The sequence below is a fragment of the Variovorax sp. GW821-FHT09B05 genome (genome assembly GCF_059418265.1).
Map to the genome: position 1 here is coordinate 602492 of NZ_JBWKPN010000002.1, position 55430 is coordinate 657921.

General features: G+C 67.4%; 55 protein-coding genes and 1 tRNA gene (2 of these 56 running past the window's edge). 36 read left to right on the forward strand and 20 right to left on the reverse strand.

All coding sequences use genetic code 11. The features are described 5' to 3' along the window. From AC07RM_RS07755 to lptF, 4 genes are all read right to left on the reverse strand, one after another. Positions 1 to 702, reverse strand: partial view of a CysB family HTH-type transcriptional regulator gene (locus AC07RM_RS07755; protein WP_093341723.1) — the 5' portion only. 240 nt of this gene lie to the left of the window's left edge; only the first 702 of its 942 coding nucleotides appear in the window; it begins with the start codon at positions 700 to 702; its stop codon lies beyond the left edge, outside the window. Positions 703 to 765: 63 nt separating this feature from the next. Continuing rightward, positions 766 to 1140 (reverse strand): sirohydrochlorin chelatase, encoded by a 375-nt coding sequence (locus tag AC07RM_RS07760; protein WP_093341725.1) that lies wholly within the window; start codon positions 1138 to 1140, stop codon positions 766 to 768. Then, positions 1140 to 2249: an LPS export ABC transporter permease LptG gene (gene lptG / locus AC07RM_RS07765; protein WP_093341727.1), complete on the reverse strand. Its 1110-nt coding sequence runs from the start codon at positions 2247 to 2249 to the stop codon at positions 1140 to 1142. The genes AC07RM_RS07760 and lptG overlap by 1 nt, the downstream gene beginning before the upstream one ends. Then, positions 2246 to 3388, reverse strand: a complete 1143-nt coding sequence (lptF, locus tag AC07RM_RS07770; RefSeq protein ID WP_495334088.1) for an LPS export ABC transporter permease LptF — start codon at positions 3386 to 3388, stop codon at positions 2246 to 2248. Before lptF ends, lptG begins: the two co-directional genes overlap by 4 nt. Before the next feature lie 21 nt (positions 3389 to 3409). On the opposite strand from lptF, the gene AC07RM_RS07775 reads away from it, so the two are divergent. The 4 genes from AC07RM_RS07775 to AC07RM_RS07790 all read left to right on the forward strand — a co-directional run bounded on the left by AC07RM_RS07775 (position 3410) and on the right by AC07RM_RS07790 (position 7174). Continuing rightward, entirely contained in the window at positions 3410 to 4957 is a 1548-nt protein-coding gene (locus AC07RM_RS07775; RefSeq protein WP_495334089.1) for a leucyl aminopeptidase, read from the forward strand. Beyond that, positions 4954 to 5397, forward strand: coding sequence for a DNA polymerase III subunit chi (locus AC07RM_RS07780; RefSeq protein ID WP_093341733.1), 444 nt, complete (start codon positions 4954 to 4956; stop codon positions 5395 to 5397). Before AC07RM_RS07775 ends, AC07RM_RS07780 begins: the two co-directional genes overlap by 4 nt. Next, a complete protein-coding gene (locus AC07RM_RS07785) occupies positions 5397 to 5816 on the forward strand; it encodes a hypothetical protein (protein WP_495321523.1) in 420 nt (139 codons plus the stop codon). Before AC07RM_RS07780 ends, AC07RM_RS07785 begins: the two co-directional genes overlap by 1 nt. Before the next feature lie 149 nt (positions 5817 to 5965). Continuing rightward, positions 5966 to 7174: a branched-chain amino acid ABC transporter substrate-binding protein gene (locus tag AC07RM_RS07790; RefSeq protein WP_093341737.1), complete on the forward strand. Its 1209-nt coding sequence runs from the start codon at positions 5966 to 5968 to the stop codon at positions 7172 to 7174. A 100-nt stretch (positions 7175 to 7274) separates the two neighbouring features. Here the strand turns inward: AC07RM_RS07790 and AC07RM_RS07795 are convergent, their stop codons facing one another. Together AC07RM_RS07795 and AC07RM_RS07800 are read right to left on the reverse strand one after the other, a co-directional pair. Continuing rightward, positions 7275 to 7664 (reverse strand): response regulator, encoded by a 390-nt coding sequence (locus AC07RM_RS07795; protein ID WP_093341739.1) that lies wholly within the window; start codon positions 7662 to 7664, stop codon positions 7275 to 7277. 138 nt (positions 7665 to 7802) lie between these two features. Next, positions 7803 to 8183: a hypothetical protein gene (locus tag AC07RM_RS07800; protein ID WP_495334090.1), complete on the reverse strand. Its 381-nt coding sequence runs from the start codon at positions 8181 to 8183 to the stop codon at positions 7803 to 7805. Positions 8184 to 8598: 415 nt separating this feature from the next. Here AC07RM_RS07800 and AC07RM_RS07805 point away from each other — a divergent pair, with 415 nt between their 5' ends. The 9 genes from AC07RM_RS07805 to AC07RM_RS07845 all read left to right on the forward strand — a co-directional run bounded on the left by AC07RM_RS07805 (position 8599) and on the right by AC07RM_RS07845 (position 17335). Continuing rightward, positions 8599 to 9792, forward strand: a complete 1194-nt coding sequence (locus AC07RM_RS07805) for a tyrosine-type recombinase/integrase (RefSeq protein WP_495334091.1) — start codon at positions 8599 to 8601, stop codon at positions 9790 to 9792. Positions 9793 to 10897: 1105 nt separating this feature from the next. Beyond that, complete coding sequence (locus tag AC07RM_RS07810; RefSeq protein ID WP_495334092.1) at positions 10898 to 11353, forward strand: hypothetical protein; 456 nt, start codon at positions 10898 to 10900, stop codon at positions 11351 to 11353. 93 nt (positions 11354 to 11446) lie between these two features. Further along, the gene (locus AC07RM_RS07815; protein ID WP_495334093.1) at positions 11447 to 11644 is read left to right on the forward strand and encodes a helix-turn-helix transcriptional regulator; all 198 of its coding nucleotides are present in this window, start codon (positions 11447 to 11449) and stop codon (positions 11642 to 11644) included. After that, positions 11641 to 11835, forward strand: coding sequence for a hypothetical protein (locus AC07RM_RS07820; protein ID WP_495334094.1), 195 nt, complete (start codon positions 11641 to 11643; stop codon positions 11833 to 11835). Before AC07RM_RS07815 ends, AC07RM_RS07820 begins: the two co-directional genes overlap by 4 nt. Further along, positions 11832 to 12689 (forward strand): helix-turn-helix domain-containing protein, encoded by an 858-nt coding sequence (locus AC07RM_RS07825; RefSeq protein ID WP_495334095.1) that lies wholly within the window; start codon positions 11832 to 11834, stop codon positions 12687 to 12689. The genes AC07RM_RS07820 and AC07RM_RS07825 overlap by 4 nt, the downstream gene beginning before the upstream one ends. A gap of 11 nt (positions 12690 to 12700) precedes the next feature. Beyond that, positions 12701 to 12973 (forward strand): hypothetical protein, encoded by a 273-nt coding sequence (locus tag AC07RM_RS07830; RefSeq protein ID WP_495334096.1) that lies wholly within the window; start codon positions 12701 to 12703, stop codon positions 12971 to 12973. A gap of 234 nt (positions 12974 to 13207) precedes the next feature. Then, complete coding sequence (locus AC07RM_RS07835; protein ID WP_495334097.1) at positions 13208 to 14314, forward strand: phage major capsid protein; 1107 nt, start codon at positions 13208 to 13210, stop codon at positions 14312 to 14314. Between the two features lie 467 nt (positions 14315 to 14781). After that, positions 14782 to 17121: a phage tail tape measure C-terminal domain-containing protein gene (locus AC07RM_RS07840; RefSeq protein ID WP_495334098.1), complete on the forward strand. Its 2340-nt coding sequence runs from the start codon at positions 14782 to 14784 to the stop codon at positions 17119 to 17121. Positions 17122 to 17134: 13 nt separating this feature from the next. Then, a complete protein-coding gene (locus AC07RM_RS07845) occupies positions 17135 to 17335 on the forward strand; it encodes a hypothetical protein (RefSeq protein ID WP_495334099.1) in 201 nt (66 codons plus the stop codon). A 17-nt stretch (positions 17336 to 17352) separates the two neighbouring features. Here the strand turns inward: AC07RM_RS07845 and AC07RM_RS07850 are convergent, their stop codons facing one another. The 4 genes from AC07RM_RS07850 to AC07RM_RS07865 form a co-directional block, all read right to left on the reverse strand. Then, a complete protein-coding gene (locus AC07RM_RS07850) occupies positions 17353 to 18009 on the reverse strand; it encodes a DUF4145 domain-containing protein (RefSeq protein WP_495334100.1) in 657 nt (218 codons plus the stop codon). Between the two features lie 64 nt (positions 18010 to 18073). Continuing rightward, positions 18074 to 18164 (reverse strand) — tRNA-Ser (locus tag AC07RM_RS07855). Positions 18165 to 18208: 44 nt separating this feature from the next. Then, positions 18209 to 19141 (reverse strand): SPFH domain-containing protein, encoded by a 933-nt coding sequence (locus AC07RM_RS07860; RefSeq protein ID WP_093341743.1) that lies wholly within the window; start codon positions 19139 to 19141, stop codon positions 18209 to 18211. Between the two features lie 37 nt (positions 19142 to 19178). Then, on the reverse strand, positions 19179 to 19604 hold the full coding sequence (locus AC07RM_RS07865; protein WP_093341745.1) for an NfeD family protein: 426 nt from the start codon (positions 19602 to 19604) through the stop codon (positions 19179 to 19181). A gap of 208 nt (positions 19605 to 19812) precedes the next feature. Between AC07RM_RS07865 and AC07RM_RS07870 the strand changes: the two genes are divergently transcribed. Further along, positions 19813 to 22110, forward strand: a complete 2298-nt coding sequence (locus AC07RM_RS07870) for an Orn/Lys/Arg family decarboxylase (protein ID WP_490876121.1) — start codon at positions 19813 to 19815, stop codon at positions 22108 to 22110. A gap of 56 nt (positions 22111 to 22166) precedes the next feature. Here AC07RM_RS07870 and AC07RM_RS07875 read toward each other — a convergent pair whose 3' ends face one another. Together AC07RM_RS07875 and fabI are read right to left on the reverse strand one after the other, a co-directional pair. Beyond that, complete coding sequence (locus AC07RM_RS07875; RefSeq protein ID WP_495334101.1) at positions 22167 to 23006, reverse strand: DNA ligase; 840 nt, start codon at positions 23004 to 23006, stop codon at positions 22167 to 22169. A 141-nt stretch (positions 23007 to 23147) separates the two neighbouring features. Next, positions 23148 to 23930: an enoyl-ACP reductase FabI gene (fabI, locus tag AC07RM_RS07880; protein WP_208508713.1), complete on the reverse strand. Its 783-nt coding sequence runs from the start codon at positions 23928 to 23930 to the stop codon at positions 23148 to 23150. A gap of 38 nt (positions 23931 to 23968) precedes the next feature. Here fabI and AC07RM_RS07885 point away from each other — a divergent pair, with 38 nt between their 5' ends. The 12 genes from AC07RM_RS07885 (at position 23969) to AC07RM_RS07940 (ending at position 40422) form a co-directional block, all read left to right on the forward strand. Further along, positions 23969 to 25768, forward strand: a complete 1800-nt coding sequence (locus AC07RM_RS07885; RefSeq protein ID WP_495334102.1) for an extracellular solute-binding protein — start codon at positions 23969 to 23971, stop codon at positions 25766 to 25768. A 40-nt stretch (positions 25769 to 25808) separates the two neighbouring features. Then, a complete protein-coding gene (locus tag AC07RM_RS07890) occupies positions 25809 to 26843 on the forward strand; it encodes a microcin C ABC transporter permease YejB (protein WP_093341754.1) in 1035 nt (344 codons plus the stop codon). Positions 26844 to 26847: 4 nt separating this feature from the next. Continuing rightward, a complete protein-coding gene (locus AC07RM_RS07895) occupies positions 26848 to 27906 on the forward strand; it encodes an ABC transporter permease (RefSeq protein WP_495334103.1) in 1059 nt (352 codons plus the stop codon). Then, positions 27903 to 29549 (forward strand): ABC transporter ATP-binding protein, encoded by a 1647-nt coding sequence (locus tag AC07RM_RS07900; RefSeq protein ID WP_495334104.1) that lies wholly within the window; start codon positions 27903 to 27905, stop codon positions 29547 to 29549. The genes AC07RM_RS07895 and AC07RM_RS07900 overlap by 4 nt, the downstream gene beginning before the upstream one ends. A gap of 40 nt (positions 29550 to 29589) precedes the next feature. Further along, the gene (locus AC07RM_RS07905) at positions 29590 to 30810 is read left to right on the forward strand and encodes a YbfB/YjiJ family MFS transporter (RefSeq protein ID WP_495334105.1); all 1221 of its coding nucleotides are present in this window, start codon (positions 29590 to 29592) and stop codon (positions 30808 to 30810) included. Between the two features lie 234 nt (positions 30811 to 31044). Continuing rightward, a complete protein-coding gene (gene rimP, locus AC07RM_RS07910; RefSeq protein ID WP_093341761.1) occupies positions 31045 to 31689 on the forward strand; it encodes a ribosome maturation factor RimP in 645 nt (214 codons plus the stop codon). Positions 31690 to 31705: 16 nt separating this feature from the next. After that, entirely contained in the window at positions 31706 to 33190 is a 1485-nt protein-coding gene (nusA, locus tag AC07RM_RS07915; RefSeq protein ID WP_093341763.1) for a transcription termination factor NusA, read from the forward strand. Between the two features lie 24 nt (positions 33191 to 33214). After that, the gene (infB, locus tag AC07RM_RS07920) at positions 33215 to 36238 is read left to right on the forward strand and encodes a translation initiation factor IF-2 (RefSeq protein WP_093341765.1); all 3024 of its coding nucleotides are present in this window, start codon (positions 33215 to 33217) and stop codon (positions 36236 to 36238) included. A gap of 84 nt (positions 36239 to 36322) precedes the next feature. Then, positions 36323 to 36694 carry a 30S ribosome-binding factor RbfA gene (gene rbfA / locus AC07RM_RS07925; protein WP_093341767.1) on the forward strand — a complete coding sequence of 124 codons (372 nt, stop codon included), beginning with the start codon at positions 36323 to 36325 and terminating at the stop codon, positions 36692 to 36694. A gap of 2 nt (positions 36695 to 36696) precedes the next feature. Continuing rightward, entirely contained in the window at positions 36697 to 37653 is a 957-nt protein-coding gene (gene truB, locus AC07RM_RS07930) for a tRNA pseudouridine(55) synthase TruB (protein ID WP_296787844.1), read from the forward strand. Continuing rightward, positions 37650 to 39482, forward strand: a complete 1833-nt coding sequence (typA, locus tag AC07RM_RS07935; RefSeq protein WP_093341770.1) for a translational GTPase TypA — start codon at positions 37650 to 37652, stop codon at positions 39480 to 39482. Before truB ends, typA begins: the two co-directional genes overlap by 4 nt. Before the next feature lie 16 nt (positions 39483 to 39498). Next, positions 39499 to 40422 (forward strand): DMT family transporter, encoded by a 924-nt coding sequence (locus AC07RM_RS07940; RefSeq protein WP_495334106.1) that lies wholly within the window; start codon positions 39499 to 39501, stop codon positions 40420 to 40422. 21 nt (positions 40423 to 40443) lie between these two features. Here the strand turns inward: AC07RM_RS07940 and AC07RM_RS07945 are convergent, their stop codons facing one another. The 7 genes from AC07RM_RS07945 to AC07RM_RS07975 form a co-directional block, all read right to left on the reverse strand. Continuing rightward, the gene (locus AC07RM_RS07945; protein WP_495334107.1) at positions 40444 to 42372 is read right to left on the reverse strand and encodes a hypothetical protein; all 1929 of its coding nucleotides are present in this window, start codon (positions 42370 to 42372) and stop codon (positions 40444 to 40446) included. A 115-nt stretch (positions 42373 to 42487) separates the two neighbouring features. Then, the gene (locus AC07RM_RS07950; RefSeq protein WP_093341773.1) at positions 42488 to 42883 is read right to left on the reverse strand and encodes a COG4315 family predicted lipoprotein; all 396 of its coding nucleotides are present in this window, start codon (positions 42881 to 42883) and stop codon (positions 42488 to 42490) included. A gap of 79 nt (positions 42884 to 42962) precedes the next feature. Next, the gene (locus AC07RM_RS07955) at positions 42963 to 43781 is read right to left on the reverse strand and encodes an anti-sigma factor family protein (RefSeq protein ID WP_495334108.1); all 819 of its coding nucleotides are present in this window, start codon (positions 43779 to 43781) and stop codon (positions 42963 to 42965) included. A 4-nt stretch (positions 43782 to 43785) separates the two neighbouring features. Further along, complete coding sequence (locus AC07RM_RS07960; RefSeq protein ID WP_093341775.1) at positions 43786 to 44337, reverse strand: sigma-70 family RNA polymerase sigma factor; 552 nt, start codon at positions 44335 to 44337, stop codon at positions 43786 to 43788. Positions 44338 to 44358: 21 nt separating this feature from the next. Further along, a complete protein-coding gene (locus AC07RM_RS07965) occupies positions 44359 to 44742 on the reverse strand; it encodes a COG4315 family predicted lipoprotein (protein ID WP_495334109.1) in 384 nt (127 codons plus the stop codon). A gap of 108 nt (positions 44743 to 44850) precedes the next feature. After that, positions 44851 to 45327, reverse strand: coding sequence for an SsrA-binding protein SmpB (gene smpB, locus AC07RM_RS07970; protein ID WP_057591776.1), 477 nt, complete (start codon positions 45325 to 45327; stop codon positions 44851 to 44853). Positions 45328 to 45412: 85 nt separating this feature from the next. Then, positions 45413 to 46411 (reverse strand): AraC family transcriptional regulator, encoded by a 999-nt coding sequence (locus AC07RM_RS07975; RefSeq protein ID WP_495334110.1) that lies wholly within the window; start codon positions 46409 to 46411, stop codon positions 45413 to 45415. Between the two features lie 132 nt (positions 46412 to 46543). Here AC07RM_RS07975 and AC07RM_RS07980 point away from each other — a divergent pair, with 132 nt between their 5' ends. From AC07RM_RS07980 to AC07RM_RS08005, 6 genes are all read left to right on the forward strand, one after another. Next, entirely contained in the window at positions 46544 to 47332 is a 789-nt protein-coding gene (locus AC07RM_RS07980) for an SDR family oxidoreductase (RefSeq protein WP_495334111.1), read from the forward strand. A 51-nt stretch (positions 47333 to 47383) separates the two neighbouring features. Then, positions 47384 to 48658, forward strand: a complete 1275-nt coding sequence (locus tag AC07RM_RS07985; RefSeq protein WP_495334112.1) for a styrene monooxygenase/indole monooxygenase family protein — start codon at positions 47384 to 47386, stop codon at positions 48656 to 48658. A 2-nt stretch (positions 48659 to 48660) separates the two neighbouring features. Next, entirely contained in the window at positions 48661 to 49203 is a 543-nt protein-coding gene (locus AC07RM_RS07990; protein WP_057591703.1) for a flavin reductase family protein, read from the forward strand. A 50-nt stretch (positions 49204 to 49253) separates the two neighbouring features. Then, on the forward strand, positions 49254 to 50492 hold the full coding sequence (locus AC07RM_RS07995) for a dienelactone hydrolase family protein (protein ID WP_495334113.1): 1239 nt from the start codon (positions 49254 to 49256) through the stop codon (positions 50490 to 50492). Positions 50493 to 50582: 90 nt separating this feature from the next. Further along, on the forward strand, positions 50583 to 51029 hold the full coding sequence (locus AC07RM_RS08000) for a type II toxin-antitoxin system RatA family toxin (RefSeq protein ID WP_203205969.1): 447 nt from the start codon (positions 50583 to 50585) through the stop codon (positions 51027 to 51029). Positions 51030 to 51036: 7 nt separating this feature from the next. Beyond that, positions 51037 to 51372 carry an RnfH family protein gene (locus AC07RM_RS08005; RefSeq protein WP_495334114.1) on the forward strand — a complete coding sequence of 112 codons (336 nt, stop codon included), beginning with the start codon at positions 51037 to 51039 and terminating at the stop codon, positions 51370 to 51372. Positions 51373 to 51386: 14 nt separating this feature from the next. Here AC07RM_RS08005 and AC07RM_RS08010 read toward each other — a convergent pair whose 3' ends face one another. Next, positions 51387 to 51905, reverse strand: coding sequence for a DUF4124 domain-containing protein (locus AC07RM_RS08010; protein WP_395347480.1), 519 nt, complete (start codon positions 51903 to 51905; stop codon positions 51387 to 51389). A 203-nt stretch (positions 51906 to 52108) separates the two neighbouring features. On the opposite strand from AC07RM_RS08010, the gene guaB reads away from it, so the two are divergent. The 4 genes from guaB to guaA form a co-directional block, all read left to right on the forward strand. Further along, positions 52109 to 53578 carry an IMP dehydrogenase gene (guaB, locus tag AC07RM_RS08015; protein ID WP_093341788.1) on the forward strand — a complete coding sequence of 490 codons (1470 nt, stop codon included), beginning with the start codon at positions 52109 to 52111 and terminating at the stop codon, positions 53576 to 53578. A 90-nt stretch (positions 53579 to 53668) separates the two neighbouring features. After that, positions 53669 to 53917, forward strand: coding sequence for a type II toxin-antitoxin system Phd/YefM family antitoxin (locus AC07RM_RS08020; protein ID WP_495334115.1), 249 nt, complete (start codon positions 53669 to 53671; stop codon positions 53915 to 53917). Further along, positions 53914 to 54348 (forward strand): type II toxin-antitoxin system VapC family toxin, encoded by a 435-nt coding sequence (locus AC07RM_RS08025; protein ID WP_057591696.1) that lies wholly within the window; start codon positions 53914 to 53916, stop codon positions 54346 to 54348. Before AC07RM_RS08020 ends, AC07RM_RS08025 begins: the two co-directional genes overlap by 4 nt. A gap of 10 nt (positions 54349 to 54358) precedes the next feature. Continuing rightward, positions 54359 to 55430, forward strand: the 5' portion of a protein-coding gene (gene guaA, locus AC07RM_RS08030; protein WP_203205974.1) for a glutamine-hydrolyzing GMP synthase. It continues 548 nt past the right edge of the window; 1072 of the gene's 1620 nt are visible here — the first part of the coding sequence; its start codon is at positions 54359 to 54361; the stop codon falls past the right edge of the window.

Genomic DNA, 55430 nt, shown 5'->3' on the forward strand with positions numbered 1-55430 from the left:
CACGTAGGTCTTGATCACGTCGGAGTCGATGGCTTCGAGCGCGATGCGCGGCGCGAGCTTCTTCTGCGCGAAGGCATGGTCGATGCGCGTGCGGCCGGTGAACGAGGGGTGGTAGGTGATGATCGGCTCGGAAGCCAGGTCCTCGAGCGAGATGCGCTCCTTGGTGGCCAGTGGATGTTCCTTGGGCAGCACCAGCACGTGCTGCCACTCGTAGCAGGGCAGGGTCACGAGCTCGGTGTAGTCGGCGAGCGATTCGGTCGCGATGCCGATCTCGGCCACCTCGTCGATCACCATGCGTGCCACCTGGTCGGGCGAGCCTTGGTGCAGGCTCACGTTGACCTTGGGATAGGCCTCGCGCAGCTTGGCCACCGGCACGGGCAGCACGTAGCGCGCCTGCGTGTGGGTGGTGGCGATCGACAGCGTGCCGCTGTCCTGTGCGCTGAACTGCTCGCCGATGCGCTTGAGGTTGCCGACCTCGCGCATGATCAGCTCGATGCTCGCGATCACGTGCTGGCCCGGCTCGGTCACGCGCTTGAGGCGCTTGCCGTGGCGCGCGAAGATTTCCACGCCGAGTTCTTCCTCGAGCTCAATGATCGCCTTCGACACCCCGGGCTGGGAGGTGTGCAGCGCCTTGGCGGCCTCGGTCAGGTTCAGGTTGCGCCGCACGGCTTCCTGAACAAACTTGAACTGGTGCAGATTCATATCAAATTCCGTCTTATTGCGGAATTTATTATGCCTTCGGAATCTATGGAAATTGCCTAATGTTCAGATTTCCACCGCAATTCGGGCCAGCAGGTCGATCACCTGCGGCGATTCCCCCACGGTGGGCGCGAGCGTGAAGGCCAGCGCGGGCCATTCAGCGCGCAGCGCGTCGAGCTGGCGCGGGATGTCCTCGCGTGCGTGCTTGCCCATGCCGAGGAACAGCGGCACCACGCGGATCGCGCTGGCGCCTTCGTCGACCAGCGCGGCCGCCGCGGTGCGCAGGTCGGGCTCGGCCAGCTCGAGGTAGGCGCAGCGCACCCGGGCCTCGGGGGACAGCGCGCGCGTTCGCGCAGCCACGGCCTCGATCGGCTCGCGCCAGCGCGGGTCGCGCGAGCCGTGCGCCAGCAGCACGATGCCCTGCACCGTCGGCGTGGCCATCAGCGTCTGAGCACCAGCCAGCTGAAGGCCGCCAGCGACATCACCGAATAGATGAGCCCGGGCGCCGCCGCCGTGATCCAGGGCGACCAGTTGCTCAGGTTGCCGAGGTAGCCGAACACGTTGTTCAGCAGGAAGAAGCTGATGCCGATCATCACGCCGCCGAACACGTAGGTGGTGATGCCGGCCTGGCGGAAGTGCAGGTAGGCGAAGGGCAGGGCGAGCACCACCATCACCAGGCAGGACAGCGGATAGAACACCTTGCGCCAGAACTCGATCTCGTAGCGCTGCGCGGTCTGGCCGTTGGCGTCGAGGTGGCGGATGTAGTCGAACAGGTCGATGGTGCTCATGCGGTCGGGCCGCAGCAGCGCCACCGAGACCATCTCGGCCGTCAGCGAGGTCGGCCAGTTGAGCTCGGCCATCCGGGTGGTGGCGACATGCGCCTTGCCTTCGGCGGCGCGGGTGTCGTAGTCCTGCTGCTCGATCTCCGACAGCACCCAGTAGCCGCGCTCGATGCGCGCCGTGGCGGCGGTCATCTGCTTGCGCAGGTAGCCTTTGTCGTCGAACTCGAAGATGCGCGCGGTCTTGAGCCCGCCGTTGCGCGAGATCGACAGCACGTTGACGGCGTAGGACGCCTTGTCCTGCCGCTCCTTGAGCCAGGCGCCGGTGTTGCCCACGAAGGTGAAGGTGCCCTGGTAGCGCGACTTCACGAGCTGGGCGGCGCGCTCGGCTGCCGGCGCGAGGTAGTCGCCCACCGCGAAGGTCAGCACCACGAAGCCCAGGCCGAGCACCAGCAGCGTGCGCAGCGCGCGCCAGGGGCCGAGGCCGCTGGTGCGCAGGATGGTGTATTCGGAGCTTTGCGCGAGCCGCGCCATCACGAAGATGCAGCCGATCAGCACGGTGATCGGCAGCAGTTCGTAGAGATGGCTCGGCAACAGCAAGGTCACGTAGAGCAGCGCCTGCGCCGGCCCGTAGGCCAGGCTCTCGGGGCGGCCCACGGCCTGCAGCTCGTCGACGAAGTCGAAGAAGAAGAACAGGCTCAGGAAGCCGAGGGTCACGAAGGCCACGGCCTTCAGCGCCTCGATGTAGATCAGGCGGCGGATGGTTCTCATGGCGTGGGCTCCAGCCGGGCGGTGGAGGACGGCGGCGTGGGGCCGGAGGCCCGGCCGCCACGGCTCTTGCGGCGCGCCCAGTTGTTGTTGCGCAGCGTGAGCCACGAGATGGCGAACAGCGCCACGCCGCCGTGCAGCAGCAGCATGAAGCCGCCCATGCCGTAGCGGCCCGAGCTGATCCAGCTCTGGCCCAGGTTCAGCAGGTTGTAATAGATGACGAAGGCGAACAGCGCGAACAGCAGGTTGCCGCTGCGGCCCACGCGCGGATTGACGCTGGAGACGGCCAGGGCCAGCAGCACGAAGTTGATGGCCGCCAGCAGCATGCCCACGCGCCAGGCGAGTTCGCCGCGCGCCGCGGTTGCGTTGAAGTCGCCGAGCAGCGACAGCGTGGTGCGCGCGCGTGGCGGCGTGGCGTCGCTGGTGCCGGCGGCGCTGCCGCCGGCGCGCGTGCCGTAGGTCTCGAACTCGCTGATCTTCAGGGCGCCATTGGGCAGCAGCGGGCGCTCCAGGCGCTGGCCGTTGCTCAGCATCAGGTAGCGCGAGTTGCCGAGCGTCTCGATGCGGCCGCTGCGCGCCGAGGTCGTGATCTGCAGGTTGCGCTCGACCGACCAGATGAAGACGTTGGTGGCGGTGGCGCTGTCGGCGGAGTCCTTGTCGATGAAGAACACCCGCAGCCGGCCGGCCGATTCACGGAATTCGCCGGGCGACACGCGCTCGAGGTCGCCGCGCTGCTCGTACTGCTGGCGCATCCCCATGGTCTGCGAGTTGGCCCAGGGCCAGCCGATCAGCGCCATGGCGGCGATCAGCAGCAGCACCGGCCAGGCGAAGCGGAACAGCGGCTCGACGAAGTCGGACAGCCCGCGGCCGCTGGAGAACCAGATCACCATCTCGCTGTCGCGGTACATGCGCGACAGGGTGCCGACGATGGCGATGAACAGGCTCAGGCTCAGGATGGTCGGCATGTAGCCGAGCACCGTGTAGGCCATGACGAGGAACACTTCGGACGGGTTCACGCTGCCCTTGGAGGCCAGTCCGAGCGTGCGGATGAGCATCATGGTCATCACGATGGTGACCAGGACCACGAGGGTCGCTCCGAAGCTGCGCGACAGCTCCTTGCGTAGGGAAGAATGGAATAACATCGTTCGAGGAAAAAAAGGATTATGGACTTTCAACTCAAGACCCTCACAGTCGCCCGCGCAGCGGCCGAAAAATCCGACGTCCTGATCGTGCTCGTGGGCAGTGCGCCGCTCGCGTCCAAGGACCCCCTCTCCGTCCAGATCGCCGCCGCCCGCAAGGCCGGCGACCTGCCCGACAAGGCCGGCAAGCTGCTGTCCCTGTACCGGCCCGAGGACGTGGCTGCCGCCCGCGTGGTGCTGGCGGCCATCGGCGACGGCAAGCCGGCCTCGGTGCGCAGCGGCGTGATCGCCGCGGTCAACGCCGCCAAGGCCCAGTCGCCCAAGCGCGTGGTGCTGGCCTTCGCCCAGGACGCCGAACCGGCGGCCGTGGCGAGCGCCGTCATCGCGGCCGCCGACGCCAGCTATGTCTACACCGCCACCAAGTCCAAGGCCGAGCCGCGCAGCATCCGCCAGGTGACCGTGGGCGTGGCCGATGCGGCCACGGTCGGCGCGGCCTTCGAGCAGGCGCGTGCCACCGTCGAGGGGATCGAGTTCGCCAAGGAGTGGGGCAACCGCCCCGCCAACCATGCCACGCCGACGATGCTGGCCGAGGCCGCCAAGGGCCTGGGCAAGCTGCCCGGCGTCAAGTGCGAGGTGCTCGGCCCCAAGGAGGTCGACAAGCTCGGCATGGGCGCCTTCGCGGCCGTGGCCCAGGGCTCGGCCGAGCCGCTGCGCTTCATCGTGCTGCGCTACCAGGGCGGTCCCAAGGACCAGGCGCCCGTGGTGCTGGTCGGCAAGGGCATCACTTTCGACACCGGCGGCGTCTCGCTCAAGCCGGCGGCCGAAATGGACGAGATGAAGTTCGACATGTGCGGCGCAGCGAGCGTGCTCGGCACCTTCCGCGCGCTGGCCGGCATCAAGCCCGCGATCAACGTGATCGGCCTGATCCCCTCGTGCGAGAACATGAACGACGGCCGCGCCATCAAGCCCGGCGACGTGGTCACCAGCATGAGCGGCCAGACCATCGAGATCCTCAACACCGATGCCGAAGGCCGGCTGATCCTCTGCGATGCGCTGACCTACGCCAAGCGCTTCGACCCCGCCGCCGTGATCGACATCGCGACGCTCACGGGCGCCTGCGTGGTGGCTCTGGGCGGCGTGCGCAGCGGCCTGTTCTCGAGCGACGACGCGCTGGCCGCGGCGCTCGAGGCCGCTGGCGAAAGCTCGCAGGACCGCTGCTGGCGCCTGCCGCTCGACGACGAGTACGCCGAGGGCCTGAAGACCAACTTCGCCGATGTGGCCAACGTGGCGGGCCGCGCGGGCGGTGCCATCACGGCGGCCAAGTTCCTGCAGCGCTTCACGGCCGACTTCGCCTGGGCGCACCTGGACATCGCGGGCACCGCATGGAAGAGCGGCGCAGCCAAGGGCTCGACCGGCCGACCGGTCGGCCTGCTGGTCTCGTACCTCACGCGCCGCGCGCAGGACGGTGCGACCGGCGCCGGCGAGGGCAAGGCGAAAGCCAAGGCCGAGCGGAAGACGGAGGGCAAGTCCGAGAGCAAGGCGGCGGCCCGCAAGGCGCGTTCGGTGCAGTGACGGACATCGGCTTTCACTACAACGCGCCGGACAAGCTCAGCTACGCCTGCCGGCTCGTGCGCAAGGCCGTCGCCACGCGCGGCATGCGGGTGGTGGTGGTCGGCGAGGCGCAATGGCTCGACGCGATCGACGCCGGCCTCTGGCAACTGGCTCCGACCGAGTTCGTCGCCCATTGCCGCGGCGATGCGCCGGCCCACGTGCTGTCGCGCTCGCCGGTGATCCTGGCCGACGAGGGCGCCGAGTCGGCCGCGCTGCCGCACCGCGAACTGCTGGTCAATCTCGGTGCGCAGGTGCCCGCGGGCTTCGAGCGCTACGAGCGCCTGATCGACATCGTGAGCAACGAGCCCGACGACCGCCAGATCGGCCGCGCGCGCTGGCGCCACTACGCCGACCGCGGCTACACGATCCAGCCGCACGACTTCGCGAGGAGCGCATCCTGATGGCCACCCCGACCCGCACGCCGCCGCGTTTCGTTCCCACGCTCACGACCGTGCTCGACCTGCCCGCCGAGCCGGTCGCGGCGCATTCGCCGTTGGCGGACAACGCCGGGCCGGATGCCGCCGCGCCGGCCATGCCCGACCCGTCCCAGGCCGTCGCACTGCCGCCCGCGGTGCAGCGTTCCGAGGCCGACATCGTGCGGCTCGAGGAGCAGTTGCTGCACCGTGTTCTGCAGCGCGTGGACTTCTCACTCGAGGAGCGTTTGAGCGACACCGTGGCCGCCGCCGTGCAGCAGCAACTCGATGCGATGGTGCCGCGTTTGCGCGGCGAAATCGAAGCCGTTTTGCGTGCGCTGGTGATCGAGGCGATGGCCGCCGAACTCTCGGAAAACCCAGGGTCTACGCCAACTTTCGAGGGGTGAAGCTTCAGCTAAACTGCGCGCCAGGTCGGGTGGGCCAAAGCTGGAGGGTTAGGGTGGCCCGGGTCTGCGGCGCGGAACTTGCGAGGTCAGGAGCGCCCGGATCACACGACCGGTTTCTCAATCTCATCATCCATGTTCTGGAGGTTCTCATGCAATTGAAATGGACTGCGGTCGCTCTGGCTGCACTCACGCTGGTGGCTTGCGGCAAGAAAGAAGAAGCTGCGGCACCCGCTGCTGCCCCGGCGCCCACCGCGGCCGCCCCGGCACCCGCTGCACCTCCCGCCGATGCACTGGTCGTGAAGATCGGCCACGTGGCTCCGACCAGCGGTCCGATTGCCCACCTCGGCAAGGACAACGAGTTCGGCGCCAAGATGGCGATCGAGGAACTGAATGCCAAGGGCCTCAAGATCGGCGACAAGGTCGCCAAGTTCGAACTGGTCGCCGAAGACGACGCAGGCGATCCGAAGCAAGGCACGGCCGTGGCCCAGAAGCTGGTCGACAGCAAGGTCAACGGCGTGGTCGGTCACCTGAACTCTGGCACCACCATCCCCGCCTCGAAGCTCTACAGCGACGCCGGCATCCCCCAGATCTCGCCTTCGGCAACGAACCCCAAGTACACCCGCCAGGGCTTCAAGACCACCTTCCGCGTGGTGGCTGACGACACGCAACTCGGCGGCACGCTGGGCAAGTACGCGGTCGAAACGCTCAAGGGCAAGAACATCGCCGTGATCGACGACCGCACGGCCTACGGCCAGGGCGTCGCCGAAGAATTCGAGAAGTCGGCCAAGGCCGCCGGCGCCACCATCGTGGGCCACGAATTCACCACCGACAAGTCGACCGACTTCAACGCCATCCTGACCAAGCTCAAGGCCGCCAAGCCCGACGTGCTGTTCTTCGGCGGCATGGACGCCGTCGGCGGCCCGATGCTCAAGCAGGTCAAGCAGCTCGGCCTGAACGTCAAGTTCATGGGCGGCGACGGCCTGTGCACCGGCGAACTGCCGAAGCTCGCTGGCGATGCCATCGGCGAAGACATGGTGGTGTGCGCCGAAGCCGGCGGCGTGGACGGCGACTTCAAGCAGCCGCTGGAAGACTTCAAGGCCAAGTTCAAGACCAAGAACGGCGTCGACGTCCAGATCTACGCACCGTACGTCTACGACGCGGTCAACGTGCTGGCCGAAGCGATGGTCAAGGCCGGTTCGGCCGATCCCGAGAAGTACCTGCCCGAAGTGGGCAAGATCCAGTACAAGGGCGTGACCGGCCCGATCGCCTTCGACGAAAAGGGCGACATCAAGGGCGGCGCCCTGACGCTCTACACCTACAAGGGTGGCCAGCGTACGCAGATCGCCGTGGTGCGCTGATCGGCTTCGATCCGCGTTCCCAACGAGAAAGGGCCTTCGGGCCCTTTTTTCATGGGCGCTCGAAACGGCGGGGGAGAAGGAAGAGGAGGGCGCCTGCTGCTCAGAGCGGCGCGAGTCCCGAGGGGCGGTCGGTGTTGCAGTACTCGATGAAGGCGTCGAGGTCGCGCGACTTGTCGAACACCGCGTCCGCGCCGAGCGTCTCGCAGCGCGCGCGGATGTCGGCCGTCACGTAGTTGCTCAGCACCACCGCGCGCTGGCCGGGAAGGCGTTCCTTGCAGCCCGCGAGCACGCCCAGGCCCGAGCCTTCCTTGAGGAACAGGTCGACGATCAGCAACTGCCACTCGGCCGGATGGGCGCGCAGCCACGCCAGCGCTTCGGATTCGGTTTCGGCAAAGCCAACGACTTGGGCATTCACCAGGTCCTCGAGTGCCGGAACCAGGTTGTCCCTGATGGTCTTGTTGTCCTCGACGAGGAACGTGATGAGGGCCATGCCACGGATAGGGTGTGAGAACCAATAGCGTAGCGTGCCGCGCGCGCTTGCTGCGTAGGAGAAAGGAGACGGAGAAACGCGGCGTGTCCCTATTTCATACGATGTCCGCCGCGCTCCGCCGCCGGCGCGCGGGTCGCGTCAGTCGTTCGCGCGCTTGCCCGTGCCGGGCTCGGTCGCGGTGGCCTGCCGGGCCTCGAGCTTCTTCACACGGGCCGCGCTTTCGTCGCGCTGGGCCGTGGCCTCGATGCGCTTCTCGATCTCCTCGCTGAGCGCCGCGTTGACCTCGGCGAGCTGCTCGGCCGATTGCGCGAGCTTTTCCTCGAGTTGGCTCGTGTGCGCGATGGCCAGTGCCACCTCGCCCACCTGCACCTCCTCGGGCAGCTCCTGCTCGAGCACCGTGTTGACCACCGCGAGGTTGTCGGAGGCCTTCTGCACGTCGGCGGCGACGCGCTCGGTTTTTTCGAGCGTGCGGTCGAGCGACGTGCTGCCGTGCGGCTTGGTGCTGGGATGTCCTGCCATGCGGCGCCTCCTGGGGAACTGAAAACCTGGGGATCGTACCGCCAGACGGGTCGGGGAGGGCGGTGTGAGGTCTGCGCGGGCGGTGGGCTCAGCCCGGCGCATCGGTGAAGACAAGGGACGCGCAAGCAACAGGCGCCCACAAAAAAGCCCAAGTGCCAATGGCAACTCGGGCTTTCTGCATGTTCGCGAACGGTTGCGAACAAAGACTCTCTGGCGGAGCAGGCGTCCCCCTTCTTCCAGTTCCCCTAAGTTCTCCTAAGTTCCATTTTGGTCGATTTTCAGAGGGGAAATGGGCTATTGATAGTTCGCCTGTGTTCCATCGAGTTCTTTACAATCCCCAATCCATTGATGGGTAAGATGTTGGGCAAGGAGAATTCGGATGCCGAGAAAAGCTGCAGAACGTACAGCCCTCGAGGTGGCTCGCCTGAAGGCCCCCGGTGTCCACGCGGTGGGTGGGGTCGCCGGTTTGTATCTCCAGGTTGTCGAGTCTGGGGCTCGAACTTGGCTGCTGCGGGCAACCATGGGCGGCAAGCGCCGCGACATGGGGCTCGGGGGCTATCCCGATGTCACGCTTGCCCAGGCCCGGGAGAAGGCCCGTGCAGCGCGCAACCGGGTGGAGCAGGGGGTAGACCCCATCGAGGAGCGCCGACAGGCCCGGAGCGCGCTGGCGGCGGCCCGTGCGGCCACCAGAACCTTTGAGGACTGCGTTACCGGGTTCATGAAGGCCAAGGAATCGGAGTGGCGCAACCCGAAGCACCGCCAGCAGTGGCAAAACACCCTCGATACCTACGCCGGCCCGGTGATGGGCTCGCTGCTGGTCGGCGACATCGAGCTGGCGCACGTCCTCAAGGTGCTCGAGCCGATCTGGAGGGACAAGACCGAGACGGCCACGCGCGTGCGCGGTCGCATCGAACAGGTGCTCGACTGGGCAACCGTTCGCGGCTACCGCAAGGGCGACAACCCGGCCCGATGGAAAGGTCACCTCGACCAGCTCCTGGCCAAGCCGCGGAGGATCACGCAGGTAGAGCACCATGCCGCGGTCCCCGTTGAGGGCGTGGGCGCGTTCCTGGCGGATCTGCGGGCCATGGAGGGTATGGGAGCCCGGGCGCTGGAGTTCGCCATCCTGACGGCCGCGCGATCGGGCGAGGTGCGCGGGGCCCTGTGGTCCGAATTCGACCTCGACGCCAAGCTCTGGACCGTGCCGTCCGAGCGCATGAAGGGCAAGGTAGAACATCGGGTGCCACTGTCGACGCAGGCCATCGAGCTCCTGCAGTCGCTGCCGCGCTTCGAGAAGGTCGAGGTCGTGTTTCCGGGCGTGAAGGGCCAGGTGCTCAGCGACATGACGCTCTCGGCCGTGATGCGTCGCATGAAGGTCGACGCGGTGCCACATGGCTTCCGCAGCACGTTCCGCGACTGGGCGGCTGAGCGGACCAACTTCCCCCACGACTTGGCCGAAATGGCTCTGGCGCACGTCATCGAGTCGAAGGTCGAGGCAGCCTATCGGCGGGGCGACATGCTCGCGAAGCGCCTCAAGATGATGCAGGCGTGGGCCGACTTCTGCGGGACCATCCCCAAGGCCGGCAACGTGGTGCCGATCAAGGCTGCCTGAGGCTCCTTCCGCCTGAGGAGACTTCCCCAAAACTGGGGACATCCTCAGATTGAGGGAGTCCGTCCCCCAATGGGGGATGGGCGGAAAACTCCGCCGATGTGTTCCACGCGAAACAGGCAGGGGACTCAAAATCCCCCGCAGTCGGCCGTCCGGGACGGGGCTCGAATACCTTGCTCAAGGTGTCGAACGGGGGATTTGAACCCCCGTCCTCCGCTTTCAATATACGGCTACAAAAATAGTTGATCAACGTCAAATAAAGAGCTACATTTATTCCATGACGTCAACCGATCTTTCCGCCAAGAAACGGCCGGGCCGCCCACGGGTTGAGCCTGGCCAAGAAACTCAACCAATCAACATCCGCTTAACTGCGGCGCAGAGGGAGAAGCTCGCAAAGCTGGGCGGTCCGCCCTGGGTGCGAGAGAAGATCGACAAGGCAAAGCTGCCGAAGGAGTGACCGCCGCGCCTCATGGCGCAACTTCCGCCAGTGGTGGAGGTTGATCTGAGGCACAAAAGCGAGCAGCCAAGGTGCTACCAACACCCTGACCGCTCTATCCACAACGTGCACCTGTGAGAGGAAACGCACATCATGGCTAGGCATATTTTCGGGCATAAGAAGCCAAATCGCGCGGAGATCCAGCGGCAGTACCGAGTTGCGTTTGGGCGGTCGACTGGGGTTGGTTCGCACGCGACCGGGAAACCGTTCTTGATCGGCGTGGACATGGTTGCCCCATACGGGGTCTATTTGAACGGCAAGTGTGTTGCCGACTACGGCCATGATCAGGATTCAGCCGAACAGCATTACCGTGCCGTGGTCGATATCCATCGGGCAGCCATGGGCCTCACGTCCCGCTACTCTGCTGCCGCAATGGGGCGAACGATGAGTCAGGGGGCGCGTCATGACTGAGCGGTGCGAGGTTTACGACCCCTATTTGCTAGAGACAAAGCTCACTCAACTGAAGACCCTTCTTAATGGTTGCTTCGGCTTTGGTGCGGAGTGGTTCGAGGAAATGGGCCCCGAAAGTCGAGAAAGAATCATGTGGCTGGCCGCCGATCTTGCAAAAGAGGCATGTCGTTTGCACCAGCAGGCGATGCAGATGGATCGGCGATGAATAGTTCTTCAGGGAGGCGTGTGCATGTAGTGCTGCCTCCAGGCACTGAAAAATCAATTCTCTCCGCGGAGGCCGGCGACGGGCCGGCGGCCGCGATGCTGTACGGCCGCGCAGCATCGATCATCGCTGCCGGACACGCCGTGCCGGAGCCATTGGCTGCGTTCGTTGCCGCTCGTCTAGAGTCGATCTCGATGGCGCTCTTTGCTGCGGATCGAAAGGACTATCGAGCGGCGGTCTTCAAAGCTGTTGTGCCGAATTCCTCGCCCGGCAGGAGGCCCAATTCTGTCGCGGAAAACGCACGTCTGGAAATGGCAGCGGTCGAGGTTGTTAGTGCAACCGAGGGGAGCGTCACGGCCGTCGTCGAGCGCGTCGCCGCGCGGCTGAACGTCAGCACAAAGACGATTGAGGCTGCTGCGACTCGCGTACGCAAGCGATTTCCCGTGCCGAAGTAAATCCGACGAATTGTTTAGGTTCAAGAGATAGCGCCGATCTGAAAAAGTCCTCTCCTGACCGGGTCAGACCCCCGGAGTTCACAGGAGAAGGACATGGAACCCAAACCATCGCGTAGCGTGCGCCCGGCCCAGGCGCAGCAATTCCTCGGCATCGGAAAGACCGCCTTCTGGCGCTGGGTGAAGGAGCGCCCGGACTTCCCGCGCCCGATCAAGCTCGGGCGTTCCGTGACCGTGTTCAAGCTCGATGAGCTCGTCGCCTGGCGCGACAAGCAGGCAGAGGTGTCGCAGTGAGCATCGACGCCAAGGCCTTCGCCACGCTTCAGGCACGCGCCGCGCTCGCCGGCCTGACCTGCACCCACACCGCGGCCGGAAACATCGTCCTAAGCCGCTGCGCCGGGGCTTGGCTGTTCGACAGCACGGCGGAGGCCGATCACTGGCTGAGCCTGGCGCTCGGAGAAGTGCCGCAGGAGCACGCTGAGTGAGCAACGCCGTCACGACCCTCTGCAAGCCGCTTCGGGTCACGCCGGCGCAGAAGGCCGTCGTGATGTGCTTGGCGGACTACGCCGACGACACCGGCTTGGCGTGGCCCTCCGTGCCCAAGATCGGCGACTGGACCTGCCTGCAGCGCACGGCAGTGATCGAAGCGCTGAAGGCTCTCGAGGGCCTGGGGCTCGTGAGCATCGATCGACGCTCGGGCGTGAACAACCGCTGCCGCATCAATGTGGAAAAGGTTGTGGAGAACGTCGAGTCTTATCCACAGAAACAGAAGAACCACTCCGCCGCGCGGACCAGTCCGGCAAACGGACCAGTCCGCGAGACGGGCGAGGACCAGTCCGGCAAACGGACCCCACCCGTCCGGGAGACGGACCAGACCCGTCCGGCAAACGGACCCAAACCATCAGTAACCACCATAGAACCACCAATGACCCACCAGAGCTCGCGCAAGCGCGAGGCCGCACCTTGCCCCGAAGATGTTCCTCAGAGCCTCATGGACGACTACATGAAGGTTCGCGAGGCGAAGAAAGCAGGCCCACTTACCGACACGGCATTGGGCGGCCTGCGCCGCGAGGCCAGCAAAGCGGGGATCACGCTGGCCGGTGCCATCACCGCCTGCTGCGAGTTCGGCTGGCAGGGCTTCAACGCCGACTGGTACGCGCAACGCAGACCGCAGAAGGCCGCCAGCAGCATCGCAGCGAGCGATCCGGACTCCCGTTCATCGATTGAGGCCGAGGGCGTGCGCCTGGGGCTCGGGGCTTGGACTCAGACCGAGCAGTGGGGGGTCTACAAGGCCCGAGTCCGCGAGATGCAACGCACCCATTCCACCTCAACCACGTAGGCAAATCTGACATGACCTTCATCAAAGACACCAACCCCGAAGAGCTCACTGAGCTCGTGACCGAGTTCAAGACCGCGTCGATGCTGCTCATGCAGCGCATGCTCGGCAGCGTGCCCAAAGAGACCCCGCTACTGCTGGCCGCGCTGACAGCGAAAGGCTGGCGCCTGTGCCTCGAGATGTCGGCGGACAGCGCCGGAAACTGGGCAGTCACGATGACGATGGTCTCTCAGTCCGGCGAGCGCAAGCCCGTGGCCGAAATCGCAAAGGGTGACAAGCTGCACTAGTTCGTGTACCATCGCGCCTGAACCGCGCGAGGTGGATGATTAGAGACTTAAGTGTCTCTGTGTGAGGCAGTCAGCCACTGAGCGAATTTCGGTTTCCCTTCTTTCAAGCGTGGGGCCAGCGTGAGGCTGGTGTACAGCGAGTGCAGGCAGGTGCGAGATAGACCGGCAATCGGCCGGATGTTCAATCGCGCCTCCCAAACCTAAACAGGTGGCGCACAAAGAAGGAAATTCCAAATGGACGATCAAGAAATCGCAAGCCAAGTGGCTGGCGAAATCAAGCGCATCGGCACCGAGGTCAAGCAGACCGTCGGCGAACTGAAGAATCGCCTGACCGAGCTCGAGCAGAAGGCTGTGCGCGCCCCGGGCGGCAACGCGGGCGAGCACGAACTGGGTCTCAAGGTGGCAGACATCGTCGCTGACCCCGCTTTCGACAAGTTCCGCGCGAAGGCGACCCGCGACACCGATCGCTTCGATCTCGGCATGTCGATCAAGGCGCTGGTCAACGCGGGCAACCTCAACAGCAACAACACCACCGTTCCCACCTACGCGGACCGCGAGAACGGATTTCACGGCTTCGTGCTGCCGCAGTTGACGCTGCTCGACGTGCTGCCCGTGTTGCCCGTGTCGTCCAACAAGTTCGAGTTCATGCAGCTCAACTTCACCGGCGACGCTGCCACGCAGCTCGAAGAGGGCGACGAGAAGGCTGAGATGAACTTCGAGGGCGAACTGGTCGAGGGCAAGGTCGAGACCATCGCTGTTCACACCACCGCCTCGCTGCAGGTGCTGGACGATGTCGAGGGCCTGAACGATCAGCTCGAGACCATCATGCGCTACAAGGTACGTGCTGCCGTCGAGCGCCAGCTGATGATGGGCAGCGGCATCGGCAACCGCATGCATGGCATCTACACGCAGGCCCCGTTGATCTCCACTGCCGCTCCGAATCCGGCCGAGCGGATCGGCGAGGCAGCCTCCGAAATGGACACCGCGGGCTACAAGACGAACGTGATCATCGTGAACCCGCGCGACTGGTTCTCGATCATCACGACCAAGGACAGCCAGGGCAACTACATCTACGGCAATCCCCAGTCGCCGGCGCAGCCGACGCTCTGGAACAAGCCGGTGATCCCGTTCCCCAACATTCCGCAAGGCACGGCGCTGGTGGGCAACACCCTGCAGGTTCGCATGCGTGACCGTCAGCAGCCCACGGTGTACATGACGCGCGACCACAAGGACTACGCGACCCGAAACCTGGTGCTGATCCTCGTGGAAGCGCGGGCTGGCGTTGCGCTGTACGACCGCCTCGCCTTCCGCAAGGTGAACCTGTCGGCCCAATCGGACTGATGCTCGGGAGAGGCTGGCCCCCTCGGGTTGGTAACCCGAACGGCTGGGATTAGTCGGTGAGTGCCCGGTTCCATGATGCCGAAAACCCCGACAGCCTGGGCAGCTTGCGTTGAAAAGCGGGGCGGGCCCAGGCCCCTCGTGGGCACGGTCAATGCACTGTCATGGTGCGGGTAGGTGGGTCAAAAGTCTGAGACCCCTCGACCCCTGACCGTTCTCCCAGGCTTATTTTTTCGTCCCCAATTCGGAAATCTGGTTTCGTAACGAAATGGCCCCCCGCCTTTGCCTCGTTTGCGCAGTCCCTCTGGCCGATCAGACCCGGAGCGACAGGCCTTTGGGCGGAAGGAAAAGCCTCTACTGCGGGTCGGCCTGTCGGCAGCGCGCATATCGATACCGTGCCGATCCAAAACTCGCCGAGATCCTGGCTGATCTGAAGTCGGGCCGGCTGCAACACATTCGGAAAGACTGACATGGCCAATCGCTCCCTCGGCACGCTCACGCTCGACCTGATCGCGAAGATCGGCGGCTTCACGGATGGCATGGACAAGGCCGGCCGCTCGGCGCAGAAAAACGCGAAGGTTTCGACCGACGCATGGAAGGATGCGGGCGACCAGATCAAATCGCTCGCCGCCACGGGCGCGGCAGGCTTTGCGGCACTCAGCGCCGCGGCTACAGCCGTATTCGTGGCGGTGCGTGAGCAGGTCGATGCGCTCGACGCCTTCAACGACATCAAAGACGCCACGGGCGCCAGCATCGAAAGCATCAGCGCGCTTGATCGCGCCGCGCGCGAGACGGGCGCCAACATGGAGACCGTCGAGTCGATCCTGGTCAAGTTCAATGCCACGCTGAAGGATGCCAAGCCTGGCGAGGATTCGGACCGCTTGTTCAAGGCGCTGAACCTGAACATCTCCGAGCTCAAGAATTTGGACCCCGCCGAGGCGCTGCGCCGCACAGCCGTGGCCTTTTCGAAGTTCGAGTCGGACGGCGCGAAGGCGAGGGCGATGCAGGAACTGTTCGGCAAGAGCGTGAAGGAGGCTGCGCCGTTCCTCAACGATCTCGCCGAAAAGACCGAGTTGGTGGGCACGACGAGCGCGCAAACCGCGACGCAAGCTGAGATCTTCAACAAGCAGCTGTTCGCCTTCAAGGCCAACGCCACCGACGCGGCCCGGGCCATCGTGAGTGACCTGCTGCCGGCGATGAACACCTTCCTGCAAAACTACAAGGAGATCAAGGCACAAGGAAATCTCGGCCTGTTGGTCAAGGACGCAGCCAAGGACGTGTTCGGGTTCGGCCAGTTGTCGAGTGATGCCTCTGCCGACATCAAAAGTCTGATGCGCACGCGCGACCGTTTGCAGAAGGACCTCGAGTTTTCGACGCGCAAAGGGTTCGGGACGCGTGGCCTCGAAAGCGACCTGGCCGAAAACGCGCGACTGCTGGAGCTTTCGCGAGCACGCCAACGCAACATGGTTGCAACGATGTATGCCGGGCAAGAATTCGGCGATGCCATTTCGCGTCGATTCGATCCTCGGCAGTACCTGAAGGACACCTCAGGCGGAAAGAAGGGCCCCAAGGACAACAGCGCCGAGCAGGAGGCCAAGGCCCAGCTCGCTTTCGACCTGGACGCAATCAAGAACGCGCAGGAAGCGTTTGCGAATGCCTACGGCAACAATGAGAAGCTGCTCGAGGCCATGCGCTCGGCGGGCCTCACCGAGGAGGCCGACTACTACAAGCAGAAGAAGGCGCTGCTCGACGAGAACACGGCAGCGCAGGTCAAGGCCCAGGAACAGACCATCGCCAGGTTGCAGCAGGAGAAGCTGACCGGCAAGGATGAAATCGACAACCAGAAGAAGATCGCCGACGCACAGGCCCAACTGAACAAGGTCCGGGCCGACGCGGCCACGCAAGCGAAGATTCTGGGCATCGAGGAGGAGGCCTCCTTCAACAAGATCAAGAGCGCTCTGCTCTCGGCCCGGCAGGCCGCTCAAGACTATTTCGACACCACGGCGAGGGGGTATCAACGCGATCTCGACGGCATCGGTCAGGGCAACAAGTACCGCGAGTTGCAGTCGGCGATTTCGCAGATCGAGGACCGCTACCAACAGGCGCGCCAGGATCTGCAGAATCAACGCTCGCAGGCCGAGCTGGCTGGCACGTTCGGCCCTCAGGCGGCGAAACAGTTCGAGGAGCAGCTCGCGATCATCAACGAGTTCCAATCGAAATCGGTCGACTCGTACAAGGACTACTACGCCAAGCTGAACGATGCGCAGAAGGACTGGCTCAACGGTGCGCGCGAGGCGCTGTCCAACTATGCCGACGAGGCCGACAACGCCGCCAAGCACACGGAGGAAGCGTTCTCGAATGCGTTCAAGGGTCTGGAGGATCAGCTGACGAACCTCTTCACGGGAAAGAAGTTCGACAGCAAAGCGCTCCTAGAGTCGATCGCGTCCGAGGGCGTGCGCAACGCGGTAAAGGAGGGCATCACCGGCCCGCTGGCCAGGTGGGGGAAGGAGCTGCTCGGCGAGTCGTCGGGCGGCTTCGCTGCGCTGCTGGGGCTCGGCAAGGGCGGCGGCGCGGGATCAATGGCCGCGCTCACCGCAACCACCACGGGTGCGACCTCGGCGCTGGCCGAGCTGACGGCCGCGGCAAGCGCCGCGGCGGTGGCCCTGGGCGGAAAGTCCGGCGGGTCTGGCTTCGGCTCCATCATGGGGCTCTTCGGCGGCAGCTCGGGGGGGCTCGGATCCGCTGGGCGACTTCATCAAGCTGAACGGTTTCGCGTCCGGCGGCTTCACGGGCTACGGCAGTCCGAGTGATCCGGCTGGCATCGTGCACAAGGGCGAGTACGTTCTGAACGCCAAGCAGACCGCGGCGATCGGTGTGGGCAACCTTCAGCGCGGCAACCTCGGCAGCAGCATGACGCTCAACCTCACGCAGAACTTCCCGCCGGGCACCAACAGGCAGACTGCGGATCAAGCCGCGATGATGGCTGGTCGCGCTGTCGACCGGGCCCGAATCCGCAACGGGTGAGAAGTCGCGCGGGCGCGCTACTGCTTCATGGGCGGCTTGCCTGCGGCCTGCAATTTGGCATTGAACGCTGCGCGGCGAGCCGCATCCTTCGCGGGCTGGACGTAGTAGAAGTCGAACAGTCCCTCAAGCACTTCAAGGTTCCATTCAGCTTCTTCCGCCTCGACCGGCAAGATTGCGCCGGTGTTCGTGTCCTTCAGGGGATGGGCCGCGAAATTTCCGACGTTCCGAATCGAATCCACGTTGTCGGCGAGCCATGAAGGCAACTGCTTCGAAGCCAAAAGCGCGTCGATCGCCGGAGCGAGGTTGTGCTGTGCAAAACCTTGGTATCGCAACAGTGCTTGAAGGCATCGGCGACTCAGTGCCGCCGACGCTTTCGGACTCGCTGCTAGCACCGCACCAGCCTCGTTGTAGTCCTCAGCCAAATCTGCAGGCACCTCAGGAGCGGCTGAGGCTCTCTCGGCAGCGATGGGGTAGACAAACCAATTCTTGTTTCCTGACGCACGCCCGTTCTGGTGGGCAAGCCGGATGATTGCCTTTGAGCAAGCTGGGCACACCATTTTCTGAACGTGCCACATCGCTTCAATCCCGTCGATCCTTCCCAGCGGCATTCGATCATTCAGCACTTGCACGCTGTAATCGGCATGAATCTCCACTCGGCAGTGCGGACACTTCATTGATGGGCTCTTTGATGGGTAAGAAAGAAAAACGGGGCGCGAGGCCCCGTATTCATTGACTACCTGGCGGAGCAGGCGGGATTCGAACCCGCGGAGGGCTATTAACCCTCACACGCTTTCCAGGCGTGCGACTTAAACCGCTCATCCACCGCTCCGAAGCCCACGATTGTAGCAGTCGCCGGGGCCGTTTCCGGAAGCCTCAGGCCGTGGGACCCGAGGATTTGCCGGCCTGCACCATGCGCATGGCCGAGGCGATCAGCGCGGCGGTCTCGGTCATGTTGCTCGGCACGATCAGCGTGGTCTTGGAATCGGCCGCGACCTTGCCGTAGGCATCGACCGCGCGTTCGGCCACCTTGAGCTGCACCGCCTGCTCGCCGCCCGGCTGCTGGATCGCGGCTGCCACGCGCTCGATGGCGTCGGCCGTCGCGGTGGCCACCGCGGTGATCGCGGCCGCCTCGCCCTGGGCGTTGTTGATCTGGGCCTGCTTCTCGCCCTCGGAGCGCGCGATGAAGGCCTCGCGCTCGCCGGTGGCGATGTTGATCTGCTCCTGGCGCCGGCCCTCGGAGGCCGCGATCAGCGCGCGCTTCTCGCGTTCGGCCGTGATCTGGCGCTGCATCGCCTGCAGGATTTCCTTCGGCGGCGTCAGGTCCTTGATCTCGTAGCGCAGCACCTTCACGCCCCAGTTGAGCGCCGCCTCGTCGATGGCCGCGACCACCTGGGCATTGATGACGTCGCGCTCCTCGAAGGTCTTGTCGAGCTCCAGCTTGCCGATCACGCTACGCAGCGAGGTCTGGGCGAGCTGGGTCACGGCCACGATGTAGTTCGAGGAGCCGTAGCTGGCGCGCATCGGGTCGGTGACCTGGAAGTAGAGGATGCCGTCGACCTGCAGCTGCGTGTTGTCGCGCGTGATGCAGATCTGGCTCGGCACGTCGAGCGGGATTTCCTTCAGGCTGTGCTTGTAGGCCACCCGGTCGATGAACGGGATCAGGAAGTTGGGGCCGGGCGTCATGGTGCCGTGGTACTTGCCCAGGCGCTCGCGCACCCAGGCGTTCTGCTGCGGCACGAACTTCACCGACTGGCTGATGAAGATGATCGCGATGACCAGGATGATGATGGGGACCGAATATTCCATGGCTCTGTACCTTTCCTCTTTCGTTCTCGGGTTCTAGCTAGACCTTGTCGACCACCAGCCGGCTGCCGACGACCTCGACCACGCGGTGTTCGCCAGTGGAGGGCGCGTGGCCCGCGCGCTGCACGACGGTCCACTGGGCGCCGCGGTAGCGCACGGTGGCGGTTCCGTCGGGGTTCCATGCCTCGACCTGCACGCTCTCGCCGATGTCGAGATTGAGGTCGCGGTTGGCTTCGGTGGGTGGGGGCGGCGGGCGCTTGCGCTGGATCGAGTACCAGGTCAGCACCGCCACCACGCCGACGACGGCGGCCACGAGCAGTTGCGTGACGGTGCCGAAGCCCAGGTGGGCGGAGATCGCCGCGGCGGCGAACCCGCCGGCCAGCAGCAGCAGGTAGACCGTGCCGGACAGGAGCTCGACCACGATTGCCGTGCCAGCGATCAACCACCAGATCGTGGAATTCGCCATGACATCTCCTCTGTAGTTGTTTCAGGCGACGCCATTCTGAGGCATGCGCTCCGGGCGGCCCGGACTCGCCTGCACTTTGTGGGGGCTCCCGGCGCGGCGGCGAAAAGCGTGTCGCACCGGCATTCGGCGGACATTCGACGCGTCGGCGAATTCTTCATCTGAATTCCGTACACTTCGCGCCTCATTGCCTGTCCCGGAGCTCCGCCCCATGAAATTCCGCTTTCCCATCGTCATCATCGACGAGGACTTCCGCTCCGAGAACACCTCGGGCCTCGGTATCCGCGCGCTCGCGCAGGCCATCGAGACGGAGGGCTTCGAGGTGCTGGGCGTCACGAGCTACGGCGACCTGAGCCAGTTCGCTCAGCAGCAAAGCCGTGCCAGCGCCTTCATCCTGTCGATCGACGACGAGGAATTCACGGTCGGCCCCGACCTGGATCCGGCGGTGCTGAACCTGCGCAATTTCATCGGCGAAGTGCGGCGCAAGAACGCCGACGTGCCGATCTACATCTACGGCGAGACCAAGACCTCGCGCCACATCCCGAACGACATCCTGCGCGAGCTGCACGGCTTCATCCACATGTTCGAGGACACCCCCGAATTCGTGGCGCGCCACATCATCCGCGAGGCCAAGAGCTACCTCGAGGGCGTGCAGCCGCCGTTCTTCAAGGCGCTGATCGACTACGCGGAAGACGGTTCGTACTCGTGGCACTGCCCGGGCCATTCGGGCGGCGTCGCCTTTCTCAAGAGCCCGGTGGGCCAGATGTTCCACCAGTTCTTCGGCGAGAACATGCTGCGCGCCGACGTCTGCAACGCGGTGGAGGAACTGGGCCAGTTGCTCGACCACACCGGCCCGGTGGCGGCCAGCGAGCGCAACGCGGCGCGCATCTTCAATGCCGACCACTGCTTCTTCGTGACCAACGGCACCAGCACCAGCAACAAGATGGTGTGGCACCACACGGTGGCGCCCGACGACGTGGTGGTGGTGGACCGCAACTGCCACAAGTCGATCCTGCACGCGATCATCATGACGGGCGCGATTCCCGTGTTCATGAAGCCCACGCGCAACCACTTCGGCATCATCGGTCCGATCCCCAAGAGCGAGTTCGAGCCCGAGGCCATCAAGGCCAAGATCAAGGCCAACCCGCTGCTGGCCGACGTCGATGCCAACAAGGTCAAGCCGCGCGTGATGACGCTCACGCAGTCGACCTACGACGGCGTGATCTACAACACCGAGACCATCAAGAACACGCTCGACGGCTACGTCGACACGCTGCACTTCGACGAGGCCTGGTTGCCGCACGCGGCCTTCCACCCGTTCTACGGCTCCTACCACGCGATGGGCAAGCGCCGCGTGCGGCCGAAGGAATCGCTGGTGTTCGCGACCCAGTCCACGCACAAGCTGCTGGCCGGCATCAGCCAGGCCAGCCACGTGCTGGTGCAGGACTCGCAGAACCGCCAGCTCGACCGCGACCTGTTCAACGAGGCCTACCTGATGCACTCGTCGACCAGCCCGCAGTACGCGATCATCGCGAGCTGCGACGTGGCCGCCGCGATGATGGAGCCGCCCGGCGGCACCGCGCTGGTGGAGGAGAGCATCCTCGAGGCGCTCGACTTCCGCCGCGCCATGCGCAAGGTCGAGGAGGAGTTCGGCAAGGATGAGTGGTGGTTCAAGGTCTGGGGCCCCGAGAAACTCGTGGACGAGGGCATCGGCGTCCCGGACGACTGGATCATGCACGGCGAGAAGAACGGCAAGAGCCGCTCGAAGAAGTCGCCGCGCAACTGGCACGGCTTCGGCGAACTGGTCGACGGCTTCAACATGCTCGACCCGATCAAGTCGACCATCGTGACGCCGGGCCTGGACCTCGAGGGCAACTTCGCCGAGACCGGCATCCCCGCCAGCGTGGTGACCAAGTTCCTGGCCGAGCATGGCGTGATCGTCGAGAAGACCGGCCTCTACAGCTTCTTCATCATGTTCACCATCGGCATCACCAAGGGCCGCTGGAACACGCTGCTGACGGCGCTGCAGCAGTTCAAGGACGACTACGCGCGCAACCAGCCGATGTGGCGGATCATGCCGGAGTTCTGCCAGCAGCACACCGGTTACGAGCGCCTCGGCCTGCGCGACCTGTGCCAGCACATCCACCAGCTCTACGCGCGCTACGACGTGGCCCGCCTGACGACCGAGATGTACCTGAGCGACCTCACGCCGGCGATGAAGCCCAGCGACGCCTTCGCCCACATCGCGCACCGCAAGACCGAGCGCGTGGAGATCGACGAGCTCGAGGGCCGCATCACCACGAGCCTGATCACGCCGTACCCGCCGGGCATTCCGCTCTTGATTCCGGGCGAGGTCTTCAACAAGAAGATCGTCGACTACCTGAAGTTCTCGCGCGAGTTCAACACGCAGTGCCCGGGCTTCGAGACCGACATCCACGGCCTGGTGGCGCGCATCGACGAGACGGGCAAGAAGCGCTACTACGCGGACTGCGTGCGGAAGATCGCCTGAGCGCCGGGGCCCAAAGCGGGCAGGGCGGGCAGGGAGGGCAGGGTGCGAGGGGCGGCTCAGCCGTCCTCGCGCACGCGCATGAAGCGTGCGAAGCGCGGCAGCCCGCCGGCCGTGAGCCCGTTGTAGCGGTAGGTGACCCAGGTGCCGATCGCGGGCGGCTGCTCGCGCTCGGCATCGCTCAGGCCGGTGCCCAGCTTGAAGCGCTGGCCGCCGGGCATCTCGACCAGCAGCGCGCCGAGCCGATGGGCATGCCTGCCCTTGCCGGGCACGTGGCCGACCACGCGGGCTTCCGCGTCTTCATGGGTCTTGACCTTGAGCAGGTCGTTGTTGCGCTCGGCACGGTAGAGCGAGGCACCGCGGTGCAGCATCAGGCCTTCGCCGCCCATCTTCACGGTCTTGTCGAGCAGCGCCTGCAGCGCCTCGGCCGTGGTCGCGCGCTCCTGCGGCACCGCCACCACCCAGGGCGCGTCGGTGATCGGCAGCAACTTGCGCAGCACGCCGAGGCGGGCCGTGAAGTCGCCGCCCTGGGCCGGCAGGTCGAACACCATGAATTTCATCTCGTGCCAGGCGACGTCGTTGGGCGTCTGGCTGCGCACCGTCGACACCGCATGCGCGAAGCGCCCGCGGCCGGCCCAGAGCTCGCCGTCGAGCGGCTGCCTGGGCAATGCGGCGGTGAACCAGGCCGGCGCCAGGATGCGCTCGCCGCCGCGCGTGAAGAGCTGCCGGCCGTCCCAGTACGCGCGCACGCCGTCGTACTTCTCGCTGACCCAGTAGTCGGCCAGCGACATGCCCGGCTTGTAGACCTCGGCCAGCATCAGCGCGGGCGCGCCGGCGTGCGCCGGCAAGGTCAGCGCAAAGCCCAGGGTGGCGAGCAGCAGGGAGCGTCGATGGAGCACGGGTGCTATGAAATGAGTAGCTGGAAACGACCGATGGATGCCCATTTGTGGCCGAAGTTCCTTCGCGAGACAAGCGCCGCGCGACCGGCGTGCATCGCCGTCCGACGGGCGCGAGAGCGCGCCCGGGAGCCGTGGTGCCGCTTACTCGGCCATGCCGCCGACGACGTTGCTGAAGCCGCCGTCGACGTAGGTGATCTCGGCCGTCACGCCGCTGGCGAGGTCGCTCAGCAGGAAGGCCGCCACGTTGCCGACTTCCTCGATCGTCACGTTGCGGCGGATCGGCGAGGCCTCGGCGACGGCGCCGAGCATCTTGCCGAAGCCCTTGATGCCGCTGGCCGCGAGGGTCTTGATCGGACCGGCGCTGATGCCGTTGACGCGCACGCCCTTCGGGCCCAGCGAGGCCGCCGTGTAGCGCACCGAGGCCTCGAGCGAAGCCTTGGCCAGGCCCATGGTGTTGTAGTTGGGCAGCGCGCGCTCGGCGCCCAGGTAGGTCAGCGTGAGCAGGGCCGACTTGTCATTGAGGTAGGGCTGCGCCGCCTTCGCCATGGCCGGGAAGCTGTAGGCGCTGATGTCGTGCGCGATGCGGAAGCCTTCGCGCGACAGGCCCTCGAGGAAGTCGCCCGCGATCGCCTCGCGCGGCGCGAAGCCGATGCTGTGCACGAAGCCGTCGAAGGTCGGCCAGACCTGCGACAGGTCGGCGAACAGCTTCTCGATCTGGGCATCGTCGCCGACGTCGCAGTCGAAGATCAGCTTCGAGCCGAAGTCGGCCGCGAACTCGGTGATGCGGTCCTTGAAGCGCTCGCCGACGTAGCTGAAGGCGAGCTCGGCACCCTGTTCATGGCAGGCCTTGGCGATGCCGTAGGCGATGGAGCGGTTGCTCAGCACGCCGGTGATCAGGAGTTTTTTGCCGGAAAGAAAGCCCATGGAGTTGCCTCGTGAAAATCTCGGGGCAGAATTCTCGCATGCGAGGTTGGCTGCTCTGGTTCGGTTTGGCGCTCTCGGCGGCCCCTTCGTGGGCCGCCCATGCGTACGCGCAATTCGGCGACGTCAAGTACGCGCCGGGCTTCACGCACTTCGGCTACGTGAATCCGAACGCCCCCAAGGGCGGTGAATTCAGGCTGGTGCCGCCGACCCGGCCCACCAATTTCGACAAGTTCAATCCGTTCACGCTCAAGGGCACCGGGCCCTCGGGCCTCGGCCAGCTGATGTTCGAGAGCCTGATGACCGGCAACTCGGAGGAGCCGACCACCGCCTACGGCCTGCTGGCCGAAGACATCGACGTGGCGCCCGACGGCCTCTCGGTCACCTTCAGGCTCAACCCCAAGGCCCGCTTCAACGACGGCTCGCCGGTGCTGGCGGCCGACGTGGTCTATTCGTTCCAGACCCTGATCGGCCCGCTCGCGGCCCCGCAGTACAAGACCATCTATGCCGAGGTCAAGAAGGCGAGCGCGCTCGGCGAGCGCACGGTGCGCTTCGACTTCGCGAGCCCGAACCGCGAGCTGCCGCTGGTGGTCGGCGGCATGGCGGTGTTCAGCCGCAAATGGGGTGGCGGCAAGCCCTTCGACCAGATCGTGACCGAGGTGCCGATCGCCTCCGGTCCCTACAGGCCCGCGAGCGACCGCCTGGGCCGCGACATCACCTACGTGCGCCGCGCCGACTACTGGGGCGTCGACCTGCCGGTGCGCAAGGGGATGTTCAACTTCGATCGCGTCGCCTACAAGGGCTACCTCGACGAGACCGCGCGCTTCGAGGGCCTGAAGGCCGGCGAGTTCGACTTCATGCGCGAGTTCGTCTCGCGCAACTGGGCGCGCCAGTACAAGGGCAAGCAGTTCGACAACGGCGAGATCGCCAAACGCGCCTTCGAGAACCACAACCCCGGCGACTTCCAGGGTTACATCTTCAACACGCGCCGCGACAAGTTCAAGGACGTGCGCGTGCGCCAGGCCGTCGCCCTCGCGATGGACTTCGAGTGGCTCAACCGCCAGCTCTTCTACGGCATCTACACGCGCGTGCAGGGCTACTTCCCGAACAGCGACTTCCATGCCGACGGCCTGCCCGGGCCGGACGAGCTGGCGCTGATGGAGCCGCTGCGCGCCAAGCTCAAGCCCGAGGTGTTCGGTCCCGCGCCGGTGCCGGCGAGCACCGATCCGCCCGGCAGCCTGCGCGAGAACCTGCGCAAGGCGAGGGCGCTGCTGGCCGAGGCCGGCTGGACCTACCGCGACGGCGCGCTGCGCAACGCGAAGAACGAGGCCTTCACCATCGAGTTCCTCAACGACCAGCCCTCGCTGATCCGCGTGGCGACGCCGCTGCAGACCGCGCTCAAGAAGCTGGGCATCGAGATGAGCTTTCGCACCGTCGACTTCTCGCTCTCGCAGCAGCGCATGCAGAACTACGACTTCGACATGACCTCGATGCGGCTGCCGGGCAACACCGCGCCGGGCGGCGAGCTGTTCGAGTTGTTCGGCTCGAAGTCGGCCGAGACGCCAGGCTCCTCCAACTACTGGGGCATCGCCGATCCGGCGGTCGACGCCATCGTCGGCAAGGTGGTGACGGCCACCACGCGCCCCGAGCTCACCACCGCCTTGCGCGTGCTCGACCGCGTGCTCTCGGCCGGCTACTACTCGATCCCGATGTACTACGGCAGCGCCTTCCTGGTCGGCTACCGGCCGGCCGGCGTGGTGCTGCCGCCGACGATTCCGCCGTACTACGATGTCGGCGATTGGGCCCTCGCGACATGGTGGGCCTCGCCGGCCAACAAGTAGCGCCCGCCGCACGAGAAGAGATCCGGAGCACGACAACCGCATGGCCAGCTACATCCTCAAGCGACTGCTGCTGATGATTCCCACGCTCCTGGGCGTGCTGATCATCACCTTCGGCGTGATCCAGTTCGTGCCGGGCGGTCCGGTCGAGCAGATGGTGGCGCAGTTGCAGGGGCGCGATTCGGGCGGCGAGCGGGCCGCGAGCAGCGGCGCCGGCTACCGCGGCCGCCAGGGCCTCGATCCGCAGCGCATCGAGGAGATCAAGAAGCTCTACGGCTTCGACAAGCCGGCCCACGAACGCCTGTGGACCATGCTCAAGTCCTTTGCGCGCTTCGACCTCGGCACCAGCTTCTACCAGCGCAAGGACGTGTGGGAACTGGTCAAGGAGAAGATGCCGGTCTCGATCAGCCTGGGCCTGTGGACCTTCTTCATCAGCTACCTGATCGCGGTGCCGCTGGGCGTGGCCAAGGCGGTGCGCGCGGGCTCGCGCTTCGACTTCTTCACCACGCTGATCGTGCTGGTGGGCTATGCCATCCCGGGCTTCGTACTCGGCGTGGCGCTGCTGGTGATCTTCGGCGGCCAGCTGCAGTGGTTCCCGCTGCGCGGCCTCACCTCGCCGAACTGGGAAAGCCTGAGCTGGGGGGCGCGCATCGTCGACTACCTCTGGCACATCGCGCTGCCGGTCACGGCCATGGTGATCGGCAGCTTCGCCGTGACGGCGATGCTGACCAAGAACTCCTTCCTCGAGGAGATCCGCAAGCAGTACGTGCTGACCGCGCGCGCCAAGGGCCTCGCCGAGCGGCAGGTGCTCTGGAAGCACGTGTTCCGCAACGCGCTGATCCCGATCATCACGGGCTTTCCGGCCGCCTTCATCGGCGCCTTCTTCACTGGCTCGCTGCTGATCGAGACCCTGTTCACGCTCGACGGCCTGGGCCTGCTGAGCTACGAGAGCGTGATCCGGCGCGACTACCCGGTGGTGCTGGGCACGCTCTACCTGTTCACGCTGATCGGGCTGGTGACCAAGCTGATTTCCGATCTCTGCTACGTCTGGGTCGATCCGAGGGTGAAGTTTGACTGAATCGATGCCCACTCCCGCCGCGCCGCGTCCGCCGGCCAAGTCGGACAGCCCGGGCCGGCGCGCCTGGCGCCGTTTCCGCCGCAACCCGCTGGGCTTCTGGAGCCTGGTCCTGTTCTCCGTGCTGGTGGTGCTGAGCCTGTTCGCCGAGCTGCTGTCCACCGACAAGCCGCTGGTGGTGCACTACGAGGGCCAGACCTACTTCCCGGTGCTGCGCGACTACTCCGAGAAGACCTTCGGTGGCGACTTCGAGACCCCGGCCGACTACCTCGATCCCTTCATCCGCGACCGCATCACGGCCGGCGCCAACTGGGCGCTCTACGCACCCAATCCTTACGGCCCGCGCACGCTCAACTACTTCGCGAAGCAACCCAACCCGGCCGCGCCCTCGGGCGAGAACCTGCTGGGCACCGACGACCGCGGGCGCGACCTGCTGGCGCAATTGATCTACGGCTTCCGGGTCAGCGTGCTGTTCGCGCTGGCGCTCACGGTCGTGGGCGTGGTGCTGGGCATTGCCATCGGCGCGATCCAGGGCTTCTTCGCGGGCAAGACCGACCTGTTCCTGCAGCGGCTGCTCGAGATCTGGGGCTCCATGCCCGAGCTCTACCTGCTGATCATCTTCAGCGCCATCTTCACGCCCAGCGTGCTGCTGCTGTTGGTGCTGCTGAGCCTGTTCGGCTGGATGGCGCTGGCCGACTACGTGCGCGCCGAGTTCCTGCGCAACCGCCAGATGGACTACGTGCGCGCCGCGCGCGCGCTCGGCGTGAGCAACCTGCAGATCATGCGGCGCCACATCCTGCCCAACAGCATGGTGCCGGTCGTCACCTTCCTGCCGTTCCGCATGAGCGCGGCGATCCTCGCGCTGACCTCGCTCGACTTCCTCGGGCTCGGCGTGCCGCCGGGCACGCCCTCGCTGGGCGAGTTGCTCAACCAGGGCAAGGCGAACATCGACGCCTGGTGGATCGCGATGTCCACCTTCGGCGTGCTGGTCTTCACCCTGATGCTGCTGACCTTCATGGGCGATGCGCTGCGCGACGCCCTCGATCCACGGAAGGCCGACAAGTGAAGCCGGGCGAATCCTCCCTCGCGGCCGGCGCGCCGCTGCTCGACGTGCGCGGCCTGCGCGTGGCCTTCGGCGGCAAGCCGGTGGTGCACGGCGTCGATTTCCGGATCGCGGCCGGCGAGAAGTTCGCGCTGGTGGGCGAGTCGGGCTCGGGCAAGACCGTCACCGCGCTGTCGCTGCTGCGGCTGGTGCAGAACGCCGAACTCTCGGGTTCGGCGCGGCTGTTCGATGCCGGGCGTGCGCAGGACGGGCGCGACCTGCTGTCGATCCCCGAGCGCGAGCTGCGCGGCATCCGCGGCAAGGAGATCGCCATGATCTTCCAGGAGCCGATGACCGCGCTCAACGCGCTCTACAGCGTAGGCGACCAGATCGCCGAGGTGCTGCAGCTGCACGAGGGCCTGCCGGCACGCGCCGCGCAGGAGGCCGCGGTGCAACTGCTGGCCGACACCGGCATTCCCGAGCCGGCGCGGCGCGCGCGCGCGCTGCCGCACCAGCTCTCGGGCGGCCAGCGCCAGCGCGCCATGATCGCCATGGCACTGGCCTGCCGGCCGCGGCTGCTGCTGGCCGACGAACCGACCACCGCGCTCGACGTGACGGTGCGCGCCCAGATCCTCGAACTGCTGGCCGAGCTGCAGCGCAAGTACGGCATGGCGGTGCTGCTGATCACCCACGACCTGAACCTGGTGCGGCATTTCGCCGACCGCGTCGCGGTGATGGAACAGGGCCACATCGTCGAGCACGGCCCGGTGGCGACCGTGTTCGAGGCGCCGCAACACCCCTACACGCGCAAGCTGATCGACAGCCATCCCACGCGCGACGTGACGCCCGCGCCGGCGCGGCCCGACGCGTCGCCGATCCTGTCGGCAACGGGACTGCGCGTGAGCTACCCAGTGCCCAAGCCCGGTTTCGCCGGCTGGTTCGGCAAGGGCGAGTTCGTGGCGGTGCAGGGCGCCGATTTCCGCATCGCGCCCGGCGAAACCCTGGGCGTGGTCGGCGAGTCGGGTTCGGGCAAGTCGACTCTGGCGCTGGCCGCGCTCGGGCTGCTGCGCTTCCAGGGCGCGCTCAAGGTCGACGGGCAGGGCTGGGGGCAGGGCCAGGCTTCGGACCTCGCGCTGCGGCGCGCGATGCAGGTGGTGTTCCAGGACCCGTTCTCCTCGCTCTCGCCGCGCATGACCGTCGAGCAGATCGTCGGCGAGGGCCTGCTGGTGCATGCGCCCGAGCTCAAGGCGTCCGACCGGCGCGCGCGGGCGCTGCAGGCGCTGGCCGACGTCGGGCTGACCGAGGCGCAGTTCCCCGCGCTGCTCGACCGTTATCCGCACGAGTTCTCGGGCGGGCAGCGGCAGCGGCTGGCGATCGCGCGCGCGCTGATCGTCGATCCGCGCCTGCTGGTGCTCGACGAGCCCACCAGCGCGCTCGACGTCACGATCCAGAAGCAGGTGCTGGGGCTGCTCCAGCGGCTGCAGCGCGAGCGCGGGCTGAGCTACCTGCTGATCACGCACGACGTGGAGGTGATCCGCGCCATGGCGCACCAGGTCATCGTCATGAAGGACGGGGCGATCCTCGAATCGGGCCCGGTCGACCGGGTGCTCGACGCGCCCGAGCACCCCTACACGCAGAAACTGGTGGCCGCCGCGCAACTGGCCTGACGGCGAACGCGACCCACAACAACGAGCATTGCGCGAAAAGATGTCGGAAATCGGACAAGACAGGCGCGGCGCCTGGCGGGCGGCGCTCGCCTGCATGGTGACGCTGGCGGTGGCCATGGGGTTGGGGCGCTTCGCCTTCACGCCGATGCTGCCGATCATGCTGCACGAGGGCAAGCTCGAGCTCGAGGCCGGCGGGCTGCTGGCCTCGCTCAACTACCTCGGCTATTTCGTCGGCGCGGTGAGCTGCGCCGCCATCGGCGTGCGCGCCAAGACCATGGTGCGCGGCGGCCTGCTGGCCACCGCCGTGCTGCTGATCGGCATGGGACTCTTGCACAGCTTCGGTGCCTGGGGCGTGCTGCGCGCGGCGGCCGGCGTGATGAGCGCCTGGGTGTTCGTGTTCGCCTCGAGCTGGGGCCTGCGCCGGCTGGCCGAAACGAGTTCGCCGGCGCTCGGCGGCGTGATCTACACCGGCCCCGGCGTCGGCATCGCCATGACGGGGCTGCTGGGCGGGGCGCTCGGCCGCTGGGGATCGGAAACCGGCTGGATCGGCCTGGGCCTGCTGGCGCTGGTGCTGATCGCGGTGATCTGGCGCGTCTTCAACGACGGCGAGCAGGCCGTGGCCGGCGGCGCGGCGCCCGCGCCGGTCGCGGCGCCGAGCGCGCAGGACTCGGCCGCGGCGCGCGCCGACGCCCTTTGGCTGGTGGCGCTCTACGGGCTGGCGGGCTTCGGCTACATCATCACCGCCACCTTCCTGCCGGTGATCGCGCGCCAGGCGCTGCCGGGCTCGTTCTGGCCCGACTATTTCTGGCCGCTGTTCGGCGCCGCCATCATCCCGGGCGCCCTGATCGGGGCGCGCGCGCCGGTGCACTGGGACAACCGGCTGCTGCTGGCGGTCGCCTATGCGCTGCAGGCGGTCGGGGTGGTGCTGTCGGTGGCCTGGCCCAGCGTGGTCGGCTTCGCGCTCGGCAGCCTGCTGCTGGGCATGCCGTTCACCGCGATCACGCTGTTCGCGGTACGCGACGCGCGCCGGCTGCGCGGCAACGCGGCGGCCGGGCTGATCGGCTATGCCACCGCCTCGTACGGCGTGGGGCAGATCATCGGGCCGCTGTTCGCGGCGCCGCTGGCGCAGCGCACCGGTTCGTTCCAGATCCCGCTGCTGGTGGCGGCGGCCGCGCTGGCGCTGGGCGCGGTGCTTTTCGCGGCCGTCTGGGCGCGTTCCAGGCGGGTCGCCGCCGCCCGCGAAAGGGCCGCCACGCCCTGAGCTGCGAGCGGGTGTGGCCCGCTTGCAGAAGTGGCCCTTCATTTATCACAGAAGTGGCATATAATTCGAGGCTCACGACCAAACGGGCGGGTACCAACCGCCCGTTTTTTTTGGTCCATCCGTTCTCGGATCGCTGGGCAAGACCCGGTTTCTCACGGATTTTTTATCGATCGCGCGGTACCTGGCGGGCGGGTCCTGCGCATCGTTGACTGAATAAAAGGCACCTTCGAACACGTGGCATTGCAGCAGACAGTGGAACAAACCGTGGCCGGTCTCGGCTACGACCTGGTCGAGATCGAACGCTCGGCGGGAGGATTGCTGCGCGTGACGATTGATTTGCCGTGGACGGCCCCCACATCGGAGGCTCTCGCCGCCGGCACGCCCGAGCCCTTCGTCACGGTCGAGGACTGCGAGAAGGTCACGCGACAGCTCCAGTTCGCGCTCGAGGTGGATGGCGCCGACTACAAGCGGCTCGAGGTGTCCTCGCCGGGTATCGACCGTCCGCTGCGCCACGAGAAGGATTTCGAGCGCTTCGAGGGCGAGGTGATCGACATCACGCTGAAGGCGCCGATCGGCGAGGCGGCGGCCGGCCAGGTGTCGGCCAATCGCAAGAAGTTTCGCGGCACGCTCGAGCGGGCCGCACAGGCGGAAGGGGCCGACGGCCCTCAGGGCTGGCAGATCGTCTGGAGCGACGAGCCGGAGCCCAAGCCGGGTCAGAAAGTCAGCAGGAAGCGCGCGCCGGCACCGTTGCAGGCGCTGGGCTTCGTGCTGGACGAGCTGCGCGAAGCGCGGCTGGCACCCATCGTGGATTTCAAGGGGCGCAAGCCCAGGGCCCGTCAGGGCTCGCAGGACATTGGCGGAACAAAGGTTCCGGACTGACTAGAGGAGTGGTGGCATGAATCGCGAAATGTTGATGTTGGTGGATGCGATCTCGCGCGAGAAGAACGTCGAGCGTGACGTCGTCTTCGGCGCGGTCGAGTCCGCGCTGGCGCAGGCCACCAAGAAGCTGTACCAGGGCGAGGTGGACATCCGCGTCGCCGTCGACCGCGACAGCGGCGACTACGAGACCTTCCGTCGCTGGCACGTGGTGCCCGACGAAGCCGGCCTGCAGCAGCCCGACCAGGAAATCCTGCTGTTCGAGGCCAAGGAAGAGATGCCCGACATCGAGGTCGACGAGTACATCGAGGAATCGGTGGACTCGGTGCCGATCGGCCGCATCGGCGCCATGGCCGCCAAGCAGGTGATCCTGCAGAAGATCCGCGACGCCGAGCGCGAGATGCTGCTCAACGACTTCATGTCGCGCGGCGACAAGATCTTCGTGGGCACCGTCAAGCGCCTGGACAAGGGCGACATCATCGTTGAGGCCGGCCGCGTCGAGGGCCGTCTGCGCCGCAGCGAGATGATCGCCAAGGAAAACCTGCGCAACGGCGACCGCGTGCGCGCCATGATCATGGAGGTCGACCTGACGCTGCGCGGCGCGCCGATCATCCTGTCGCGCTCGGCCCCCGAGTTCATGATCGAGCTGTTCCGCCAGGAAGTGCCCGAGATCGAACAGGGCCTGCTCGAGATCAAGAGCTGCGCCCGCGACCCCGGTTCGCGCGCCAAGATCGCCGTGCTCTCGCACGACAAGCGTGTCGACCCGATCGGCACCTGCGTCGGCGTGCGCGGCACGCGCGTCAACGCCGTGACCAACGAGCTCGCCGGCGAGCGCGTGGACATCGTGCTGTGGAGCGAGGATCCGGCCCAATTCGTGATCGGCGCCCTGGCGCCGGCCAACGTGTCGTCCATCGTGGTGGACGAGGAAAAGCACGCCATGGACGTGGTGGTCGACGAGGAAAACCTCGCGATCGCGATCGGCCGTGGCGGCCAGAACGTGCGTCTGGCTTCCGAGCTCACCGGCTGGAAGATCAACATCATGGACGCCAACGAGTCGGCCCAGAAGCAGGCGAACGAAACCGACGCCGCGCGCCGCCTGTTCATGGAGAAGCTCGACGTCGACGAGGAAATCGCGGACATCCTGATCTCCGAGGGCTTCACCAGCCTCGAGGAAGTGGCCTACGTGCCGATCTCCGAGATGCTCGAGATCGAAGCCTTCGACGAAGACACGGTCAACGAACTGCGCTCGCGTGCCAAGGATGCGCTGCTGACCATGGAAATCGCCAAGGAAGAGGGCGTCGATACCGTCTCGCAGAACCTGCGCGACCTCGAAGGCCTGAACCCCGACCTGATTCCGAAGCTGGCCGAGGCGGGGGTGAACACCCGCGACGACCTGGCCGACCTCGCGGTCGATGAACTCACCGAGATCACCGGCCTGAGCGCCGATGACGCCAAAACCCTCATCTTGAAGGCCCGCGAACACTGGTTCGCTGGCCAAGAGTGATGGTCATGGAGGCACGAAACGAATATGTCCAGTACCACTGTCGCCGAGTTCGCGAATGAACTCAAGAAGACTCCCGAAACCTTGCTCGATCAGCTTCGCAGCGCCGGCGTGCCCAAAGCGGCCGCCAGCGACGCGCTGACCGAGTCGGACAAGCAGCGCCTGCTCGGTTTCCTGAAGGCCAGCCACGGCACTGTCGAGCCCGAGCGCAAGAAGATCACGTTGACCAAGAAGTCGACCAGCGAGATCAAGCAGGCCGACGCCACCGGTCGCGCCCGCACGATCCAGGTCGAGGTGCGCAAGAAGCGCACCTTCATCCAGCGCGACGAAGGCCCCGCGGGTGCCGTCGAGGCCCCGGCACCGGTTGCCGCCGCGCCCGTCGCCGCGCCGGCCGAGCCGGCCGCGCCGCGCATCGATGAAGCCGAACTCGCCCGTCGCGAGGAGGAGGCCCGCCGCCAGGCCGAGCTGATCCGCCGCCAGGAAGAAGAGCTGGCCGAGAAGCGTCGCCAGCGCGAGGAAACCGAAGCGCGCGAACGCGAGAAGGTCGAACGCGCCGAGCAGGCCGAACAGGCCGAGCAGGCACGCCAGGAAGCCGCGCAGGCGGCTCGCCAGGAAGCCCAGAAGAAGGCCGAGACGGCCGCTGAAGCGGCCAAGCCGGTCGCCCGCAGCTCCGCCAACAGCGCCGCCAAGGCCGAGGCCGAAGTCGCCGCGCTGAAGGAAGCCGCGGAAGCGCAGGTCGTCGCCGCCAAGCAGGCCGCCGAGGCCAAGGCCGCGGCCCAGGCTGCCGCCACGCAGGCCAAGGAAGATGCGAAGGCCAAGGCCGCCGCCGAATCCAAGGCCCGTGCCGACGAGGAAGCCGCGCGTGCGCGCGACCTCGACGAGCGCCGCCGCAAGGCCCTGGCCGAAGCCGAGGCCATCCGCGCCATGATGAATGCACCGGCCCGCGTGCTGGTGCCGCACAAGGTCGAGAAGCCGGTCGCCGAGGTCAAGCCCGCCGGTGGCGTCAAGGGCACGCTGCACAAGCCGACCGCGCCCGCGGCCCGCGCCGGAGCTCCGGCCGCGCCGGGTGCTGCGGCCGCGCCTGCCGGCGGTGCCGCCGGCAAGGAAGTGAAATCGGCCAAGCTCTCCTCGAGCTGGGCCGGCGACACCGCCAAGAAGAAGGAAATCAAGACCCGCGGCGACGCGAGCGGCGGCGTGGGCCGTGGCAACTGGCGCGGCGGTCCGCGCGGACGCCGCGGCAACGACCGTGGCCACGACGACCAACAGCACGCACCGGCAGCACCGGTCGAGGCCCGCATCATCGAGGTGCACGTGCCGGAAACCATCACGGTGTCCGAGCTCGCGCACAAGATGTCGGTCAAGGCGTCCGAGGTGATTAAGCAGCTGATGAAGCTGGGCCAGATGGCCACGATGAACCAGGCGCTCGACCAGGACACCGCGATGATCGTGGTGGAGGAAATGGGTCACAACGCGGTGGTTGCCGCGCTCGACGATCCCGAAGCCTTCACCGACGAGGACGTGTCGGCGCAAACCGCCGAAGCCCTGCCGCGCGCACCGGTCGTGACCGTCATGGGTCACGTCGACCACGGCAAGACCTCGCTGCTGGACTACATCCGCCGTGCCAAGGTGGCCGCGGGCGAAGCCGGCGGCATCACGCAGCACATCGGTGCCTACCACGTGGAAACCGAACGCGGCATGGTGTCGTTCCTCGACACCCCGGGTCACGAGGCGTTCACCGCCATGCGTGCCCGCGGTGCGCAGGCCACCGACATCGTGATCCTGGTGGTGGCGGCCGACGACGGCGTCATGCCCCAGACCAAGGAAGCCATCAAGCACGCGAAGGCGGCGGGTGTGCCGATCGTGGTCGCGATCAACAAGATCGACAAGCCCGATGCCAACCTGGACCGCGTGAAGCAGGAACTGGTGGCCGAAGAGGTGGTGCCCGAGGAGTACGGCGGCGACGTTCCGTTCGTCGGCGTCTCGGCCAAGACCGGCCAGGGCATCGACGACCTGCTCGAACAGGTGCTGCTGCAGGCCGAAGTGCTGGAACTCAAGGCGCCGGTGGATGCTGCCGCCAAGGGCCTGGTCATCGAAGCCCAGCTCGACAAGGGCCGCGGCCCGGTCGCGACCGTGCTGGTGCAGTCCGGCACGCTCAAGACCGGCGACGTGGTGCTGGCCGGCTCGACCTATGGCCGCGTGCGCGCCATGCTCGACGAGGACGGCAAGCCGACCAAGACGGCCGGCCCGTCGATCCCGGTCGAGATCCAGGGCCTGACCGAAGTGCCGCAAGCCGGCGACGAGTTCATGGTGATGAGCGACGAGCGCCGTGCGCGCGAAATCGCCACCTACCGTGCCGGCAAGTTCCGCAACACCAAGTTGGCGAAGCTGCAGGCCGCGAACCTGCAGAACATGTTCACCGACCTTTCGGCGGGCGAAGTGCAGACGCTGCGCATCATCATCAAGGCCGACGTGCAGGGCTCGCAGGAAGCGCTCGCGCAATCGCTGCTCAAGCTCGCGACCGACGAGGTCAAGGTGCAGGTGGTGTATGCGGGCGTGGGCGGCATCAGCGAAAGCGACATCAACCTCGCGATCGCCTCGAAGGCGGTGGTGATCGGCTTCAACGTGCGGGCCGATGCCGGCGCGCGCAAGCTGGCCGAGGGCAATGGTGTCCAGCTCAACTACTACAGCATCATTTACGACGCGGTGGACGAGATCAAGGTCGCCATGTCGGGCATGCTGGCACCGGAGCGCCGCGAGGAAATCATCGGCTCGGCCGAGATCCGCACGGTGTTCGTGGCCTCGAAGATCGGTACCGTGGCCGGTTCGTACGTCACCTCGGGCTATGTCACCCGCAGCTCGCACTTCCGCCTGCTGCGCGACAACGTGGTGGTCTACACCGGCGAAGTCGACTCGCTCAAGCGCATGAAGGACGATGTCCGCGAAGTGCGCGAAGGCTTCGAGTGCGGTATCAAGCTCAAGAACTACAACGACATCAAAGAGGGCGATCAGCTCGAGTTCTTCGAAATCAAGGAGATCGCCCGGACGCTGTAAACGGACGGTCGAACGCGCAGGTCGCGAAGCGCCGAGCTTCGCGATCTGCGCTTTCCACATCCGGGAACGCTTCCGCATTCGCCAATGCCCAAAAGAAAAGCCGCCACTCCCAACCGCGCCTTCAAGGTCGCCGATCAGATCCAGCGCGATCTGACGGAGCTGATCGCGCGCGAGTTGAAGGACCCGCGCGTGGGCATGGTCACGTTGCAGGCGGTGGAAGTCACGCCCGACTATGCGCACGCGAAGATCTTCTTCAGCCTGCTCACCGGCGACGTGGACGAGACCACCGAAGCGCTCAACCAGGCCGCGGGCTTCCTGCGCAACGGCCTGTTCAAGCGCCTGCACATCCACACCGTGCCCACGCTGCACTTCGTGTTCGACCGCACCACCGAGCGTGCCGCCGACATGAACGCGCTGATCGCGCAGGCCGTCGCTTCGCGTTCGAAAGACGACTAGCCATGAATGCGCCACGCACAAGGGTGCAGCGGCGCCCTGTGCATGGGGTGTTGCTGCTCGACAAACCGCTGGGACTGTCCAGCAACCAGGCCTTGCAGAAGGCCAAGTGGCTGCTGCGCGCCGAGAAGGCGGGCCATACCGGCACGCTCGATCCGCTGGCCACCGGCGTGCTGCCGCTGTGCTTCGGCGCGGCCACCAAGTTCAGCCAGCTGCATCTCGACGCCGACAAGACCTACGTCGCCACCGCGCGGCTGGGCATCCGCACCGCCACCGGCGATGCCGAGGGCGAGGTGATCGCCGAACGTCCGGTCCAGGTCACGGCCGAGGACCTGGCGCGCGCCGAGGCGCTCTACACCGGCCCGATCCGCCAGGTGCCGCCGATGCACAGCGCGCTCAAGAAGGACGGCAAGGCACTCTATGAATACGCGCGCGAGGGCATCGAGGTCGAGCGCGCGCCGCGCGACGTCGTCATCCACGCGCTGAAGATCGCGCAGACCGCGGCCGATGCCATCCGCATCGAGGCCTCGGTCAGCAAGGGCACCTACATCCGCACCCTGGGCGAGGACATCGGCGAGGCGCTGGGCTGCGGCGCCCACCTGAGCTCGCTGCGCCGCACCGCCACCGGCGGCTTCGTGGCGGCCCAGTGCATCACGCTCGAGGCCCTCGAGGCCATGGACGAGGACGAGCGGCTGGCGCGGTTGTTGCCTGCCGAATGCCTGGTCGAGGGCCACACGATCGTCACGCTGGGCAGCGAGGATGCAGGGCGCTTTCTGTCCGGCCTGCGTCGGCGCGGGCCGTGGGCCGATGCGGCCCGGGTCGCGGTGTTCGGCGAATCGCCCCCGGCCTTCCTCGGCACGGCCCACGTGGCCGCCCATGAACTGATCCCGGGGCGCTTGCTGAACCCCATCGAAATCCAGCAAATTCTTTTGAACGCACCACAGACCGAAGCGACACCATGACCAAGCAAATCCGCAATATCGCCATCATTGCCCACGTGGACCATGGCAAGACCACGATGGTCGACCAGCTGCTGCGCCAATCGGGCACCTTCGCCGAGCACGAGAAGGTCGTCGACACGGTGATGGACAACAACGCGATCGAAAAGGAACGTGGCATCACGATCCTGGCGAAGAACTGCGCCGTGACCTGGCAGGGCACGCACATCAACATCGTCGACACCCCCGGCCACGCGGACTTCGGCGGTGAAGTGGAACGCGCGCTGTCGATGGTCGACGGCGTGGTGCTGCTGATCGACGCGCAGGAAGGCCCGATGCCGCAGACGCGCTTCGTGACCAAGAAGGCACTGGCCCTGGGCCTGAAGCCGATCCTGGTGGTGAACAAGGTCGACAAGCCCGGCGCCAACCCCGACAAGGTGGTCAACGCCGCCTTCGACCTGTTCGACAAGCTCGGCGCGACCGACGAACAGCTCGACTTCCCCGTGGTCTACGCCTCGGGCATCAACGGCTGGTCCTCGCTCGAAGAGGGCGCGCCCGGCGAGCAGTGGGGTCCCGACATGTCGGCCCTGTTCGACACCATCCTGAAGCACGTGCCCTCGCAGAAGGGCGACCCGGCCGCGCCGCTGCAGCTGCAGATCTCGGCCCTCGACTTCTCGACCTTCGTCGGCCGCATCGGCGTGGGCCGCATCAGCCAGGGCACGCTGAAGCCGATGATGGACGTGCTGGTGATGGAAGGCCCGGACGGCCAGTCCGTCAAGGGCCGCATCAACCAGGTGCTGACCTTCCAGGGCCTGGACCGCGTGCAGGCCACCGAAGCCGGCCCGGGCGAGATCGTGCTGATCAACGGCATCGCCGACATCGGCATCGGCGTCACCGTGACCGACCCCGCGAGCCCGGCACCGCTGCCGATGCTCAAGGTCGACGAGCCCACGCTGACCATGAACTTCTGCGTCAACACCAGCCCGCTGGCCGGCCGCGAAGGCAAGTACGTCACCAGCCGCCAGATCTGGGACCGCCTGCAGAAGGAACTGCAGCACAACGTGGCGCTGCGCGTGAACGAGACCGACGAAGAAGGCGTGTTCGAAGTCATGGGTCGCGGCGAACTGCACCTGACCATCCTGCTGGAGAACATGCGCCGCGAAGGCTACGAGATGGCCGTCTCGAAGCCGCGCGTGGTGTTCCGCAACGTCAACGGCGAGAAGCACGAGCCGATCGAGCTGGTGACGGCCGACATCGAAGAGCAGCACCAGGGCGGCGTGATGCAGGCCCTGGGCGAGCGCAAGGGCGAACTCGTCAACATGGAACCGGACGGCCGTGGCCGCGTGCGCCTCGAGTACCGCATCCCGGCGCGTGGCCTGATCGGCTTCACCAACGAATTCCTGAACCTGACGCGCGGTTCGGGCCTGATCAGCAACATCTTCGACAGCTACGAGCCGCACAAGGGCGAGATCGGCAGCCGCAAGAACGGCGTGCTGATCTCGATGGACGACGGTGAAATCTTCACCTACGCCCTCGGCAAGCTCGACGACCGCGGCCGCATGTTCGTGAAGGCGAACGATCCGGTGTACGAAGGCATGATCGTCGGCATCCACAGCCGCGACAACGACCTGGTGGTGAACGCCACCCGCACCAAGCAGCTCACGAACTTCCGCGTCTCGGGCAAGGAAGACGCGATCAAGATCACGCCGCCGATCGACCTCACGCTCGAATACGGCGTCGAGTTCATCGAGGACGACGAGCTGGTCGAGATCACGCCCAAGAGCGTGCGCCTGCGCAAGCGCTTCCTGAAGGAACACGAGCGCAAGCGCGCGAGCCGCGAATCGGCCGTCTGAGGACCGCCTCCGCGCCATGCCCCAGCACCTGACCCACGGCGGCGCCGTGGGGCTGATGGTGGCCGTGACCCTGATGTGGGGCACGGCGGGCATGGTCACGCGCCATCTCGAGGGCGCGCACAGTTTCGAGATCACCTTCTGGCGCGGCCTGTTCACCGTGCTGTCGCTGTGCGCCATCCTGCCGCTATGGCGCGGGCCGAAGGTGTTCCGTGCGCTGCTGGCCGGCGGGCGCGAGCTCTGGATCTCGGGCCTGTGCTGGGCCGTGATGTTCACGGCCTTCATGGTGGCGCTCACGCTGGCGTCCACCGCCAGCGTGCTGGTCACCATGTCGCTCGGGCCGCTGCTGACCGCGCTCGCGGCGCGGTTGTTCATCGGCCACAGGCTGCCGGCGCGCACCTGGCTCGCCATCGTGGTGGCGGGGCTGGGCATCGGGTGGATGTACGGCGCGCAGCTGCTCGGTGGTGCGGGCGGATCGCTGCTGGGCACGCTGGTGGCGTTGTGCGTGCCGCTGGCCGGCGCCGCCAACTGGACCGTGGTGCAGCATGCGCAGGCCAGGGGCCAGCGCATCGACCTCGTGCCCGCGGTGCTGATCGGCGCCGTGCTGTGCACGCTCGCCACCTTGCCGCTGGCCATGCCGTTCCGCGCCAGCGCGCACGACCTCGGCCTGCTGGCTTTTCTCGGCCTGTTCCAGCTCGCGATCCCCTGCGTGCTGTCGGTGCTGTGCGCCAGCGTGCTGAAGGCGCCCGAGGTGGCGTTGCTGGCCCTGCTCGAGGTGATCTTCGGCATCGCGCTGGCCTGGCTCGGCGCGAACGAGACGCCGGCGCCCAGCGTGCTGACCGGCGGCGCCATGGTGATCGGCGCGCTGCTGTTCAACGAGCTGTTGGCGCTGCGCGGGCGGCGCACGACGGTGGCCGACCAGGCCGTGCCGGGCGCGCACTGAGCGCGCCAATCGGCGCGCGGGTTATCGCGTCTTGGGCGGCGGCAGCTTCGGCATCACGAGTGTCGGCGGGGGTGGCGGCGGCTCGGGCAGTTCGAGCGGTCCCAGCGCGGCATCGCTCACGCCCTGTTTCGTGAGCCGCGCCTCGACCACCGCCATCGCGAAGCTGCGTTCGAAATCGCCGGCCACGCGCCAGATGCCGGTGTCGTCGGGCGCCAGCGTGATCTCGGCGCGCAGCGGCAGCGACGCGGCATTGCTGGCTTGCACGCCGCCGAGCGCGCCGAGCCGGCGGTCGTCGTAGACCATCACTACCGGACAGACCTGCTGCTGGCCGCCCCCGGCCTGGCAGGCGCCGGCGGGTTCGATCTCGGTCAGCGTGAGCCTGGGGTCCGGATCGATCGCCATGAGCGGCGCTTCGCGCAGCGCGCGCAGTCGTTCCTGCAGGTTCTTGGGCGCCCGCATGCGCGCTTCCAGGTTGTCCACGCCTTCGCGCAGCGCGTCCGCGAGCGCCAGCCGGCCGACCGGCTCGGCGTTGTGCTGCGGGCGGCCTTCGGCATCGAGCGCGCCGAAGCGCGCCTCGACGATCGCCGCCTCGGCGCCGCGTACCACCGTGTCGCCGCCTGAGCCGCCGCTGTCGGGCCCGATGGTGAAACCGATGGTCTCGGTCTTCCCGTCGCGCGACAGCGTGGCCAGGCAGCCGCGCACCTTGTCGGCCTTGAGGAAGCCGATCTCGTGCAGCGCGCTCACGCGGGCCTCGACGCCGGGCTCGGAGCGCAGCCGCTCGTCGTTGCTGGTGCTCGATACCAGGCCGTCGAGTTCGCGCCGCGCGAGGTCGCTGTTGCAGGCCGGCAGGGCGTTCAGCTTCCACAGGTACGCGCCCGCCGCACCGACCATCGCGATCACCGCGAGCACGCCGAGCCAGCGCGGGGGCCGCAGCCCCGTCGAGCGCTTGCGCGCCATGACCTTCGAGCTCGCGTTCTCGGCCGCGATGCGTTCGCGCGCCTGCGCGATGATCTGCCGCCGCTCGTCCGCGCCGACGAAGGCCGGCTCGGCCTCCACGCGCGCGGCGATGGCCTCGAAGCGCTCTTCCTCGAGCCAGCCATCGGTCACCAGCCAGGCGAGGGCGGTGGCCGGGTCGGCACGCTGGTCGGACACCAGCGGCACCCAGGGCAGCGCCTCCTCAAGGTCTTCGGCGTCGAGCAGGCCGTCGTCGCGCAGCGCCTGCACCACCGCATGCGAGAGGCCGAGCGCGCCGGCCTCGAGCAGCTCGTCGGATTCGTCGAGCGTGTCTTCCGCGTCCTCGGCCATCGAATCGCCGTGGGTCGCGACGATGCGCTCGATCAGCGCGTCCTGGTCCTCGTTCCCGGCCGGCAGCAGTCCGCGCAGCCGCATCCAGGCATAGGCATGGGCCGGCGTGGGCGGCTTGGGCAGGCTCGCGTATTCGGGATGGGCGCGCGCGGCGGCGAGCCGGGGCGCGTCGACCAGACCCTGGAGAACCAGCGCCTCGAAGGGCTCGGGATCGAGCCAGGCATGCGCGGCCTCGGGGTCGGGAGCGGCGCCGCTGACCGGTACGCGCTCCAGTGCCTCGTCGCGCGCCTCGGCGTCGAGGCGGCCGTCCGTGTGCAGCGCGAGCACGGCCTCGCGCACGATGCCGCGCTCGCCGAGCCGGTGCAGCGCCTCGGCCTGCTCGGCGACCTCCACGGCCTCGTCGCGCGTGCCGCGGTCGAGTTCGTTGCGCTCGACGCGCCGGTCGAGCTGGATGCGCAGCACGTGCGAGGCCACCGGGTCGATCAGCCCCTGCTGCTGCATCCAGTCCAGCGCATGGGCCGGGCTCGGCAGCGGCGCCAGCGTGGGGAAGCCGGGGTGGGCCAGCACGGCATCGTGCTGTTCGTCGGTGATCAGCCCCAGGGGGAGCAGGGCGGCGAAGGCGTCGAGGTTGGCATTCGAAGGCATCGGGCCATTCTGCCGTCTGTGCGCGCCGGGCCCGGAAACGAAAAAGGCGGCCGTTGCGGGCCGCCTTCGTGGCGTGGATCACCCGGGCGCGAGCCCCGGGGTGACGAGCGCGGTCTCAGGGACGCGCGAGCTTCCAGGCGCCGTTGGCGAAGCCGTCGCCGGTCTTGTCGCCCGGCTTGGCGTCCTTGGCCCAGTAGTACAGCGGCCAGCCCTTGTAGGCCCATTGGCGCTTGCCATCCTCGCGGATGATGATGGTGTAGCCACCCATCGGCCGGGCGGTTTCGGCCACGCCCAGCGGCGGCCAGTTGGTCGCGCACTGGCCGTTGCAGGCCGAGGTGCCCGAACCGGCGGCATCCTTGGTGAAGGTGTAGAGCGTCATGCCGTTCGGGCCGACGAGCACGCCGTCGGCGGTGCGCGTCGGGGTGTCGGGCGCGCTGGCGCTCTGGTTGGACATGCTGCCGCAGCCGGCGAGCAGGGCGGCCGCGAGGATCGAGGCGCTGAGCAATTTCATGCAGTTTCTCCTTCGTTGAGTGATCGCGAACATGGAAATGAGGGAATGCATGCGCGAACCGGCCGAGTGTATGCCGCGCTCAAGACAGATCCCGGTAGGCCAGCGTCGCCAGTTTCATCAGGGTCTCGCGCGGCAGCCGGCCGGCCACCGCGTAGCCGAAGCCCTGGTCGACCCAGTAGAAGCTGGGCACGGCGCCCTCGGTGGCGAAGCGGAAGGCGGTCTCGGGCGCGGGGGCCGGTTTGGCGCCCGCGGTCTTGGGATCGAGCTGGCCGACATAGAGCGTGACGCGCTCGCCGGCCGCATCCTCGAACATGAACTGGGCCCGGGCACCGTTCTCGCCGGGCAGCAGCCGGCCGCCGACCAGCGTGTAGCCCAGGGTCGAGAAGTCCGGCACCTTGAGCGGCCGGTCGAGCCGCCGCGACAGCCACTGCACCAGGTGCTGCTGCTCGGTCGCGGCCACCTCGACCGGATGGCGCTTCTCGGGCGTGTAGACCTGGTGCGCGAGCGAGGCCGCATGGACGAATTCGCGCACCGCCGGTGCGCGCGCCAGCGCGGTGCCCGGGCGCTGGGTGGCGCTCCATTGGGCGTTGCCGAGCCAGCCGGCGCCGAAGGCGACCAGCAGGCCGGCCGCGATGCCGCCCCAGCGCCACCAGCCGTCGCGTGGCGCGGCCTCGCGTTCGAGCACGGCCGACAGGTGGGCCGGCGCGGGTTCATGGAGCAGCTCGGCATGCAGCTGCCGCAGCGCGTCGCGCTGCGTTTGCCAGAGCGAGACCCGGGCCGCGAGGGCCGGATCGTCGGCCAGCGCGGCCTCGACGGCGGCGCGGCGCTCGGGCGCGAGCTGGCCGTCGACCCAGGCGTGCAGGTCGTCGTCGGAAGGGGGCGGGGCGGGGCGGTTCATGGCGTTACTTGAGGCGGCGCAGGCCGGGGCGCGGGGCCGCACTGCCCGCCAGTGTGCCCGCCGACGTGCCGGCTACGGCCGCGCCGTCGAGCAGTTCCTGCAGCCGCACGCGGGCGCGCGACAGCCGCGACATCACGGTGCCCAGCGGAATGCCGAGCACCTTCGCGACCTCGGCATAGGACAGGTCTTCGAGCGTCACCAGCAGCAGCACGGCGCGCTGTTCTTCCGGCAACTGCAGCAGGCAGCGCTGCAGGTCGAGGCGCACGCCGTGATCGCGGCCGGGATCGACGCCGCCCTGCTGTTCGGGCGGCAGTTCGTCGAGCGATACGGCCGCATGCGGCGGCGGCGCGCGGCGCACCTGGCTCGCGAAGAGGTTGTGCATGATCGCGAACAGCCAGGCGCGCAGGTCGCTGCCCGCCACCCACAGCCGCCACTTGCTGCAGGCGCGCTCGAGCGTGTCCTGCACCAGGTCGTCGGCGGCCCAGGCATTGCCGGTCAGCGCGCGCGCATAGCGGCGCAGGCCGGGAATGTGCGGGGCGAGCTGGCGGGCGTCCATGGAAGGCGGGAAGGCCCGGGCTCAGGGCTTGGCGGTCTTCCAGCTGCCGTTGACGCCGTCGCCGGTCTTGTCGCCGGGCTTCGTGTCCTTGATCCAGTAGTACAGCGGCCAGCCCTTGGCGGCCCACTGCTTCTTGCCGTCGTCGCGCGTGACGATGCTGAAGTCGCCCGCGGCCTTGTCGCCATCGGCCGCCATGTATGGCGGCCAGTTGGTGGCGCACTGGCCGTTGCAGACCGACTTGCCGTTGCCGGCCGTGTCCTTGTCGAAGGTATAGAGGGTCATGCCGTTGGGGCCGACCAGGGCGCCGTCGGCGGCCTTGGGTTGGGCCGCGGCGGGCAGCGAGAGGAAACCGGCGGCCAGCAGCGTGGCGGCGAGAACGGGAAGGTGGCGCGAGGTCAGCGGCATGGAAGAGCTCCTGGTTGTGGCGCCGGACGATCCGGCGACACCTGCATGAACGCCCGCGGCGCCGCGTTTATTCCAGGGCCGCGCAAAAAAAAGCGCGAACGCCGCGGCTCAGCGGCTGCGGCTCTTCATCGCGCGCTCGACTTCGCGCTTGCCTTCGCGGTCCTTGATGGTGTCGCGCTTGTCGTGCTCGGCCTTGCCCTTGGCCAGCGCGATCTCGCACTTCACCTTGCCGGCCTTCCAGTGCAGGTTCAGCGGCACCAGGGTGTAGCCCTTCTGCTCGACCTTGCCGGTCAGGCGGCGGATCTCCTCCTTGTGCAGCAGCAGCTTCTTGGTGCGCACCGAGTCGGGCGTCACATGGGTCGAGGCGCTCTTGAGCGGGTTGATCTGGCAGCCCAGCACGAACATCTCGCCGTCGCGGATCACCACGTAGCCGTCGGTGAGCTGCACCTTGCCTTCGCGCAGCGCCTTCACTTCCCAGCCTTCCAGCACCATGCCGGCCTCGAAGCGTTCTTCGAAGAAATAGTTGTACGCCGCCTTCTTGTTGTCGGCGATGCGGGAGGAGGTGTCTTGTTTCTTGGTGGCCATCGTTGTCATTTGGGGGCGCATGGCGCCCGGACAACCGCCCGGCATGCACAGGGCGTGGATTCTATGAAAGTGGCCGCGGGGACCTTCAGCGCTGCCGCTGCAGCGTGCGATGGGGCGATTCGCCGAAGCGGCGTGCGTAGTCCTGGGCGAAGCGCCCGAGGTGGGCGAAGCCGAACTGCAGCGCGACCGAGGTCACGGTGGTGTCGGCCCCCGGCTCGCTCAGGCGCTCGTGCACCGCGAGCAGCCGCCGCTCGCGCAGGTAGGCCATCGGCGTCTGGCCCGCATGCTGGCGGAACGCCACCTGCAGGCTGCGCACGCACAGCCCGCTGGCCGAGGCGATCTCGTCGACCGTGAGCGCATTGGGCAGGTGGGCCTCGATGTACTCGCGGGCACGTCGCAGCGCGCGCGGCGAGACGTCGCCGCGCTCGGCGCCCAGGCGCGCGCTCTGGTTGTGCGGCAACTGGCCCAGCAGGGTGTGGATCAGGCCCGATTCGGCCTGGGCCAGGAAGGGCGTGGTCAGCGGCGTGCGGCCGCACGAGAGCTCCTGCGCGAGGAACTCGACCAGGTGCTTCACGCTCGCGCCCGCGCCCTCGTCGAGCGCGATCTCGGGCTCGAATTCCAGGGGCCGCGCGCCGGCCGGCTCGCCGCACAGCGATTCCCAGTGGCGCTGCACCACCGCCTTGCCGATCTTCACGATCAGGTGCGGCGTGTCGTCGCCCCAGCGCATGCGCAGCGGCTGGCTCGGCGAGGCCAGCGAGGCGCGGTGCGCGTCGGAGGTGAAGCTCTGGCCGGCCCACTCGATGCGGGCATTGCCCCTGAGCGGGATCTGCAGCAGATAGAAGTCGCCGAGGCAGCCGGGATCGATCTCGACCTCGGCGCCGTACTGCACGTAGTTCAGCGAGATGTCGCCCAGCGGCGCGACGTGGTGGCGCGCGTCGAAGCGCGAGCTGCCGTGCCCGAGGTGCAGCCGGTGCGGACAGAAGATGCGCGCCACTTCGTCGCGCGCCTCGTCGAGGTCGGGCGTGGCGATGACGGCATAGCGCGACAGGGGAAGCGAGGCCGATGCAGCGACAGCGTGTTCCATGCGGGGCGGCGTGGGGGCAGCGAATAAATGCGTTTTGCGGACAGCGGCTGCGCAATCCGGATTGGGGTCTGAATCCTTCAAATCTAAAGTAACTGCAAGCAATTGACAACGGGACCAACCAGGAGAAAACGCATGAGCGACAAGGACTTGCAGGACAGGACGGTGCTCGTCACCGGTGGCGCGACCCTCATCGGTGCGGGCGTGGCCCGTTGCCTGCGCGATGCCGGTGCACGCGTGGTGCTGGCCGACATCGACGTGGCGCGCGGCGAGGCGGTGGCGCGCGAGATCGGTGCGAAATTCATCGCCACCGACATCACCGACGACGCCGCCGTGCAGGCCTGCGTCGAGCAGGCGGCCGATGCCGAGGGCCGCATCCACGCGCTCGTGAACCTGGCCTGCAGCTACCTCGACAACGGCCTGGCCTCGCCGCGCGGCGAATGGCAGACCGCGCTCGACGTGAACGTGGTCTCGGCCGTGATGATGGCGCGCGCCACGCTGCCCTTCATGCAGGCCGCGGGTGGCGGCGCCATCGTCAACTTCACCTCGATCTCCTCGGGCGTGGCCCAGACCGGCCGCTGGCTCTATCCGGTGAGCAAGGCCGCGCTGGTGCAGCTCACGCGCAACATGGCGCTGGACCTGGCGGCGATGAACGTGCGCGTCAATTCCGTCTCGCCGGGCTGGACCTGGTCGGCCGTGATGGACCAGCTCACCGGCGGCGATCGCGCCAAGACCGATGCGGTGGCCAAGCCCTTCCACATGCTCGGCCGCGTCGGCGACCCGGCCGAGGTCGGCCACGTGGTGGCCTTCCTGTGCTCGCACAAGGCTTCGTTCGTCACCGGCGCCGACTGGGCCGTGGACGGCGGCTATTCGGCCCTGGGCCCGGAGCAGGGCGAGCCGGCCATTCCCAAGCTCGCGGCCTGAAGGCGGCCGTCGCATCCCTTTCATCACCCCACCCACGAACGAGGCATACCCATGAGCAACATCGCATCGCAGGGCGCCAAGCCGCGCCGTTTCATGATCGTCGGCGCGGGCCAGTCGGGCCTGCAACTGGCGCTGGGCCTCCAGCGCGAGGGCCACGAGGTGACCGTGGTCTCGAACCGCAGCGCCGAGGACATCCGCACCGGCCGCGTGATGTCGAGCCAGTGCATGTTCGATGCCAGCCTGCAGATCGAGCGCGACCTCGGCATCGACCAGTGGGCCGACGCCTGCCCGCCGGTCGAGGGCATCGGCTTCGCCGTGCCGCATCCAGAGAAGCCCGGCGAGAAGCTGCTCGGCTGGTCGCACCGCCTCGACGCGCCCGCGCGCTCGGTCGACCAGCGCGTGAAGGTGCCGGCCTGGATGAAGACCTTCGAGGAACGCGGCGGACAGATCCTGTTCCAGGACGCGGGCATCGAGGACCTCGAGCGCTGGACCCAGTCGCACGACCTGGTGATCGTGGCCGCCGGCAAGGGCGAGATCGCGCAGATGTTCGAACGCGACGCGCAGCGCTCGCCCTACGACAAGCCGCAGCGCGCGCTGGCCCTGACCTATGTGCACGGCATGACGCCGCGCCCGGAGTACTCGGCCGTCAACTTCAACCTGATCCCCGGCGTCGGCGAGTACTTCGTGTTCCCCGCGCTGACCGTGACGGGGCCGTGCGAGATCATGGTGTTCGAGGGCGTGCCCGGCGGCCCGATGGACTGCTGGGCCGACGTGAAGACGCCCGCGCAGCACCTTGAGCGCTCGCTGTCGATCCTCGACACCTTCACGCCCTGGGAGGCCGAACGCTGCCGCGACGTGCGCCTGACCGACGACAACGGCATCCTGGCCGGCCGCTTCGCGCCCACGGTGCGCAAGCCGGTCGGGCGGCTGCCCTCGGGCCGCGCCGTGCTCGGCATGGGCGACGTGGTGTGCCTCAACGACCCGATCACCGGCCAGGGCTCGAACAACGCCGCCAAGTGCGCCGATGCCTACCTGCGCGCCATCCTCGCGCAGGGCGAGGGCGCCTTCGACGCGGACTTCATGCAGTCGGCCTTCGACGGCTACTGGCGCTATGCGCGCCACGTCGTCGAATGGACCAACGCGATGCTGCAGCCGCCGCCCCCGCACGTGCTCGAGGTGCTGGGCGCGGCCCAGGGCAACGCGGCCGTGGCACGGCGCTTCGTCAACGGCTTCAACGATCCGCGCGACTACGCCGAGTTCTTCATGACGCCCGACGCGAGCAGCGCCTACCTGCGCTCGCTGGCGCCGCAACCGGAGGCGGCCTGACCATGCGCGGCGAGTTCCGGGCCATCGAGTCGCTGCGCTGCGAGCCCAACGTGGGCGCGGGCGACTTCCGGCGCGCCATGCGCTGCCTGGTCGGCGCCGTGACCGTGGTCACGAGCACCGACGGGCAGACGCCCGTGGGCCTCACGGCCACGGCCGTGACCTCGTTCTCGGCCGAGCCCGCGCGCATCCTGGCCTGCGTCAACCTGCAGGGCAGCAGCTTCCGCACCATCGCGCAGAGCCGCCGCATGGCGGTCAACCTGCTCGCGCTCGACCAGTCGGCGCTGGCGCTGGCCTTCTCGCGCCAGGGCGAGGCCGGCGAGCGCTTCGATCCCGCGCACTGGGAGACGCTGGTGACCGGCGCGCCCGTGCTGCGCGGCGCCCTCGCGGTGTTCGATTGCGTGGTCGACGAGATGATGGTGGCGCACAGCCACGCGATGCTGATCGGCGAGGTCAAGGCCGCGCGCATCACCGATGCGCAGGGGCTGCCGCTGCTCTATGCCTGCGGCCAGTTCACCACCCTGCGCGACGAGTGCGTGCCGGCCTGAGCGCCGGCCGTACCACCCACGATCCAGAGATTCGGAACAAGGAGAAAGACATGACAGCTCAGAAGGGCCGCTGGCTGCAGGTGCCGGCCATCGACGGCAGCGGCAGCTTCCGCGCCTACCTCGCCACCCCGGCCTCGGGCAAGGGCCCCGGCATCGTGCTGGCGCAGGAGATCTTCGGCGTCAACGCCACCATGCGGCAGGTGGCCGACTACTACGCGGAGGAAGGCTACGTGGTGCTCGCGCCCGACCTGTTCTGGCGCCAGCAGCCCGAGGTCGAACTCGGCTATGCGCCCGACGACTGGCAGAAGGCCTTCGCGCTCTACAAAGGCTTCGACGAGGACAAGGGCACCGAGGACGTGGCCGCTTCGCTGGCGCTGCTGCGCTCGCTGCCCGAGCAGCAGGGCAAGGCCGGCGTGCTGGGTTTCTGCATGGGCGGCAAGCTCGCCTACCTCGCGGCCTGCCGCACCGATGCCGACGTCTGCGTGGGCTACTACGGCGTGGGCATCGAGCAGCGGCTCGAGGAGGCCGACCGCATCCAGGGCCGGCTGGTGCTGCATATCCCCGAGCTCGACGGCTTCTGCCCGCCCGAGGCGCGCTCGCACATCGTCGAGACGCTGGTCGCGCGGCCGGGCTGCGAGCTCTACGTCTACCCGGGCGTCGACCATGCCTTCGCACGGCTGGGCGGGGACCACTACCACAAGCCTTCGGCGCTGATGGCGCACGAGCGCAGCGTGGCCGTTTTCCGGCGCGAGATGGGGCCGCACTACGACTTCTCGGCGCTGTGGGACAAGCACTGCGAGTACGAGTTCGCCACCCGCAACGTGGCCGACACCATGGCCACCATGGTGGCCGAGCCCTACGTGAACCACATCCCGACCATGACCGGCGGCGTGGGACACGCGATGCTGAGCCGCTTCTACCAGCACCATTTCGTGAACAGCAATCCGCCCGACACGCGGCTGGTGCCGATCTCGCGCACCGTGGGCGCGACGCAGATCGTCGACGAGATCCTGTTCAGCTTCACCCATACCTGCGAGATCGACTGGCTGCTGCCCGGCGTGGCGCCCACGGGCAGGCCGGTGGAGATCCCGCTGGTGGCGATCGTGAAGTTCCGCGGCGACAAGCTCTACCACGAGCACATCTACTGGGACCAGGCCAGCGTGCTGGTGCAGGTGGGGCTGCTCGATCCGAAGGGCCTGCCGGTGGCCGGCGTCGAAACCGCACGCAAGCTGCTCGACGAGACGCAGCCCTCGAATACGCTGATGGCGGCCTGGTCGCGTTCGGGCTGAGAGGGCTGGACTAGAGAGCGGGCTCCCGTCCCGCGAGAGGAGGGAGCCACGGAGGCTCCCTACAATGAATCGGTCTCTCGATCCGATTCAATGAAAACAGTCAACAAGTCCGTTCTCATCTGGTACAGCGCCGAAGAGATGTACGCGCTGGTCACCGATGTGGCGAAGTACCCCCAGTTCCTGCCCTGGTGCGACAAGGCGCGCGTCATCGAGCAGGACGAGGCCGGCATGACCGCCGAGGTCGGCCTGGCCTTCGCGGGCCTGCACCAGAGCTTCACCACCCGCAACACCCACGTGCCCGGCCGCGAGGTGCAGCTCAAGCTGGTCGACGGGCCGTTCTCCAACCTCGACGGCCACTGGAAATTCGTGCCGGTGGGCGAGGGCGGCGAACGCGCCTGCCGCGTCGAGCTGCACCTGAGCTACGGCTTCAGCAACTTCGCGCTGCAGGCCCTCGTGGGCCCGGTGTTCGACACCATCGCCTCGAGCCTGGTCGAGGCCTTCGTCAAGCGCGCCGAGCAGGTCTACGGCGCAGCCTGAAGCACCCATGATCGAGGTGACCCTGAGCTGCTCGCCGGCACCGCGCGAGGTGTTCGAGGAGCCGCTGCGCCTGGCCGTCGGCGCCACCGTGAGCGACGCGATCCGCGCCAGCACCCTGGCCCAGCGCTTTCCCGCGCTCGACTGGCGCCAGACGATGACGCCCGGCATCTGGGGCCGGACCGCCGATTGGGACGATGCACTCGAAGACGGCGACCGCGTCGAGCTGTGCCGCGCGCTCGAGGTCGATCCGAAGGTGGCGCGGCGCGAGCGCTTCCAGCGGCAGGGCGCGCGCGGCACCGGGCTGTTCGCGAACCGGCGCCAGGGCGGCAAGGCGGGGTACTGAACCCCTTGGCGGGTTTACTTGCAGTCGCTGTCGATCACCGACTGCAGCCGGCGCTGCTCGGCCACGCGCTGGTTGTCGTCGAGGATCTCGCGCTCGCCCTTGGCGTTGACGCGCGCGATGCGCATGCCGCTGTCCATGGTGGCCTTGCTTTCGCGGGCGCGGCTGCAGTTCTCGGCCTTGGCCTTGGCGAGCTTCGCGGCTTCTGCCGCCTGCTTGGCCTTCTCGTCGGCCTCGGCCTTCTTGGTCTTTTCCTCGAGGTCCTTGTCGACCGTCGGCGCCTTGGGCGCGGCTGGCGCCGCCGGCGCTTCGGCGCCCTTGTCGGTGGTGGCCGTGCCCTCGGGCGCCGCCACGCCCGAGCCGGTGCGCGCCGGCGGGCCGGCGCGACGCACGATGTTCTTCTCGGGAATGTCGGTCGGCGGCGGCTGGTCGCTGAAGACCTTCTTGCCGTTCTTGTCGATCCATTGCCATTGGGCGTCCGCGGCCAGGGGCAGCAGGCAGATCGATCCGAGCAGGAGGCTGAGCAGGAACTTCATGGGGCGCAAGTCTAGCGATGCCTTACGTTTTGCAACAGGCAGTGATTGGTTTTCGCCGCGGTCCGAAGAGCGGGCAGTGGGCAAATGGCGACGCGGGAGGCGACGGGGCGGGCGATAGGCCCGCACCGCGCGGGGCCGAGCCGCGGTGAGCCCGCCAGCATACCCCGCGGCCTCGTTACAATCCGTCTTTTGGAGCCTCACCCATGCGCCTTCTCGGCAAAGCGCTCACCTTCGACGATGTGTTGCTGGTGCCAGCGTTCTCCCAGGTCCTGCCCAAGGACACCTCCCTCGCCACCAAATTCTCCCGAAACATCACGCTGAACATCCCGCTCGTCTCGGCGGCGATGGACACCGTGACCGAAGCCCGCCTCGCGATCGCCATCGCGCAGGAAGGCGGCATCGGGATCGTGCACAAGAACCTCACCGCGCAGCAGCAGGCCGCCGAAGTGGCCAAGGTCAAGCGCTACGAATCGGGCGTGCTGCGCGATCCGGTGGTGATCACGCCCACGCACTCGGTGCGGCAGGTGATGGCGCTGTCGGACCAGCTCGGCATCTCGGGCTTCCCGGTGGTCGACGCCGGCCGGGTGGTCGGCATCGTGACCGGGCGCGACCTGCGCTTCGAGAACCGCTACGACGTGCCCGTCAGCGAGATCATGACGCAGCGCGACCGGCTGATCACCGTGCCCGACGGCACCACGCTGGCCGAGGCCAAGGCGCTGCTCAACAAGCACAAGCTCGAACGCCTGCTCGTGATCAACAGCGACTGGGAGCTCAAGGGCCTGATCACCGTCAAGGACATCACCAAGCAGACCACCTTCCCCAACGCCGCGCGCGATGCCTCGGGCCGCCTGCGCGTGGGCGCGGCGGTCGGCGTGGGCGAGGGCACCGAGGAGCGCGTCGAGGCACTGGTCAAGGCCGGCGTCGATGCCATCGTGGTCGACACCGCGCACGGCCACAGCAAGGGCGTGATCGAGCGCGTGCGCTGGGTCAAGCAGAACTATCCGCAGATCGACGTGATCGGCGGCAACATCGCCACCGGCGACGCCGCGCGCGCGCTGGCCGAGGCCGGTGCCGACGCGGTCAAGGTCGGCATCGGCCCGGGCTCCATCTGCACCACCCGCATCGTGGCCGGCGTGGGCGTGCCGCAGATCATGGCGGTCGACAGCGTCGCCACCGCGCTGCACGGCAGCGGCGTGCCGCTGATCTCCGACGGCGGCGTGCGCTACTCGGGCGACATCGCCAAGGCCATCGCGGCCGGCGCCAGCACCGTGATGATGGGCAGCATGTTCGCCGGCACCGAAGAGGCGCCCGGCGAGATCGTGCTGTACCAGGGCCGCAGCTACAAGAGCTACCGCGGCATGGGCTCCATCGGCGCGATGCAGCAGGGCAGTGCCGACCGGTACTTCCAGGAATCGACCACCGGCAACCCCAACACCGACAAGCTCGTGCCCGAGGGCATCGAGGGCCGCGTGCCCTACAAGGGCTCGATCGTCTCGATCATCTACCAGATGGCCGGCGGCGTTCGCGCCAGCATGGGCTACTGCGGCTGCGGCACCATCGAAGAGATGAAGAACAAGGCCGAGTTCGTCGAGATCACCACCGCCGGCATCCGTGAGAGCCACGTCCACGACGTGCAGATCACGAAGGAAGCGCCGAACTACCGCGCCGAGTAACGCGGTGTCCGAACCTGATTCTGGCCAGACCTTGAGAGTCGGGCCAGATCAGGTTTAGAATTCGGGCCAGATTCAAATTTTCTGGCCCCAATGCAATCCATCGGCATCGCTGAAGCCAAGAACAACTTCTCGGCCCTGATCGACTCGGTCGAGAAGGGCGAGGAGGTGCGCATCACCCGCCACGGCAAGGAGGTGGTGCGCATGCTGCCGGTGCGGCGCAAGCCGGTCATCACCGACGAGCAGATCGCGCGCGAACTGGGCCAGATCGACGCGCTGCATGCCGCCATTCGTCCGGGCACCTCGGCCAGCGCTCTGCTGAACCAGGGCCGCCAGCCATGACCGCCTTCGTGATGGACGCCTCGGTCACCGCCGCCTGGCTGCTGCCCGACCACGCCAACGAACACACGCGCAGGCTCTACGCCGCCATCCGCCGCGACGAGGTCGAGCCGCAGGCGCCCAATGCCTGGCAGTGGGAGTGCGCCAACGTCATCGCCAATGGCGTACGCAGCGGCCGCATTCCGTCCTCGGCCGTCGAGGGCCTGTGGAGCGTGCTCGATGCCATCCGCCATCGCGTCGAGCTGCACGAGCTCGCGCCGGCCCAGCACAAGGCCGTGCTCGCCGTCGCCATCGATGCCGGCGTGTCGCTCTATGCCGCGGGCTATCTCTGGCTCGCGCGCTCGCTCGGTCTTCCGCTCGCCACCTTCGACGAGCAACTCATCCAGGCCGCGCCGCAAGCGGGCGTCCGGCTGTTCGACATTTCAACGCTCTGAGTCCCCGCCCATGCAACACGACAAGATCCTCATCCTCGATTTCGGCTCGCAGGTCACCCAGCTCATCGCGCGCCGCGTGCGCGAGGCGCACGTGCTCAGCGAAGTGCATCCCTGCGACGTCAGCGACGAATGGGTGCGCGAGTACGCGGCCGACGGCCATCTCAAGGGCGTGATCCTCTCGGGAAGCCATGCCAGCGTGTACGAGGAGACCACCGACAAGTGCCCGCAGGCCGTGTTCGACCTCGGCATTCCCGTGCTCGGCATCTGCTATGGCATGCAGACCATGGCGCACCAGCTCGGCGGCAAGGTCGAGGGCGGCCACAAGCGCGAGTTCGGCTTCGCCGCCGTGCGCGCCCATGGCCACACCGCGCTGCTCAAGGAGATCGCCGACTTCGCCACGCCCGAAGGCCACGGCATGCTCAACGTGTGGATGAGCCACGGCGACAAGGTCACCGAGCTGCCGCCGGGCTTCAAGCTCATGGCCAGCACCGACAGCTGCCCCATCGCCGGCATGGCCGACGAGGCGCGCCGCTACTACGCCGTGCAGTTCCATCCCGAAGTCACCCACACCGTGCAGGGCAAGGCCATCCTCGAGCGCTTCGTGCTCGGCATCTGCGAAGCCAGGCCCGACTGGGTCATGCGCGACCACATCGCCGAGGCCGTGCAGAAGATCCGCGAACAGGTGGGCGACGAAGAGGTCATCCTCGGCCTCTCGGGCGGCGTCGATTCGAGCGTGGCCGCCGCGCTGATCCACCGCGCCATCGGCGACCAGCTCACCTGCGTCTTCGTCGACCACGGCCTGCTGCGCCTGAACGAGGGCGACATGGTCATGGAGATGTTCGAGGGCAAGCTGCACGCCAAGGTCATCCGCGTCGATGCCAGCGAGCTGTTCCTCGGCAAGCTCGCCGGCGTGAGCGACCCCGAAGCCAAGCGCAAGATCATCGGCGGCGAGTTCGTCACCGTGTTCAAGCAGGAAGCCGCCAAGCTCAAGGCCGGCGACGGCGGCCACAAGGGCGCCACCTTCCTCGCGCAGGGCACCATCTACCCCGACGTCATCGAGAGCGGCGGCGCCAAGAGCAAGA

What these genes read in the sequence shown, in the direction of transcription:
- AC07RM_RS07980 (WP_495334111.1), top strand. Translation starts at nt 46,544, where the DNA reads ATGAGCGACAAGGACTTGCAGGACAGGACGGTGCTCGTCACCGGTGGC.
- AC07RM_RS07950 (WP_093341773.1), bottom strand. Translation starts at nt 42,883, where the DNA reads ATGAAATTGCTCAGCGCCTCGATCCTCGCGGCCGCCCTGCTCGCCGGC.
- AC07RM_RS07795 (WP_093341739.1), bottom strand. Translation starts at nt 7,664, where the DNA reads ATGGCCCTCATCACGTTCCTCGTCGAGGACAACAAGACCATCAGGGAC.
- AC07RM_RS07815 (WP_495334093.1), top strand. Translation starts at nt 11,447, where the DNA reads ATGGAACCCAAACCATCGCGTAGCGTGCGCCCGGCCCAGGCGCAGCAA.
- AC07RM_RS07895 (WP_495334103.1), top strand. Translation starts at nt 26,848, where the DNA reads ATGCCCACTCCCGCCGCGCCGCGTCCGCCGGCCAAGTCGGACAGCCCG.
- truB (WP_296787844.1), top strand. Translation starts at nt 36,697, where the DNA reads ATGAATGCGCCACGCACAAGGGTGCAGCGGCGCCCTGTGCATGGGGTG.
- AC07RM_RS07835 (WP_495334097.1), top strand. Translation starts at nt 13,208, where the DNA reads ATGGACGATCAAGAAATCGCAAGCCAAGTGGCTGGCGAAATCAAGCGC.
- AC07RM_RS07760 (WP_093341725.1), bottom strand. Translation starts at nt 1,140, where the DNA reads ATGGCCACGCCGACGGTGCAGGGCATCGTGCTGCTGGCGCACGGCTCG.
- AC07RM_RS07830 (WP_495334096.1), top strand. Translation starts at nt 12,701, where the DNA reads ATGACCTTCATCAAAGACACCAACCCCGAAGAGCTCACTGAGCTCGTG.
- AC07RM_RS07775 (WP_495334089.1), top strand. Translation starts at nt 3,410, where the DNA reads ATGGACTTTCAACTCAAGACCCTCACAGTCGCCCGCGCAGCGGCCGAA.
- AC07RM_RS07990 (WP_057591703.1), top strand. Translation starts at nt 48,661, where the DNA reads ATGCGCGGCGAGTTCCGGGCCATCGAGTCGCTGCGCTGCGAGCCCAAC.
- AC07RM_RS07885 (WP_495334102.1), top strand. Translation starts at nt 23,969, where the DNA reads ATGCGAGGTTGGCTGCTCTGGTTCGGTTTGGCGCTCTCGGCGGCCCCT.
- AC07RM_RS07945 (WP_495334107.1), bottom strand. Translation starts at nt 42,372, where the DNA reads ATGCCTTCGAATGCCAACCTCGACGCCTTCGCCGCCCTGCTCCCCCTG.
- infB (WP_093341765.1), top strand. Translation starts at nt 33,215, where the DNA reads ATGTCCAGTACCACTGTCGCCGAGTTCGCGAATGAACTCAAGAAGACT.
- AC07RM_RS07960 (WP_093341775.1), bottom strand. Translation starts at nt 44,337, where the DNA reads ATGGACGCCCGCCAGCTCGCCCCGCACATTCCCGGCCTGCGCCGCTAT.
- AC07RM_RS07870 (WP_490876121.1), top strand. Translation starts at nt 19,813, where the DNA reads ATGAAATTCCGCTTTCCCATCGTCATCATCGACGAGGACTTCCGCTCC.
- AC07RM_RS08000 (WP_203205969.1), top strand. Translation starts at nt 50,583, where the DNA reads ATGAAAACAGTCAACAAGTCCGTTCTCATCTGGTACAGCGCCGAAGAG.
- AC07RM_RS07975 (WP_495334110.1), bottom strand. Translation starts at nt 46,411, where the DNA reads ATGGAACACGCTGTCGCTGCATCGGCCTCGCTTCCCCTGTCGCGCTAT.
- AC07RM_RS07810 (WP_495334092.1), top strand. Translation starts at nt 10,898, where the DNA reads ATGAATAGTTCTTCAGGGAGGCGTGTGCATGTAGTGCTGCCTCCAGGC.
- AC07RM_RS08025 (WP_057591696.1), top strand. Translation starts at nt 53,914, where the DNA reads ATGACCGCCTTCGTGATGGACGCCTCGGTCACCGCCGCCTGGCTGCTG.
- AC07RM_RS07890 (WP_093341754.1), top strand. Translation starts at nt 25,809, where the DNA reads ATGGCCAGCTACATCCTCAAGCGACTGCTGCTGATGATTCCCACGCTC.
- nusA (WP_093341763.1), top strand. Translation starts at nt 31,706, where the DNA reads ATGAATCGCGAAATGTTGATGTTGGTGGATGCGATCTCGCGCGAGAAG.
- smpB (WP_057591776.1), bottom strand. Translation starts at nt 45,327, where the DNA reads ATGGCCACCAAGAAACAAGACACCTCCTCCCGCATCGCCGACAACAAG.
- AC07RM_RS07850 (WP_495334100.1), bottom strand. Translation starts at nt 18,009, where the DNA reads ATGAAGTGTCCGCACTGCCGAGTGGAGATTCATGCCGATTACAGCGTG.
- typA (WP_093341770.1), top strand. Translation starts at nt 37,650, where the DNA reads ATGACCAAGCAAATCCGCAATATCGCCATCATTGCCCACGTGGACCAT.
- lptG (WP_093341727.1), bottom strand. Translation starts at nt 2,249, where the DNA reads ATGAGAACCATCCGCCGCCTGATCTACATCGAGGCGCTGAAGGCCGTG.
- AC07RM_RS07785 (WP_495321523.1), top strand. Translation starts at nt 5,397, where the DNA reads ATGGCCACCCCGACCCGCACGCCGCCGCGTTTCGTTCCCACGCTCACG.
- AC07RM_RS07985 (WP_495334112.1), top strand. Translation starts at nt 47,384, where the DNA reads ATGAGCAACATCGCATCGCAGGGCGCCAAGCCGCGCCGTTTCATGATC.
- AC07RM_RS07790 (WP_093341737.1), top strand. Translation starts at nt 5,966, where the DNA reads ATGCAATTGAAATGGACTGCGGTCGCTCTGGCTGCACTCACGCTGGTG.
- rbfA (WP_093341767.1), top strand. Translation starts at nt 36,323, where the DNA reads ATGCCCAAAAGAAAAGCCGCCACTCCCAACCGCGCCTTCAAGGTCGCC.
- AC07RM_RS08020 (WP_495334115.1), top strand. Translation starts at nt 53,669, where the DNA reads ATGCAATCCATCGGCATCGCTGAAGCCAAGAACAACTTCTCGGCCCTG.
- AC07RM_RS07995 (WP_495334113.1), top strand. Translation starts at nt 49,254, where the DNA reads ATGACAGCTCAGAAGGGCCGCTGGCTGCAGGTGCCGGCCATCGACGGC.
- AC07RM_RS07905 (WP_495334105.1), top strand. Translation starts at nt 29,590, where the DNA reads ATGTCGGAAATCGGACAAGACAGGCGCGGCGCCTGGCGGGCGGCGCTC.
- AC07RM_RS07840 (WP_495334098.1), top strand. Translation starts at nt 14,782, where the DNA reads ATGGCCAATCGCTCCCTCGGCACGCTCACGCTCGACCTGATCGCGAAG.
- AC07RM_RS07955 (WP_495334108.1), bottom strand. Translation starts at nt 43,781, where the DNA reads ATGAACCGCCCCGCCCCGCCCCCTTCCGACGACGACCTGCACGCCTGG.
- AC07RM_RS07965 (WP_495334109.1), bottom strand. Translation starts at nt 44,742, where the DNA reads ATGCCGCTGACCTCGCGCCACCTTCCCGTTCTCGCCGCCACGCTGCTG.
- fabI (WP_208508713.1), bottom strand. Translation starts at nt 23,930, where the DNA reads ATGGGCTTTCTTTCCGGCAAAAAACTCCTGATCACCGGCGTGCTGAGC.
- AC07RM_RS07940 (WP_495334106.1), top strand. Translation starts at nt 39,499, where the DNA reads ATGCCCCAGCACCTGACCCACGGCGGCGCCGTGGGGCTGATGGTGGCC.
- AC07RM_RS07800 (WP_495334090.1), bottom strand. Translation starts at nt 8,183, where the DNA reads ATGGCAGGACATCCCAGCACCAAGCCGCACGGCAGCACGTCGCTCGAC.
- lptF (WP_495334088.1), bottom strand. Translation starts at nt 3,388, where the DNA reads ATGTTATTCCATTCTTCCCTACGCAAGGAGCTGTCGCGCAGCTTCGGA.
- AC07RM_RS08005 (WP_495334114.1), top strand. Translation starts at nt 51,037, where the DNA reads ATGATCGAGGTGACCCTGAGCTGCTCGCCGGCACCGCGCGAGGTGTTC.
- AC07RM_RS07860 (WP_093341743.1), bottom strand. Translation starts at nt 19,141, where the DNA reads ATGGAATATTCGGTCCCCATCATCATCCTGGTCATCGCGATCATCTTC.
- guaB (WP_093341788.1), top strand. Translation starts at nt 52,109, where the DNA reads ATGCGCCTTCTCGGCAAAGCGCTCACCTTCGACGATGTGTTGCTGGTG.
- AC07RM_RS08010 (WP_395347480.1), bottom strand. Translation starts at nt 51,905, where the DNA reads ATGAAGTTCCTGCTCAGCCTCCTGCTCGGATCGATCTGCCTGCTGCCC.
- AC07RM_RS07865 (WP_093341745.1), bottom strand. Translation starts at nt 19,604, where the DNA reads ATGGCGAATTCCACGATCTGGTGGTTGATCGCTGGCACGGCAATCGTG.